A 56343-nucleotide genomic window follows, 5' to 3' on the forward strand; every position below is an offset into this window, starting at 1 on the left:
TGACGCTGAGATAGCGAGCCCGGCGCTGTCCACGCGCGCGGGCGGGGTGCCCGCGCGCGGCTGCGCGCTCAGCGACTCGGCTGGGCACGTGCCGGTGCTCAGCGAATCAGGACCGGCGTGCCGATCGGCGTCCGTTCCCACAGCCGCGCCATGTCCGCGTTGCGGATGCGGACGCAGCCGTGGGACGGACGGCCCGGGATCAGCCACGGCTCGTCGGTGCCGTGCAGGCCGACGACGCCGCCCGCCGGCCACTCCGTCAGTGTCGGCGCGTACGCCGAGGTGCCGAGCGCGCGCGTGCCGTAGACCGGCTGCTGGTCGAAGCGCAGCTTCTCGCGCACCCAGAAGTGCCCGACGGGGGTCGGCGTCGCCGCGGCGCCGACGCCGACCGGCACGCGCAGCAGCGTGCGACCTCTGTCGCGCAGCGTCGCGGTCAGCGTCTTGCGGTCCACGACGATCTGCGTCGTGACGTGGCGCAGCGGGCCGAGCGCGTCGCGCGGGACCCAGCCGACGCGCCCGTTCGGACGGCCGGGGACGCGGATCTTCAGCCAGCGCCCGCCGTCGCCGGGCACCTGCGCCTCGGCGAGCACGAGGTAGACGTTCGGCTGGCCTATCTCCGTCACGATCTGCGTCTGCGCGACCGATCTGGCGTGGACCGACGGCGCGGCGCGGATCGTCGCGACGCGTGCGGGATACGCCCAGAACGACGACGTGCGCTCGTTCGACAGCTGTCTCTCGACCGTCGGGGCGAGGGAGGTCGCCTGCGCGCCCGCGGCGGTGGCGAGGACGAGGAGAACGACCGTCAGCGCTGAGAGAAGCTTCGTGGTTCGGTGGCTCACGAATCGCAAGATACGCGACGCGTGCTGCACGCCGATTGCACAGCTCCCGCAGAGCGCAATGTCCATGCAATGGCACTGCAATCGCGCTCCCTGATCCTGTTGCTCACCACGAACCCGGACTCGTCGCACCGGCGTCGTCCCGTCGAACGGAGTATCAGCGCATGGAAGCCACGCCCACCCCATCAGCTCGTCCAGGTCGCGCCCGTGGGCGCGTCGGTCGCAGAGCCGCCGCGGCGGTCTCGATCCTCGCGCTCGGCGGCCTGCTCGCCGCGACCGGCGAGGCGAACGCGAACGTGACGGCGCTGAGACCGCTCGATCCGCTGCAGGGCTTCACCGTCTTCGCCGAGCACGGCGCGACGGTCAAGGGCAACGAGATAGAGGGCTCGCTCGCCGCCGGCGGCGACCTCACGATCGCGCCCGGCGCGACCTACGGCGTCGGCCTCAACAACGCCGCGCGCTGGACCGCGACCGGCGACACGCGGCCGACCGCGCTCTACGTCGGCGGCAAGGTCGACTGGCAGGGCGGCTGGGTGCACGTCCTCAACAACAACTTCGCGCACATCGTCGACGGCAGCGGCTCCGCGGCCGTCCCCAACGGCGGCGTCACCTACATCAGACCGACCGCCGGCTCCGGGCAGATCGATGTCAACACCTCGCAGCCGACCGGCGCGATCTTCGGCGCCCCCGCGAACGCGATCGACTTCGGCGCGGCGTTCACGACGCTGCGCGCGAGCTCGACCGCGATCGGCGCCTGCGAGGCGAACGTCTCGACGACCAACGCCAACGGGGCGCCGACCGACTGGAGCGGCACGAACCTGAACGTGTACGTCAGAGTCGCCGCCGGCACGACCAACGTCTGGAACCTGACGAAGGACCAGCTGCAGCGGATCGAGACGATCACGTTCAGCAACGGCGTGCCGTCCGACGCCGCGCTGCTGATCAACGTGACCGACTGGACCAGCGGCGCGTGGACCGCGCCGAACTTCTCCGGCATCGGCCTCGACCAGGCGCGGCGGATCTTCATCAACTTCCCGGCCGCCACGTCGCTGGAGCTGGCGTCGGGCGCGCGCACGGTCGAGGGCACGATCTTCGCTCCGGGCGCGTCGGTGACGCTGAACACGAACAGCAACGTCGAGGGCGCGGTCGTCGGCAGCTCGCTGAGCCACACGGGCGGCGGCGAGATCCACGACGCGTACTTCACGCCGACGCTCTCGTGCGTGTCGCCGGAGACGAGAGAGCCCGAGACGAGAGAGCCGGAGACGAGAGAGCCCGAGCAGAGAGAGCCGGAGCAGAGAGAGCCCGAGACGAGACAGCCGGAGCAGAGAGAGCCGGAGACGAGAGAGCCCGAGACGAGACAGCCGGAGCAGAGAGAGCCGGAGCAGAGAGAGCCGGAGCAGAGAGAGCCGGAGACGAGACAGCCGGAGCAGAGAGAGCCGGAGACGAGACAGCCGGAGACGAGAGAGCCCGAGGAGAGAGAGCCCGAGACGAGACAGCCCGAGCAGAGAGAGCCCGAGACGCCGACCACGCCGGAGACGCCGACCACGCCGCAGACGCCCGCGACGCCCGAGGCGACGCCGGCCGCGACGACGCCGACGGCGACCCCCGTCGCCACGCCGACGCCGACGTCGAGAGGCGGGATCAGGGGCGTCGTCAGAAGCGGCGGCCCGGCCAGCCGCCCGAAGGCCTCCGCGCGGATGACCGGCTCGGTCGGCTGCGTCAAGACGACGGCGCACGCAAGCGTCGCCGGCAGACAGCTGCACACGGTCACGTTCCTGCTCAACGGCAAGGTGATGAAGAGAGTCACGCTGCGCGGCAAGAAGCTCGCCGCGATCAAGGTGCCGGCGGGCAACCTCAAGGCCGGCGTCAACACGCTCAGCGCCCGCGTCACGTTCACGCGCGCGAGCGGTGCGAAGGCGAAGACGCTCAGAGTGAGCTTCTCGCGCTGCGCCAAGATCGCCGTCCAGCCCTCCTACACGGGCTGATGCAAGCCTCGTGAGCGTTCGTCTCGCATGGCCGCTCGCGACCGGCCCGGCCCCCGCGTCGCCTTCTCTGCCCTGGCAGAGAAGGCGTGTGTCCGTCAGCATGGGGGACGTGCTGACGGAGGTCGCCCTGTGCGGTGAGGTGCGTGCGCGCGCGCTCGTCGCGCCGCTGCCGAACGGACTCGCGACGCAGCTGTTCGCGTATCTGGTGCTGCACCGGCGCCGCCCCGTGCAGCACTCCGCGCTGATCGACGCGCTGTGGTCGGTCGACCGCCCCCGCGACCCGCGGGCTGTGCTCAGCAGCCTGCTGTCGCGGCTGCGGCGGTCGCTCGGGGCAGAGGCGCTGCCGGTCGGCCAGCTCGTGCAGCTGCTGCTGGATCCGGACGCGCGCGTGGACGTCGAGGAGGCGTCGGGCGCGCTCGTCGCCGCCCGCGCGGCGCTCGACCGGCGCGAGCCCGGGTACGCCTGGGAGCAGGCCGAGCTGACGCGTGAGATCGCCGGGCGCGGCCTGCTGGTCGGCTTCGAAGCGCGCTGGATCGACCCGTGGCGGACCGACGTCGAGTCGACCCACCTCGACGCGCTCGAACTGCTCGCCCGCGCCGGCGCCGCACTCGGCGGCGAGCGTGCCCGCGCCGGCGAACGCGCCGCGCGCCAAGCGATCTCGCGCGCCCCGCTGCGTGAGTCCGCCCACGCCGCGCTGATGGAGGTGCTCGGCACGCTCGACGAGCCGGCCGCCGCCCTGCAGGTCTACGAGGAGCTGCGCCGCAGCCTCGACGCCGAGCTCGGCACCGTCCCCTCGCCGGCGGTGCGCGAGCTGCACCAGCGGTTGCTCGGGGCGTCGTCCGGGATCGAGACGGCGGCTGCTCGATCGAACGGAACCACAGCGTCAGTTGAGCACGCGCCATCGGATGACAGAGCCGAAGAAGCCGCTCCACCGCGCGCCCGTGCGTCGGAGATCGACGACATCCGCTCGACCGCTGCGCGGCTCGACGCGCTCGGCGACGAGCCCGCGCGCCTGGTCGAGCGGGTCGCGGCGCTGGGCGACGTCGCGGCGGTCGAACTGCTCGTGCGGCTGGCCGAGCGCGAGGAGGGGATGGAGCGCCGCGCCGTGCTGGAAGCGCTGCAGCACGCGTGCGACGCCGGCCTGCTGACGCCGACCGCGTCGTGGCTCGGACCGGCGGTCGCCTTCCCGCACCCGCCCGACGCCGCCGCCGTGATCGCCGGCATGCCGCTGACGCGGCCCGGCCAGATCGCCGCCGACGCGCTCGCGCTGCTCGATGCCGACGACGGCGATCGCGTCGCGATCGCACGCCTGGCGCTGCGCGCCGTTCCCGCGCTCGCGCGCGACGAAGCCGTCACGCGCGCCCGCACGGGCGTCGAGCTGCTGCTGCGCGGCCGCGCCTTCGACCAGGCCGCGACGCTCGCCGAGCAGGCGCTCGCCGTCGGGCCGGGCCGCCGCGACCGCGTCGGCCTGCTGCTCGACCTCGGTCGCGCGCTGCGCCGCGACGACCCCGACCGCGCCTGGCGTGCCGCCGTCTCCGCCTACGAGGCCGCCCGCGACCTCGACGACCCGCACCTGCTCGCCCGCGCTGCCCTCGCCGCGGGTGCCTCCGGCCCCGGCGCCGACGTCGCCCACGCCGACCCGGGCCTGGCCCGCCGCCTGCGCGAGGCGCTGGAGCGGGTGGGGGAGGGCAACGGCTCCCGCGCCGCCGATCCTGCTCGCGCCGCCGCTCCCGCCGCTCCCGCTCCCGCCGCCGCTCGCTCGCCCGAGCGCGACCGCTTCCTGCGCGCCCAACTCCTTGCCCGCCTCGCGCTCGACCGCTCCTGGAGCGACCCCGACGAGGCCGAGCTGCTCGCCGCCGAGGCCGGCAGCCTCGCGGGCGACACCGCGAAGCTGCCGTTGCGTGTCGCCGCGCGCGTGACGCTCGCGCGTGCGGGCGCGCGACGCGATCCCTCGGCCACGACGCCGCGGCTCGGCCTCGCGGACCTCGTCGCCGCGCGCGCCCGCGCGGAGGGCGACCGCGCCGTCGAGGTCGCCGCGCTGTTGCAGCGGCTGCCGCTCCTCGGGGAACTGGGCCGCGCCGGCGCGCTCGAGGACGACCTCGACCGGCTCCACGAGCTGGGTCGCGCGCTGGGCGACGCGCGCACGCTGCGCGTCGTCGCGGACGTCCGCACGGTGCAGGAGCTGCTCGCGGGCCGGCCGCTGCCGCCCGGTCCCAGACGGCCGGGCTGGTGCGACGTGCGCGTCGCGATCGCCAACGGCCGCGCCGCCGCGGTGCTCGGCGAGGTCGACGACCTCGTGCGGCTGCAGCCCGCGCTCGACGGCCCGCGCGCGCTCGCCGCGCTCGTGCGTCTGCTGGCGGGCGACCGCGAGGCGGCGCAGAGACGGCTGCGGCGCTGGAACGTCGGTGCGTTCGACCAGGTCGCGCGCAGCGAGGGCACGCAGCTGCACGCCTGGACGGCGCTCGGCTTCGTCGCCGCGCGCCTCGGCGACCGCGAGCGCGCGGCGGAGCTGCACGCGCTGCTGGAGCCGTTCGCCGCGCGTCACGCGGTCGCCCCGGGCACGGTCTACCTCGCGCCGGTCGCGCGCGCGCTCGGCGAGCTGGACGCGGCGCTCGGCCGCCCGGACGCCGCGCGCGCACAGCTCGCGGCCGCCCGCGACGCCGCCGACGAGATCGGTGCGACGGTCGTCGCGGACGCGCTCGCAGCCGAGCTGGATGCGTTCGCGGCTTCGTCCGCCGTCGCTGCAGATGGCGCGAGCGACGTCGACGCGGACGCGAACACCTCGGCGCACGATCCGCTCGCCGCCTCCGCTCCGGCGCCGGCCGCCCCCGGGCGCCGCGCGCTCGACCGTCTCTGAGCGACACTCCATGCAGGCCCTTCCCGGGCGCATGCGCGTTCGGGTGCCACGTGGGTGGACGGCGACGCGAGATGATCTTTTGCCATGCGGCCAAAGACGCTTGACCGGCCGTGGGAGAATCTTGGTACAGCCAACTGATCGTAGTTCAGTCCACTGAACACGGAGACGCAATGAGACAGAAGAGGACGCTGGGACGGCTGCTCGCCCTCGTGATCGCGCTGACGGCGCTGGTCGTGACGATCGGCGCGTGCGGCAGCAGCGACGACTCCAGTGGAACCGCCGACAACGTCAGAACGACTGACACTGGGCAGCTGGCTGAGATGACGAAGGCGACGCTCGTGCTCGACTTCGTCCCGAACGCCGTGCACGCGGGCATCTACCGCGCGATCGCAGCCGGCTACTACAGAGACCACAACATCGACCTGAAGGTCATCCAGCCGACCTCGACGGCGGACACGCTGCGGCTGATCAACGCCGACAAGGCCGACTTCGGCCTCGCCGACGGCCTCGACGTCGCCAACCAGATAGAGAGAGGCCTCGACATCGAGGCGTTCATGGCGATCGCGCAGCGCCCGCTCGGCGGCGTCATCACGCTCGCCGCCGACAGAATCGAGACGGGCAGAGACCTGGAGGGCAAGACCGTCGGGATCACCGGCGTCCCGTCCGACACCGCGATCCTCGACACGATCGTCGAGCACGGCGGCGGCGACCCCAGAAAGGTCAAGGTCGTGACGATCGGCTTCAACGGCGTGCAGAACCTCGAGAGCGGGAAGATCGCCGGCTTCACGGGCTTCTGGCCGGCCGACGGCGTCCAGGTCAACGTCGATGGCAAGCCGACGAAGGACTTCAAGCTCGACGAGAACGGCGGACCGGTCTACCCGGGCCTCGTCGCCTTCTCGACCAGAAAGCACATCGCCCAGGACCCCGCGCTGATAAGAGCGTTCGCGGCCGCGACGGTGCAGGGCTACGAGGACACGATCAGAGATCCGGCGCAATCGCTGAGAGATCTGCTGGCGCAGAACAAGTCGCTCAGAGAGGACATCACGAGCGCCCAGTTGGACGCGTACGAGCCGCTCTTCCAGGGCGACGCGACGAGCTTCGGCACGGTGAACCCCAGATCGATCGAGGACCTCTCGACATGGATGGTCGCGAACAGACTCGCGAGAGCGCCGTTCAGACCGGAGCAGTACGGCGGCAACACCTACCTGCCGGCGGGCGGCTCGTAGGAGCCTAGGATGGGCGCCGTGCCCGAGGCCGCCTCCGCCAAGCTCGTCGTCGAGGACGTCGGCAAGCGCTTCGCCGGCGACGCCGGCGGTGCGGTCGTGGCGCTGGCCGGCGCCGATCTGCACGTCGCGCCCGGCGAGTTCGTCTCGATCGTCGGGCCCAGCGGCTGCGGCAAGTCGACGCTGTTCAACATCGTCGCCGGCCTGACGCGCCCCACGCGGGGGCGCGTCCTGCTGGACGGCGAGCAGCTCGACTCGCTGCTGGGCCGCGTCGGCTACATGCCGCAGAAGGACCTGCTGATGCCGTGGCGCTCCGTGCTCGACAACGTCACGCTTGGGCTCGAGATGAGCGGCGTCGCGCGCAAGCAGGCGCGCGCGCAGGCGCAGGCGGAGCTGGGTCGCTTCGGCCTGAAGGGATTCGAGCAGCGCTGGCCGAGCAACCTCTCCGGCGGCATGCGCCAGCGCGCCGCGCTGCTGCGCACGTTCCTCGCCGGCCGCGAGCTGATGCTGCTCGACGAGCCGTTCGGCGCGCTCGACGCGCTGACGCGCCAGACGATGCAGGAGTGGCTGCTCGACGTCTGGCAGGCCGACAGAAAGACGATCCTCTTCATCACGCACGACGTCGAGGAGGCGGTCTATCTGTCCGACCGCGTCTACGTGATGACGGGCCGCCCCGGCAGCGTGCAGATGTGCGTCGAGATCGACCTGCCGCGCCCGCGCCGCTTCGAGCTGCACGGCTCGCCCGCGTTCGTCGCGCTGAAGCAGAGACTGCTGACGCCGCTCCACGAGGCGTCGCGCAGCCAACTCGACGCGGTGGTCGGCTGATGTCGACGCTGCCCAGGCCGGCGGCGGCCGCCGCCACCGGCGCCGCAGCGGGCGGCACGGGGGCGGCGGGGCCCGCGGGATCCGCGCCGCCGCCCGACGACGAGCGGCCCGGCGGCAGCGGCGGTCGCCGCTCGCGCACGGTCGCGGCGCACGTGCTCCCGCCGCTGCTGTTCGCGATCGCGGTGCTGGTCGTCTGGCAGGTCGGCGTCAGAGTCACGGACACCGAGGAGTCGACGCTGCCGGCGCCGACGCAGGTCTTCAGCGCGATGTGGGACATACGCGACCTGCTGCTCGACAACGCGTGGGTGACGATCAAGGAGATCCTGATCGGCTACGCGATCGCGATCGTGCTCGGCGTCGGGCTCGCGGTGCTGCTGGCCAGCACGCTGCTGGCGGAGCGTGCGATCTACCCGTGGCTGGTCGTCTCGCAGATGGTCCCGATCCCGGCGATCGCGCCGATCCTCGTGATCTGGACCGGCTTCGACATGCGCCCGAAGGTGATCGTGATCGCGCTCGTCTCGTTCTTCCCGATCGCCGTCAACATGCTCGACGGCCTCAAGTCAACCGACCGCGAGCTGCTCAACCTGCTCAAGACGCTCGGCGCCGGGCGCTGGAAGCGCTTCCGCACCGCGCAGCTGCCGAGCTCGCTGCCGTTCCTCTTCTCCGGCCTCAAGATCGCCGCGGCGCTGGCCGTGATCGGCGCGGTCTTCGGCGAGTGGGTCGGCGCCGACGCCGGCCTCGGCTACCTGATCCTGACGTTGAACAACCAGGTCGCGACGGCCGAGATGTTCGCGACCGTCGCCGTGCTGGCGGCCATCGGCATCGCGCTGTTCGGGCTCGTGCGGCTGGCCGAGCGGCTCGTGATGCCCTGGTACCACGAAAGCCGCAAGGAGAGCCTTTGACTGGAGACGCGCCGGCCGCCGCCGGCTCCGGCAGGACCGTCGTGCGCGGCGCGTGGGTCCTCGCGATGGACCCCGCCTGCGAGCTGGTGCGCGACGGCGCGGTCGCGTTCGGCGAGGACGGCGCAATCGCCGCGGTCGGGCCGTGGGAGCGGCTGCGCGCGCAGTTCCCCGGCGCCGCGGTCGTCGGCGACGGCAACGGGATCGTGCTGCCGGGCTTCGTCAACGCGCACACGCACCTGACGGAGGGCCTGATCGCCGGCATGGGCGAGACGGCGTCGCTGTGGGAGTGGTTCGACCGCGTCGTCTCGCCGGCGGCGCGGGTCACGACGCGCGAGGACGTGCGCGTCGGCGCGCTGTTGAAGGGCGCCGAGATGCTGCTGTCGGGCATCACGACCGTCAACGACATGTCGTGCCACCGCAACCTCGGCTCGCTCGCGTCGCTCGGCGCCGTCGACGGCCTCGCCGCGATGGGGCTGCGCGGGATCGTCTCGTTCGGCGCGGAGAACCTCTACGACGGCGCGCCGTCCGAGGACGCCTTCATGGCCGAGCACGAGGCGCTCGCCGACCGCATCGACGGCGAGTCGCTGATCGGCTTCCGGCTCGGGATCGGCACGGTGCTGGGGATCAGCGACGAGCTGATGACGCGCTCGGTCGCGGCGTGCGCCGAGCACGGCTGGGCGGTCCACACGCACCTCGCCGAGGTGCGCGAGGAGCTGACGGAGTCGCGCGCCAGACACGGCGGGCGCACGACGATCGAGCACAGCGCCCACGTCGGCCTGCTCGACCACGAGCTGATCGCCGGCCACTGCATCTGGTGCGGCGAGCACGACATCTCGCTGCTGGCGGCGCGCGACGTCGCGGTCGCGCACAGTCCGGTCGCGAACATGATCCTCGCCTCCGGCGTCTGCCCGGTGCCGCGGCTGCGGCGCGAGGGCGTGCGCGTCGGGATCGGGACCGACGGCGCGGCCTCCAACGACGGCCAGGACATGTTCGGCGCGATCAAGACGGCGGCGCTGCTGCAGAAGGTCCACACGCTGCGCGCCGACGCGATCAGCGCGATCGACGTGCTGCGGATGGCGACGCTGGAGGGCGCCCGCGCGCTGGGGCTGGAGCGCTCGATCGGCTCGCTGGAGCCCGGCAAGCGCGCCGACGTCGTCCTGCTCGACGGCGACACGCCCGAACTGGCGGCGATTCATGACCCGTGGCAGCAGGTCGTCTACTGCGCGACCTCGCGCTGCGTCAGCCACGTGTGGGTCGACGGCGCGGCGCGCGTCGCCGGCGGACGGCTCGTCGCGCAGGACCTGCGCGCGATCGCCGGGGAGGCGCGTGCGCTGGCGCGCGACCTGGCGGTGCGCGCCGGCCTCGGCGGCGAATCGGTGCTGTTGGGGGGCGAAGCGAGAGCCTTCCCGCCCTCCGCGCGCGCGGGCGCACGTGTGGAGACCGTAAGGGCCTGACGCAAGCGCTTCAGGTTTTCGCCTGCCCGTCCGATACTCCAGTCCATGAGTGGATCAGGACGTTTCGGACGTGGTTGGCGGTTGGCGAAGGAAAGCTGGGCGGTGCTGCGCAACGACCGCTCGCTGACGCTCTTCCCGGTCGTTTCGGCCTTTGCGATGCTCGCGGCGGTGCTGCTGCTGGTCGGGCCCGGCGTTGTGGTGCTGGCGGTCGACGCCCCGGCGCCGGTCGCCTACGTGCTGTGGGCGATCGCGCTCTACATCCTCACGTTCATCGGGATCTACTGCAACGTCGCGCTCTCGGCCGCCGCGTCGCACTCGCTCGACGGCAACGACACCTCGCTGTCGGACGGCTTCTCGGTCGCGCGCCAGCGCACCGGCGTGATCGCGAAGTGGGCGGCGGTGTCGCTGGTCGTGGGCCTGCTGCTGAACGCGCTCGAGGCGGCGCTCGCGCAGTCCCCGATCGGTCGGATAGTCGCCGGGATCATCTCCGGCCTGCTCGGGGCCGCGTGGTCGATCGTGACCTTCTTCGTCGTGCCGTCGCTGGCGCTCGAGGGCCTCGCTCCGAAGGCGGCGCTGGAGCGCTCCGGCCGCCTGATCAAGGAGCGCTGGGGCGAGGGCCTGATCGGCTCCGGCTCGATCATGGGCATCGTCTTCCTGGCGCTGATCCTGCCGTCGGTCGCGATCGGCGCGCTGGGCGTCTACACGGTCGACTCCTCGGCGGCGCTCGGCGGCCTGCTGATCGCGGTCGGCGTCGTCGGCGTCATCGCCGCGCTGCTGATCGGCTCGACGCTCAACGCGATCTTCCGCGTCGCGCTGTTCCGCTACGCGACCGATGGCGCTGTCGCGCCTGGCTTCGACCGCGACAGCCTCGAGAACGCGTTCCGGCCCAAGCGCCGCGGCCGCATCTAACCGTTTCGCGGGCGTCCTGCGGCACCCGCACCACTAGTTCGTAGATCGTGCCGCGTTGGTACGGTCGCTGGCGAAACGAGGCTGGTTCGAGCCCTCGTCTCTCTGAGCTGTCTTACGTTCGTCGAAACCGTGGGAGTCGTTCGTGGAAGTCGAGAAGCAACGGTCTGGTGGCGCGCCGGGATCGCGCTCATCGCGCGGTGGCGGCAGCACCGTCGTGATCCTCGCAGTCGCCCTGCTGACGATCGTCGCAGCGCTCGGCATCGGCTTCGTGATAGCCGGCAATGCCGACGAGAACGACCAGACGGTCACCACCCCCGCCGGCACCAGCGTGACGCTGACGGCGGCGGAGGCGAAGGGCCGCGCCCAGTTCGGCGAGACCTGCGCGAACTGCCACACGCTCGCGGCGGCTGACGCCGTCGGCAAGGTCGGCCCCGACCTCGACATCGTCAGACCAGACAGAGCGCTCGTGCTGACGATGATCAGAGCCGGCAGCGGCCAGATGCCGCCCGGGCTGCTGTCCGGCACGCAGGCGCAGGATGTCGCGGCGTTCGTCGCCGCCGCGACCGGCGCGAAGTAGCTCCTTCTTCCGGGCGCGCCCGCGCGGCGCGACCGGCTTGCATCTCCCGACCATCGATGCGAACATGTGTTCGTGTCGATGGTCGTCTGCGTTCTGATCCCCCGTTTCCAGCTGACGGTCGCCGTGGGCGACCGCGAGGAGCTGCTCAGCGCCCCCGCCGCGCTCGCGCCCGAGCCCGGGCGGGAGGCGCGCATCGGCGAGGTCTCGCTGGCGGCTGAGGCGTTCGGCGTGCGCGCCGGGATGCCGCTGGGGGAGGCGCTCGCGCGCTGTCCGGGGCTGGCGCTCGTGCCGCCCGACCCGGCCGGCGTCGCCGACGCCTGGGAGCGGCTGATCGTGCGGCTGGAGTCGATCGGCGCGGCCGTCGAGCCGGAGCGCCCGGGGCTCGCCTGCTTCGAGGCGCAGGGCCTGGTGCGGTTGCACGGCGGCACGCTCGAGAAGGTGCTGGCGGCGGCGCGCGCCGCGCTGCGCCATCCGGCGCGGCTCGGCGCCGGCCCGTCGCGCTTCTGCGCGCTGGCGGCGGCGACGCGCGCGCGGCCGCGGCGGCCGCAGATCGTGCTCGGCGACGAGAGAACGGCGCGCGACTACCTCGCGACGCTGCCGGTCGCGCTGTTGCGCGGCCGCGACGAGACGGCCGCGCTGCCGGCGCCGCTGGCGCGGCTGGGGATCGAGACGCTCGGCGAGTTGGCGGCGCTGCCGCAGGCCGCGGTCGCGGACCGCTTCGGCGCGCCCGGCCTGCTCGCGTGGGCGCTGGCGCGGGGCCGCGACGGCGCGCTGCGCGCGCGTGAGGTGCCGGAGCGGGTGGAGGAGGAGCTGGAGCTGCCGGAGGCGATGTCGGGCGTGCAGTTGGAGCACGCGCTCGGCCTGCTCGTCGACCGGCTGCTGGCGCGGCGCGAGCGGCGCGGGCGGTCGCTGCGCGCGGTCGTGCTGGCGGCGGTGCTGGTGGAGGGCGGCACGTGGCGCGAGCAGGTGCCGTTCCGCGAGGCGCTCGCGAACCCGGCGCGGATGCGGCTGGCGCTGACGCCGCGGCTGGCGCTGCTGCCTGCGCCGGCGGAGCGGCTGCGGCTGGCAGCGGTCCGCTTCGGCCCGGTCTCGAGCGAGCAGCGCTCGCTGCTGGACGAGGCGGCGGCGCAGCGGCGCGGCCGGCTGCGCGAGGGCGTGCGTCAGGCACGCGCCGCGGCCGGCCCGGACGCCGCGCTGCGCGTGCTCGCGATCGATCCCGACTCGCGCGTGCCCGAGCGGCGCGCGGTGCTGACCCCGTTCGAATGAGCACCCGCCGCCCTCCTCTCCCGCCGTCGGCGGGCTCCCGCTGGGTCCCCGGCCCGGCCGCGGCGCCTCGCAGGGCCGCTGTTCCGGCTGCGCCCGCCGCGCGCAGGGGCCCGTCTGCGGCCCGCGTGGGCGCGGCCGCTCCGGCTCGCTCCGGAGCAGTCCCCCCGGCCGGCCGCCGCCACCGCCTCGCGACGCCGAGAAGCGCGCAGGTGGCCGCCGACGCGCATGACGGCCGTCCGTTCGCCGTCGACGGGCGCGAGGTCGACGCCGTGCGCGAGTCGTGGCTGGTCGAGGACCGCTGGTGGAGCGATGCGCCGCTGCGCCGTCGCTACTGGGAGGTCGTGACGACCTGCGGGCGCAACCTCGTCGTCTTCCACGACCTGCGCGAGGGCGGCTGGTTTCGCCAGCGGTAGCGATATGTCAACGATTGCGCGGTTCGACGACGCGTACGACCGAGCCGTCGGCGGCATGCCAGACCATTCTCGACGGGGACGCGTCCTCGGCCGGGCGCGCGACCTCGAACGAGACGACGTTGTCCTGCACCGGGACGGTCAGCTCGATCGCGGACGGATAGACCTCGGCCGGCCGGTGCCGCCCGCGACTCGCCCGCTGGGCGAACGTCATGTCGATCGACGCGACGCCGTCGGGCAGCAGCCCGCTGACGCTCGAACGGTCGTCGGACCCGCTGCCGGAGCTGCCGAACAGCCCGTATCTGCGGACGAACGCGAGGTCGACGCCGCCGCCTCCGCCGCCGATCGTGTTGCCGCGGCTGCGGTCGCGGTCGAACAGGAAGATCGCCTCGCGTCTGGGAAAGCCGCCGGCCGGCTGCTCCTCTCGGTTCAACCGCGCCTCCGTGCCGAGCGTCAGTCTGCGCAGCTGCGGCGAGGCGTGCTCGAGCGATCTCACCAGTGCGGCGTGTCTGACCCGCAGGCAGGCGCGCGAGAGCGGCTGCGGGAGTCCGCGGCTCTGCGCGAGCACGAGGTAGAACTCGTGCCCGTCGGCCGCGCGCGCCATCCGGATCCAGTCGATGTAGATGCCCTCGGCCGGCAGGATCCGCAGTCCGATGCTCGTCTCGTCGACGCGGTCCTGCGGGATCTGCGGCCGGCGCAGCAGCGAGAAGGCCGATCTCAACGCCTCGCTCGGCGCCGCGTGCGTGAGGCTGGCCGGGGGCCCCGCCATGTGCTGCACGCAGCTCTGATCGCTGCCGCGCATCTGTCTCGTCGCCGCGTTGATGAGCGCGATCGAGCGCGTCTCACGCCGCTGAGCGGCGGCGTCCTCGCGCGAGATCGCAAGGGCTGCGGGGCTGCCTGCCAGCGCGACGGCGGCAACCACCGAAGCGCTCAAGATCATTCGACGCATTCGCCGATCTTATGGCACACATCCGCTCCTTTGATCCGCAGAACACATTTCTCTGGTGTGGCGAACCTGTCCCATGGCGTCGGCGAAGTATGCGAACATACGTTCGTGTCCTACGTCGAGCTGCACGCCCACTCCGCCTTCTCCTTCCTCGACGGCGCGTCGCTGCCGGACGAGTTGGTGGCGGCTGCGCTGGAGCTGGGGCACGGGACGCTCGCGCTGACCGATCACGACAACGTCTGCGGCGCGATGGAGTTCGCGCGCTCGGCGCAGACGCTCGGGCTGCGGCCGATCCACGGCGCCGAGCTGACGCTCGACGACGGCCGTCACCTGACGCTGCTGGTCGAGGACGAGCGCGGTTGGCGCAGCCTCTGCCGCCTGATCACGCTCGCACACGTGCACACGCGCGGCGCCGCGCCGAGCGCGGACAGCGGCATCGACTTTGCGGTCGAAGAGCAGACCGCAGCAGAGCTCTCGCGTGCTGAGGGGAGCGCGAAGAGAGGGCGCGCATCGGGGGGACCCGGGGTGGGGACGCCCACCCCGGGTGCGCGTCCGCAGGACGATGCGCCCGCGCCCGGCGACACGCCCGCGGCCGGCGACACGCCCGCGGCCGGCGATGCGCCCGCGGCCGGCGATGCGCCCGCGGCCGGTGATGCGCCCGCGGCCGGTGATGCGCCCGCGCCCGGCGATGCGCCCGCGCCCGGCGATGCGCCGGTGCCGATAGCGCTCGTGACCGCGCCGCTCGCGCCGGAGCCGACCGCGGGATCGGCCGCGGCCGGCTTCTCGCGCGGTGGGTCGCGGCCGGTCAGACGCGAGGATCCGCTCGTCGCCGCGGCGCTGCCCGGCGCCCGCGTGGGGACGCGTGCGCTGCGCGGGCGCATCCGGCAGGCGACCGACCCGTTCGTCACGCTCGCGCAGGTCGCCGCGCACGCGGAGGGGCTCGTCTGTCTCAGCGGCTGCGCGTCGCACGGCGTCCACGACCTCGACTCGCTGCGCCGGCTGCGCGCCGCCTTCGGTCGCGACAATCTCTACGTCGAGCTGCAGCGGCCGTATCTGCGCGACGACCGCGCGCGCAACCGCCGGCTCGTCCAGCTTGCGCGCGAGCTGGAGCTGCGCTGCGTCGCGACCGGCAACGTGCACGCCCACGCGCGTGCGCGCGGCCCGCTGCAGGACGCGCTCGTCGCGGTCAGGCTGCACACGACGCTCGACGCCTCCGAGCCCGGCCGGCGCGGCAACTTCAGCCATGTGCTCACGAGCCCGCAGGCGATGGCGGCGCGCTTCGCCGCCGACCATCCGGACGCGGTCGCGGAGACGGTGCGGCTGGCCGACCGGCTGCGCTTCGACCTCACCCAGGGGCTCGGCTACCGCTATCCCGGCGCCGAGGACGAGACCGCCAACCGCAGACTCGCCGAGATCTGCCGCGACCGCCTCGCCGACCGCTACGCCGACGCGAGCGGGGCGCACCGCGCCGAGGCGCACAGCCGGCTCGAGCGGGAGCTGCGGATCATCGACAAGCTCGGCCTCGCCGGCTTCTTCCTCCTGCACCGCGACATGCTGGAGCTGGCACGCGGGGTCGCGGTCGAGGTGCGCGGCCCGGACAGCGCCCGCGCGCTGCTGCCGCCCGGCCGCGGGCGCGGCTCGTCCGTCTCCTCGATCGTCTGCTACCTGACCGGCCTCTCGCATGTCGACCCGGTCGCCAACGACCTCTTCATCGGCCGCTTCCTGAACGAGGACCTGTCGGCGCTGCCGGACATCGACCTCGACTTCCCGCGCGACATCCGCGCGGCGCTGATCCCGCGCATCCACAAGGTCTTCGGACAGAAGAGCTCGGCGCTCGTCGCCGCCTTCCCGACCTACCGCGCGCGCGGCGCGATCCGCGAGCTGGGCAAGGCGCTGGGGCTGCCGCCGGGGGAGATCGAGCGCGTCGCGCGCGGTTCGGAGGGCTGGTCGGCGCACGACGTCTCCAGAGACGTCGCGAGCGCGCTGGGGGAGCGGCGGATCGCCAGCGGCGGTCGCTGGGCGTGGCTGGCGCGCCTGGCCGAGCAGGCGCACGGCCTGCCGCGCCACCTCTCCCAGCACTCCGGCGGGATGGTCGTCGCGACGCGCCCGCTGAGCGACTGCTGCCCGATCGTCCCGGCCGCGATGGAGGGTCGTCAGATGGTGCAGTGGGACAAGGACTCCTGCGCCGACGCCGGCTTCCTCAAGATCGACCTGCTCGGGCTCGGGATGCTGTCGGCCGTCGAGCGCGCGGTCGAGTCGATCGCGGCCACGCGCGACGAGCGGATCGACCTGTCGCGGATCGACTACGACGACAGACCGACCTACGAGGCGATCCAGAACGCGGAGACGACGGGCGTCTTCCAGATCGAGAGTCGCGCGCAGATGGCGTCGCTGCGGCGCACGCGGCCCGCGAACCTGAAGGAGCTGACGATCCAGGTCGCGATCGTGCGGCCCGGGCCGATCCAGGGCGGGGCGGTCAACCCCTACATCGAGCGGCGCCAGCGCCAGCGGATCGATCCGTCCTTCAGAATCCCGTACGACCATCCTTCGCTCGTCGGGCCGTTGGAGGAGACGCTCGGCACGATCATCTTCCAGGACCAGGTGATCGAGGTCTCGATGGCGTTCGCCGGCTTCAAGCCGGGAGAGGCGGAGGGGCTGCGGCGGGCGATGAGCCGCAAGCGCTCGGAGGCCGCGATCGAGGCCCACCACCGCAGATTCGTCGCGGGCGCGATCGCGACGCACGACGACGTGACGCCGGAGCTGGCCGAGCGCGTCTTCCAGATGGTGCGCGGCTTCTCCGGCTTCGGCTTCCCGAAGGCGCACGGCGCCGCCTTCGGCCTGCTCGCCTACCAGTCGACGTGGCTGCGCGTGCACTACCCGGCTGAGTTCCTCTGCGCGCTGCTGAACGAGCAGCCGATGGGCTTCTACCCACCCGACGCGCTCGTGCACGAGGCCCAGCGCCGCGGAATCGAGGTGCTCCCGCCGGAGATCAACGCCAGCGGGGTGGAGTGCGCCGTCGAGGTCGCGCCGGACGAGCCGCGCGCGCCAGACGAGCCGCGCGCGCCGGGGGAGCGGGGCGCGCCGGGCGGGCCGCACGGGCACGGGGCGCCTGTGCGCGTGCGGATCGGGCTCGGCTACGTGCGCGGGGTGCAGCCGCACGACGCCGAGGCGCTCGTGTACGCGCGTGACGCGGACGGTCCGTTCAGGGATGTCGCCGACCTCGCAGCGCGTGCCGGCGCCGGCCGCCCGGCGCTGGAGGCGCTCGCCTGGTCGGGCGCCGTCGACGAGCTCGTCGGCGGCGACCGCCGTGTCGCGCTGTGGCGGCTCGGCGTCGCGGTGCCGGGGCAGCGCGTGCCGGGCGGCACGCAGCTCGCGCTGCCGCTCGAGCTGCCCGGCGCGCCGGAGCTGCGGCAGCTGGGCGCGTGGGACGGGATGCTGGCCGACTACGACACGACCGGCCTGACCGCGAGCACCCATCCGATGAGACTGCTGCGCCCGCGGCTGCCGCGCGACGCCGTCGCCAGCAGCGAGCTGGCGCGGCTGCCGCACGGGGCGCAGGTGAAGCTCGGCGGGATGGTCGTCGCGCGCCAGCGGCCCGGCACCGCGCGCGGGATCGTCTTCCTGCTGATCGAGGACGAGCACGGCACGGTCAACCTCGTCGTGCGGCCGGAGCTGTACGAGACCAGACGGCTGACGGTCCGCACCGAGCCGCTCGTGATCGTCGAGGGCACGCTCGAGCGGCTGGCGGCGGCCGGCGGCGGGATCAGTGTGCTGCTGCACCGGATCGCGCCGCTCGACGTCGGCGACAGCAAGATGGGCAAGGTGATCGCGAAGGACTTCTCGCCGCTGGACGACGCCGAGCGCCACGCGATCGAGCAGCAGCAGGCGGCCGCGGCCGGCGGCAGCCGCGGCGGCCCGGGCGACTTCCGCGCCGTCGCGCCGGCCGTCATGAACTTCGGCCGCGGCCGCTCGCGATGACCGGCCATGCCGCTCGTCTCACGGCCTTCGCCCCGGCGATCGCGAACAGGGCAGGTCCGCTGGTCTCACAGACCGGCAAACCTGCCTCATCTGATCGTCGGGTGCTGGCGCGGACACGTTTTCGCGGTTCTCCCTTCCATTCCGTCGGCAATTCCGGGTAGGGTCGCTCCCGTGCTTGCTACGGTCGCGTTTCTCGCGTTCTGGGTCGTCGTCGGACTCGTCCTCTTCTTCCTCGCCGTGCGCGGGGGCCCGCGCGGGGCTCGCGCGACGCTCCAGTCGCAGAGACGCGGCGCGCGCAAATTCGCCGCGATCGCTTTCACCGTCTTCTACGTCGGCGTCGGGATCGCGGTTCCGGTCGCGCTCGGCGCGGGCAACAAGGACAGCAGCGTCGCCCGCGTCGACGGCACCGAGATCAACCTGACCAGACAGCAGGAAGAGGGCCGCGCGCTGTTCGGCGAGAGCTGCGCCAACTGCCACACGCTCGCGGCCGCCGACGCCGTCGGCAAGGTCGGCCCGAACCTCGACATGCTCAGACCGCCGGCCGAGCTCGTCTACGACGCGATCATCAGAGGCCGCCAGCGCGGTGGCGGCACGATGCCCGCCGGCCTGCTCGCAGGCGAGCAGGCCGAAGCCGTCGCGGCCTTTGTGGCAGCGACCGCCGGCCGCTAGCCGATCGGCACGTGGCCGAACCTTCTCAGTCGGGTAGATTCGCGCCCATGGACACCGCGCATGCACGCGAGCTGCTCGCCCGCGAACGCGCTCGCGTCGAGCGCGAGCTGGCCGACCTGAGAACGTCCGACAACGCCGACGAGGAGCTGTCGCACGTCGACCAGCATCCGGGCGACGAGGGGACGGAGCTGTTCGAGCGCGAGCGCGACGCCGGCTTCACCGACCAGCTGCATGACGAGCTGGCCGCGATCGAGCGCGCGGAGCAGCGCCTCGCCGACGGCAGCTACGGCAGATCGGTCGAGAGCGGCGCGCCGATTCCGGACGCGCGCCTGGAAGCCGTCCCGTGGGCGGAGCGCACCGTCGAGGAGCAGGCCGCGTACGAGCGTCGCTGATCGGAAACACCCCGCTCTTTCCGACCGACGCTTTCCATAAGATCGGCTCGATGCGGGCAGAAACCTGCAAGCCGTTGGTAGGATCGCCTTGTCATACCGCTGAATTCCCGGCTGCCGCACGGGAAGCGGGGGACCCACGACAACGGGGCGAATCGCGCATCCGCGCGTAGTGCCGCTCTTTCGGCACGAGCCCGTCAGCTAACCCCGCAAGCTCGAGAAAGAGGACCGAACCGACATGCCAACCGCAGAGGCGCGATCGCGCGCCCGTCGTGACGCGAACCAGCAGGGTGAGCGCCGTACGATCGTCATCAGGGGCCAGGTCGCCCCGCCGCCGACGCGTCGTCACGACTACGAGTACGAGACGACCGCGCGTCGCCATCGTCCCCGCAGCACGGGCGAGCGAATCGCCGGATCGCGGCCCGACCGCGCCGCGATGTACGCGGTCCTGCTCGGCATCTTCCTGATCCTCGTCGCGATCCTCACCGCCTCCGGCGCCTGACAGCGGCGCGTCGCGACCACCGCCGCGCGCAGCGATCCCGGCGTCGCCAAGCCACGCGACGCCGGCCGTGACGCACGGCCCGGCCGCGCGTGCATCCGCGCGGCGACGGCGCAGGACCGTCTCATCGCGCGCGCCCGCTGTTTGCCTGCATACATCACGCAAAAGCAACCGTGAGCCAGGGTTTAGGTCGCGCTCGTATAAGGGATGCCGAACCTCTACCACCCCGGGTGCGCGCATGAAGACTCCCATGAGCCGGTTCCAGATCCACGACGACCTCACGGCTCCAGAAGGATCCGTGCCCGTCCTGCGCGGAGCCCTCTCCACCGGCGGCCAGCTGCCCAACTTCGTCGGTGCGCTGGCCGGCTCGCCAGCCGCCCTGCGCGGCTACGCGCGCTTCCGCAGCGAGCTGCGCCACGGCCATCTGTCACCCGCCACGCTCGAGCGGATCGCGCTCGCCGTCGCGGAGGAGCGCGGCTCGGCGCCCGGCATCGCGATGCACTCGCGCGCCGCCAGAGCGGCCGGGCTCGGGCTCGACGAGGTCGCGCTCGCGCGCGAGTTCGATTCCAACGACCCCAGAGAGGCCGCGCTGCTGCGCTACCTGCGCGCGCTCGTCGTCGACGGCAGACCGCCGATGCACCTGCACGAGGAGGCGCGCGAGCTGGACTGGAACGACGAGGAGATCCTCGAGGCGATCGCGACCGTCGCGCTCGAGTCGCTCGCCGCGATGGTCAACGTCGCCGGCGAGGTGCCGGTCGACGGCTCGATCGAGCAGTCGCGCACGCTGCGGGCCGCCTGAGCGGGCGCGGGTCGTGCGTCGCGCCGGTCGCACGCGGCGCCTCGTGTGGCGCGCGGCTCGTCAGCGCGCAGCGCAAAGTGCGCGGGCGCACCCACGCGCGGCGAGATCGGTCGTAAGCTTGGTCGCATGGCGGTCGATCATGCGCACGCAGCAGCAGCCGCGAACCGCGACGACGCCTGCTGCCCGCACTACCACGAGGCGATCGAGTTCCTCGGCAAGCGCTGGACCGGCGCGATCGTGCGCGTGCTGATGAACCGCTCGCCGCAGCGCTTCACCGAACTCGCCAACGCCGTCCCGGAGCTGTCGGACCGGCTGCTGTCGGAGCGGATGAAGGAGCTGGAGGCGCGCGGCGTCGTCGTGCGCGCCGTCTCGCCGCCGCCGCCGGCGCCCCCGACGCGCGTCGAGTACTCGCTGACGCCGATGGGGCGCGAGCTGGAGCCGGCGCTCGCGGCGCTCGAGTCGTGGGCGCAGCGCTGGCTGCCCGACTGCGCCGACGGCCCGTCGCGGTAGGCTCCAGGGCCCCGTCGCAACGCCGAACGCATCAGGAGCCCTCCAACATGACCGACGCCGCGCCGCCGCTTACCTCCGACGACGTGCTGCGTCTGGTGAAGGAGCGCGACATCCGCTTCATCCGCCTCTGGTTCACCGACATCCTCGGTCAGCTGAAGGCGTTCTCGATCGGCTCCAGCGAGCTGGAGGACGCGTTCGAGGGCGGGATGGGCTTCGACGGCTCCTCGATCACCGGCTTCAACGCCGTCGAGGAGTCGGACATGATCGCGATGCCCGACCCGTCGACCTTCGCCGCGCTGCCGTGGCGCCCGGAGGAGCAGGGCGTCGCACGCATGTTCTGCGACGTGCAGACGCCCGAGCAGACCCCGTACGAGGGCGACCCGCGCCACGTCCTGCGCCGCGCGCTGGACCGTGCGAAGGCGCTCGGCTTCGACGACTTCATGGTCGGCCCGGAGCTGGAGTACTTCTACTTCAGAGACACGAACGACCCGACGCCGCTGGATCGCGGCGGCTACTTCGACCTGACGACGCTGGACGCGGGCTCGGACTTGCGCCGCGAGACCGTGCTGGCGCTGGAGCAGCTCGGAATCCACGTCGAGTACACGCACCACGAGGTCGGTCCCTCGCAGCACGAGATCGACATGCGCTACGCGTCGGCGCTGAAGATGGCCGACGACTGCATGACGTACCGCATCACGGTGAAGGAGTACGCGCGCAAGTACGGCCTGCATGCGACGTTCATGCCGAAGCCGCTGTTCGGCGAGAACGGCTCGGGCATGCACACGCACCTGTCGCTCTTCAGAGACGGCAGAAACGCCTTCTACGACCCCGACGACCAGTACTTCCTGTCGGACATAGGCAAGGCGTTCATCGCGGGCCAGCTGCGCCACGCGCGCGAGATGAGCGCGATCTTCGCCCAGTGGGTCAACTCCTACAAGCGGCTGGTGCCCGGCTACGAGGCCCCGGTCTACGTCGCCTGGTCGCGCCGCAACCGCTCCGCGCTGGTGCGCGTGCCGATGTACCACCCCGGCAAGGAGCAGACGACGCGGATGGAGCTGCGCTGCCCGGATCCCGCGTGCAACCCGTACCTGACGTTCGCGGTGCTGCTGCAGGCGGGCCTGGAGGGGATCGAGCACGGCTACGAGCTGCCCGAGCCGATGGAGAAGAACCTCTACCACCTCGCGCCCGACGAGCGCCGCCGGCTCGGGATCGAGCAGCTGCCCTCGACGCTCGGCGAGGCGGTCGAGCTGACGGCCGATTCCGAGCTGGTGCTGCGCACGCTCGGCGAGCACATGTTCAACCGCTTCATCGAGATCAAGCGGCAGGAGTGGGACGACTACCGCGTGCAGGTCACGCAGTGGGAGCTGGACCGGTACCTGCCGGTGCTCTGAGTCGCGGGACGGGCCCCCGCGGCGAGTTGTCTAACCCTCGAGTAGAGGGTTAGACCACTCGGGTCAGGCCGGTCTCAGTGACCCGTGGGACCGCCGAAGCTGACGAGCGTGCTGCCGCCCGTGCAGTTGATGTTCGACGGGAACGGGACGACTCTGCACTTGTACGCGACGCCTCTGTAGCTGAACTTCTCCGGGTCCTGGTAGGCGTTGAAGCGCTTCAGCCACGTCTTGGCGACGCCGGCCGCCTGCGGGCAGCTGAACGCTCTCGTCGCACCGTTGCCGGTCGTCTCGACGATCAAGGAGCTGACGCCGGTGCGGATCCCACCGCAGTTGAGCATTCTCTCGGGCGTGCCGAACTTGAGGATCAGCTTGGCGCCCTTCGGAATCGACTTGACCGCGTCGAGGGTCGAGGTGAAGAGCGAGCCGCCGAGCGAGTAGTTCGGGTTGTACAGGTTGTACGCGCCGTCGACGTAGGACGGCGTGACGTTGACGCTGATCAGTCTCAGCTCGGACGTGCCGGGGAGCTCGACGCTCAGCTTCTTTCTGCTGGCGCCGCCGGCGAGGCTGAACGTCGCGGTGCAGGAGTGCTCGCTGCCCTTGCAGACGGCAGTCGCAGAACCAGCCGCCTGAGCCGCGGTGGGGACCGCAAGCGCGCCAGCCGCGAGGACTGCGAGGGGCGCAAAGCGGGCGAACTTCGTAAGACGCATGTGTTTCCTTCTGATCGAGGACAACACCTCATCGGCCGCAGCGGCCGAAGGGTTTAGCCCCGGTCAGCGAGCTGCGGTGACGTGGCGGCGTCGCGCTCGTCGTGCTCGTCCTGCTCGGGCACCGTGTGGCGCGCCAGCGACGACGGCCACCAGATCCGGCCGCCGACGTCGAGCACGAGCGCCGGCACCAGCACGGACCGCACGACGAACGTGTCGAGCAGCACGCCGACGGCGATCGTGAAGCCGATCTCTGTCAGCACCACCAGCGGCAGCACCGCGAGCGTCGAGAAGGTGCCCGCGAGCACGATCCCGGCCGAGGTGATCACCGCGCCGGTCACCGCCAGCCCGCGCACCATCCCCGTCCGCGTGCCGTGCTCGTGCGTCTCCTCGCGCACGCGCACCATCAGGAAGATGTTGTAGTCGACGCCGAGCGCGACGAGGAAGATGAACGCGAACAGCGGCAGCCCGGGATCGACGCCGGCGAAGCCGAACACCTGCATGAAGAAGAACGCGCCGATCCCGAGCGCTGCCGCGTAGGAGAGGATCACCGTTCCCATCAGCAGCAGCGGCAGCAGCACGGCGCGCAGCACCAGCACGAGGATCAGGAAGACGACGACGAGCACGAGCGGCACGATCACGCGGTTGTCGCGCGCGGTCGAGACGCGCAGGTCGCGCTCCTCCGCGGTCGGGCCGCCGATCAGCACGTCCGGCCCTCCGGCCGTCTTCGCCGCGGCGCGCAGCGGCGGGATCGCGTCGAACGCCGTCTCGCTGTAGGGGTCGGCGGCGAGCGTCACGGCCAGTCGGACGCCGATGCGCGAGTCGCGCTCGACCGGCGCGACCGAGGCGACGCCCGGGACGGCTCTCAGCGCGCTCATGACCGCGTTCACACGGGCCGGATCGGTGCCGTTCGCCTGCCCGCCGGTGCCGACGATCACGACCGTCGGCGCGTTCGCGCCGGCCGGGAACGACTGCGCGATCAGCTCCTGCCCCTCGACCGACTCGACCTTGTCGCGGAAGGCGTTGCCGCTCGTCAGGTCGGAGTTCATCTGCGTCAGGCCGAGGCAGAAGACGAGCAGCAGCACGCTCGTGGCGACCCACACGCGGCGCGGACGCACGCGTATCCGCTCGCCCAGCCGCCGCCACCAGCCGTGCGTCTCGTCGGTGCCGCTGCCGCCGAACTGCGGCACGAACGGCCAGAACGCGCGCCGGCCCGTGATCGCCAGCAGCGCCGGCAGCAGCGTCAGCATCGCGATCATCGCCAGCGCGACACCGATCGCGGCGACCGGGCCGAGGCCGGCGGTGCCGTTGACCTCTGCCAGCGACAGGCACAGCAGCGCGGCGATCACCGTCAGGCCGGAGGCGAGCACGGCCGGGCCGGCGCGCCGCAGCGCGATCGCGACCGCCTCGTGCTTGTCCTCGTGGCGGCGCAGTTCCTCGCGGTAGCGCGCGACCAGCAGCAGCGCGTAGTCGGTCCCGACGCCGAACACGAGCACGGACAGGATCCCCGACGTCTGCCCGTTGATCGTCACGCCGGCCTTCGCCAGCCAATAGCCGATCCCGCGCGCGATCACCTCCGCGAAGACGACCGTGAAGAGGGGGATCGCCCAGAAGATCGGGCTGCGGTAGATCAGGATCAGCAGCAGGAAGACGAGCGTCGCGGTCGCCAGCAGCAGCGTCCCGTTGATCTGCTCGAAGACGCTGACGGCGTCGGTCGAGAAGCCGGCGGGACCGCTCACCTTCACCTGCAGGCCCGCCGGGACGCCGTCGTGGACGCGGTCGCGCAGCGCGTCGGTCGCGTCGGTCAGCGTGTTGTCGGAGGTCGGTCCGCTGGTGTCGATCTCGGCGATCAGCAGCGCGGCTCTGCCGTCTCTGGAGAGGATCGGCGGTGGCACTCTCGACGTCCCGCGCGGCGGGTCTGTGTTGATCGCGAGCCGGTCTCTGGCGATCACCGCGCGATCCTGCGGCGTGAGGCCGCCGTCGCGGCTGTAGACGATCACCGCGTCGGTCTGCTCGCCGGACGGGAACCGTCTGACCGCGTTCAGCGCCTTGACCGACTCCGCTTTGCCGGGCAGGAACGAGACCGGGTCGTTCTCCTCGACGTCGCCGAGCTTGCCCGCGAAGGAGCCGAAGGCGACGACGAGCACGAGCCAGATCGCGAGCACCACGAACTTCGCGCGGTGTCCGGCGGCGACCGTCAGGAGCTTGCGGGCGGATGCGATGCGGGCAGACTAACCGCGCGTCGCGGTGCCGTGCGCAATTTCCAGCATTTCGGGCACACGGACCAGCTTCACGCGCGGGCGGCTGTGCGGCTCGCCGAGCGCCTGCTCGTGCGCGTCGATCGTGCTCCAGCCGTCCCAGCCGACGAGATGGGGGACGCGCTGGGCCAGCCACCCGGCGACGGCGTCGGCGTCGCTCGCCTCCGGCGCGGGCGTGCCGAGGCGGCCGGCGTCGCGGTCGGCGAGGAGCAGTTCGACCGTCTCGTGCGCGTCCTTCTTGTTCGTGCCGATCACGCCGCTGGGGCCGCGCTTGATCCAGCCGACGGCGTACTCGCCGCGCGCCGGTGCGCCGTCGTCCTCGGTCACGCGCCCGCCGACGTTGCGGATCAGCCCGCGCCGCTCGTCGAACGGCACGCCCGGCAGCGGGACGCCGCGGTAGCCGATGCTGCGCAGCACCAGCCCGCACTCGATCGTCTCCTCGACGCCGGTCGGCACGGCGCGCAGGCCGCCGCGCCCGTCCGGCTCCAGCCGGTTGACGCCGATCCGCAGGCCGGCGACAGCGTCGTGCTCGTCGCCGAGGATCTCCAGCGGCGAGCGCAGGAACCTGAGGCTGACGCGGTGGCTCTTGCCGGTCGGTCTGCGGCCCGCGTACTCCCACAGGATCTCGACGTTTCTGCGGTGCGTCTGGTCGGCTCCGCCGGAGGCGATCCAGGCGGCGCTGAACGGATCCAGCTCGACCTCGGCCGGGTCGACGATCACGTCGGCGCGCTTCAGCTCGCCCAGCTCCAGCAGCTCCGGGTTCGTGAACGCGGCCTGGGCGGGGCCGCGGCGGCCGAGCACGACGACCTCCTGCACCTGCGCCCGCGCGAGCGACTCGATCGCGTGGTCGGCGGTGTCGGTCGGCGCGACCTCGTCGGGATCGAGCACGAGCATCCGCGCGACGTCGATCGCGACGTTGCCGTTGCCGATCACGACCGCGCGCCGCGCGCTGAGGTCGAACTCGCGGTCGGCATGCTCTGGATGGCCGTTGTACCAGGCGACGAAGTCGGTCGCCGGGTGCGATCCGCGCCGGTCCTCGCCGGGGATCCCGAGCCGGTTGTCGGTCGAGGTCCCGATCGCGTAGACGACCGCGTGATAGCGCTCCAGCAGCTCGTCGCGCTGGACGTCGGTGCCGAGCTGCACGCCGCCGAAGAAGCGGAAGCCCGGATGTCTGGCCGTGCGCTCGTAGGCGCGCGTGACTCTCTTGATCTTCGGATGGTCCGGCGCGACGCCGGCGCGCACGAGCCCGAACGGCGTCGGCAGCGCGTCGAAGACGTCGACCTCGAAGCCCTCTCTCAGCAGGAAGTCGCTCGTGTAGAAGCCGGCTGGACCGGCGCCGACGACTGCGACCCGCTGCGGTGATGGCATGCATCGAGCGTAGCCGAAGCGGCGCCGCGCGCGGGACGATCTCAGCGGCGGCCGGTCAGCGGCTCGGCGATGAAGCCGTCGACGTCGGCGAAGGCCGCGGCGCGCGGGGGCTTGCCGGGGTGGCAGACGGCGATCCGCAGCGCGATCCGCAGGCGCGGCGGCAGCGGGCGGCGCGGTGCTGTCAGGGTCGCGCGGCGGGGGCGTGCACCGGCCAGCCGGACGAACCCGCGCGCGAGCACGCGATCGCCCGTGACCGCGCGCAGCGCCACCATCGCGCCGCACTCGCGATCCTGCAGGCCGAGCACGTCCCGGACGGTCAGCCGCAGCCGGCGGCCGTCGCGGCGCAGGTCCCTGACGGCGAAGTTGCCGGCCTCGACGGCCTCGCAGTCGGCGCCGACGGTCGCGCGCCGCTGCGGCGTCTCGACGACGTCACGGCCGTCGCCGCACTGCACGCGCCCGGTCGCGTCCGCGATGCGGTCGTCGCCCCTGCCCGCGTCGACCTCGCCCGCGTCGCCGTAGATCTGGTCGTCGCCGTCCCCGCCGACCACGCGTGCGCTGGGCCCGCTGCCGGACAGCGTGTCGTCGCCGCCTCGGCCGTCGATCACGTCGTCGCCGCCGCTGCCGCCACTCAGCCCGTTGGGACCGTCGTCGCCGATCAGCACGTCGCTGCCGCCGCCGCCGCTGGCGCTCTCGATCCCGCTCAGCACGTCGCCCTCGCCCGGCGCCCCGCCGCTGCCGGCGCGGAGGTCGACGGTGACACCGGCGCTGCGGTCGTACTCGACGGTGTCTCTGCCCGGCCCGCCCTCGATTCGATCGGACGAGAGGGGAGCGGCCGGGGCGCTCCCGCTTGCGCTCGTCATCGCGGGCGCGGCGGGCGGCGCGGTCGGGACGGAGACGCCGCTGACGCCGTCGCCGCTGAGCTGGTCGTCGCCCGCACCGCCGTCGATGCGATCCGCGCCGGGGCCGCCGTCGACGATGTCGAAACCGGCGCTGCCCAGCAGGGTGTCGTCACCGGACCCGCCATCGAGCTGGCTGCCGTCGCCGATCGCGGCGAGCGTGTCGGCGCCGTCCCCGCCGAACAGGACGGGGCGGCGGAAGCCGATCGCGCGCACCTCGTCGTCGCCGTCGGCCGCGCTCAGCGTGAGCGCGAGATCGAGACCGGCTGTGCTGCAGGTGACCGTGCCGTCGGGGCTCGTGCCGCAGCCGGCGAGCAAGCGCGACGAGCAGGGACGGCATCAGCAGGCGCATGCAGGAGAGACGATACCGACGCACCGGAGTTGCGCCGATCAAAGATCGGCTCAGTCCAGCAGCGCGGCCAGCTCGTCCGGCGTGGTCACCGGCGCACGGCAGGCGAAGCGCTCGCAGACGTAGGCGGCGGCGCTGCCGTCGATCGCGTGGCGGCCTTCGAGCAGCTCGATCGTGACGCCGGCCGGCTCGGCCGTGCCGCTCGCGTCGCGAGCGGCGCTGTCGCCGATCGCTCCCGCCACCACCACGTGCGGGCGGAACGCCTCTCGCACGACCTTCAGCAGCGGCGCCGCGGTGTCAGCCGGCCCGACGATCGCGACCTCGTGGACCTCGGCCCGCTGGAACGCGATCGCGCGCAGCAGGTGGGTGAAGGCCTGCGGGTGGGTCGCGGCGAGCTGCTGCAGCAGCGCGATCACGCCGTCGGCGTGGCGCTCGTACTCGGCCTCGCCGGTCAGCCGCGCGAGCTTCAGCAGACCGTGCGCGGCGGCCGAGTTGCCGGAGGGGATCGGCGTGTCCTCGAGGTCCTTGCGGCGCGTGACGAGGCGCTCGTGGTCGTCGGCGGTCGTGAAGAAGCCGCCGTTCTCGTCGTCGCCGAAGTGCGCGATCGTCGTGTCGGCGAGCCTGCGCGCGGCGGCGAACCAGCGCGGCTCCAGCGTCGCCTGGTAGAGCACGAGCAGCGCGTCGAGCAGGTAGGCGTGGTCCTCCAGATAGCCCGCCAGCGTCGCGCGGCCGTCCTTCCACGAGCGCCGCAGGCGGCCGTCGTCGTCCTGCACGGAAGTCAGCAGGAAGTCGGCCGCCGTGCGCGCGGCGTCGAGGTAGTCGTCGCGCTGCAGGACCGCGCCGGCCTCGGCCAGCGCGGCGATCATCAGCGCGTTCCAGGAGGTCAGCCGCTTGTCGTCGAGGCCGGGGCGCACGCGGCCGGCGCGGACCGCCAGCAGACGGCGCTTGATCTCCGGCAGCTCGGGCGGATCGGCGACCGGGCCCTCGGCGCGCACGAGGATGTTGACGCCCTCGAAGTTGCCGCGCTCGCTCGCGCCGAACCAGCGCACCGCTGTCTCGTAGAGCGCCTCGTCGTTCAGCGCCGCGCGCAGCTCGCCGAGCGACCAGACGTAGAACTTGCCCTCCTCGCCCTCGGAGTCGGCGTCGAGGGCGGCGTAGAAGCCGCCCTCCGGCCCGCGCATCTCGCGCAGCGCCCAGTCGAGCGTCTCCTCGACGACCTGGCGCAGCAGCGGCTCGCCGCTGACCTGCCAGCCGTGCAGGTAGGCGCGCGCCAGCAGGCCGTTGTCGTAGAGCATCTTCTCGAAGTGGGGGACGACCCAGGCGGCGTCGACGCTGTAGCGCGAGAAGCCGCCGCCGAGCTGGTCGTAGATCCCGCCGACCGCCATCGCGCGCAGCGCGTCGAGCGCCACCGTCGTCTCGCCCTCCGCCAGCAGCAGCTCGATCGCCGACGCCTGCGGGAACTTCGGCGCGCGTCCGAAGCCGCCGTTGACGGGGTCCGCCGCTTGGCGCAGCGCGTCGACCGCGTCGTCGACCATGCCGGGGTCGATCATCGTGCCGGCCGGCGTCAGCCGCGCGCCGCCCTCCAGCCGCTCGACGATCTGCTCGCTCTGCTGCAGGATCTCCGCGCGTCTGTCGCGCCACGCGTCGGAGATCGCCTCCAGCACCTGGCGCCAGCTCGGCATCCCCTGACGCGCCTCCGGCGGGAAGTACGTGCCGGCGTAGAACGGGACCTGGTCGGGCGTCGCGAACGCGTTCAGCGGCCAGCCGCCGTGGCCGGTCATCGCCTGCACCGCGTCCATGTAGATCGCGTCGACGTCGGGCCGCTCCTCGCGGTCGACCTTCACGCAGACGAACAGCTCGTTCATCAGCTCCGCGATCTCCGGGTCCTCGAACGACTCGCGCTCCATCACGTGGCACCAGTGGCAGGCGGAGTAGCCGATCGAGATCAGCACCGGCACGTCGCGCTCGCGCGCGGCCGCGAGCGCGTCCGGGCCCCATGGGCGCCAGTCGACCGGGTTGTCCTTGTGCTGCAGCAGATACGGGGAGGTCTCGTTCGCGAGCGCGTTGGCCATGGGATCGAGGCTACCCGCGCGAGCGCGTGCGCGGCGGTAGCGTCCAGGGAACACCGACCACAGGAGCCTGCTCAGCCGTGTCCAGCAACCGAGAGTCCGTCACCGCGATCGGCGCACCCGCTGCCGTCGGCCCCTACGTCCACGCCGTCCGCGCCGGCGGGATGCTCTACTGCTCCGGCCAGATCCCGCTGCACCCGGAGACCGGCGAACTGGTCGGCGAGACGACCGCGGAGCAGGCCGGGCGCTGCCTGGAGAACCTGCAGGCCGTCTGCGCCGCGGCGGGCGCGACGCTCGCCGACGCGGTCAAGATCACCGTGTACCTGGTCGACATGGCCGACTTCACCGCCGTCAACGAGGTCTACGGCTCGTTCTTCGAGCAGGACCCGCCGGCCCGCGTCGCGATCGCCGTCTCGGCGCTGCCGCGCGGCGCGCGCGTCGAACTGGACGCGATCGTCGCGCTGCCGGGCTGACGGCGGTGGGCCGGCGCGGATGAATGGGGACGACGACAGGACGGGCGCGGGCGACGCGGAGGCCTCGGGCGCGGGCGCACATGCCCCCATCGACCTCCAGCGGATCCAACGCGCGGCCGCGGGCTACGCGGCGATCGTGCGCGAGACGCCGGTGCTCAGCTCGCGCACGCTGAGCGACCGCGTCGGCGGCGCGACGATCGCGCTGAAGGCGGAGAACCTGCAGCGGACCGGCTCGTTCAAGCTGCGCGGCGCGCTCGCGAAGATCGCCGCGCTGTCGCCCGAGGCGGCGGCGGCCGGCGTCGTCGCGGGCAGCGCCGGCAACCACGGCCAGGCCGTCGCCTACGCGGCGCGCGTGCGCGGGATCCCGTGCGAGGTCTTCATGCCGTTCAGCGCGCCGAACCAGAAGGTCGACGCGTGCGCCGAGTTCGGTGCGCGCGTGCGGCTGGTCGGCGCATCGGTCGACGAGTCGCTGATCGCCGCGCGCGAGCGGGCCGAGGCGACCGGGATGACGTTCGTGCACCCGTTCGACGACCCCGACGTGATCGCGGGTCAGGGCGGCGTCGGGCTGGAGCTGGCGGCGCAGGTCGACGACCTCGCGCTCGCGATCGTGCCGGTCGGCGGCGGCGGGCTCGTCAGCGGCGTCGCGATCGCGCTGAAGTCGCTGCGGCCGGGCGTGCGCGTCGTCGGCGTGCAGGTCGATCGCTGCGCGGCGATGCCGGCGTCTCTGGCCGGCGGTCGGCCGGTCGCGGTCGAGCGCGCCGCGCCGACGATCGCGGACGGGATCGCGGTGAAGCGGCCGGGCGAGCTGACCGTCGCGCTGATGCGCGAGTGGGTCGACGAGGTCGTCGTCGTGCCGGAGGACGCGGTCGCGGAGGCGATGGTGCTGCTGCTGGAGCGGGCGAAGCTGGTCGTGGAGGGCGCGGGCGCGGTCGGCGTCGCGGCGCTGCTGGGCGGCGCGGTGAGACCGGCTTCGCAGGGCACGACCGCGGTGATCCTCTCCGGCGGCAACGTCGACGCGGGTCTGCTGGCGTCGGTCGCGCGCCGGCACGAGTCGCAGTCGGGCCGTCGACTGGTGCTGCTGACGCGCGTCCCGGACCGCCCCGGCGCGCTCGCGACGCTGCTCGGCGTCGTCGCCAAGCAGAACGCGAACCTGGTCGAGCTGACGCACGTGCGCGAGGGCCTCGACCTGCACGTGCGCGAGACGGCGGTCCAGCTGGTGCTGGAGACGCGCGGCAGCACGCACGCCGACGACGTCCTGCGCGCCATCGCCGCGGCCGGGTATGTCACGAGCACCCTGGCGTAGCCCGCCCGCCCACCGCGCGAGGGAGGACCGGAGGATCGCTACCGCTCAGCGGTAGCGATCCTTCGATCGTGCGCCTGCGCCTGCGCCGGCGCGAGTGCGGGCGCGCCAGCCTTGACGGGCGAGGATTAGGATCCGGATAGCGGTTGTATAACAATCTTCAACGTACTGTTGAAGGAGTAGCCTCATGTGGGATCCACGCGAGTTCTCGGAGACCTATCGCCGCCTTGCCCCGATCGCCGTCCGTTCCGCGGAGCGCGTGCTGCACGATCGCGCCGCGGCGGAGGACGTCGCGCAGGACGTCTTCGTGCGGCTGTGGGAACGGCCGTCCGCATTCGACCCGGCGCGCGGGTCGCTCGCCAGCTACGTCTCGATGGTCGCCCGCAGCCGCGCGCTGGACCGCTGGCGCTCGCGCCAGGCGGCCGACGCGGCGACGGAGCGGATGAGTCACGACGTCGATCTGCACACCGACGGCAACGCCGCCGACCTGGCCGACCATCGGTCGCGCGTGCGCGCCTCGATCGCGGCGCTGCGCGAGGCGCCCCACGAGCAGCGCCAGGCGGTCCTGCTGGCCTATGGCGCCGGCCTCAGCGCCCGCGAGATCGCCGTCGCGACAAAGGTCCCGGTCGGCACCGCCAAGAGCCGCATCCGGCTCGGGCTGATCCGCACGCGCGAGGCGCTCGGGGTCGTCGCGCTCGGCGACGGGTCGCTCGGCGGCGCGGCCTAGGGCCGCCGCCGTGTCGCCCTCGCGCGGTAGCGTCCCCCGATGATGGCCAGACTCTCGATCGGTGAGGTGAGCGCGCGCACCGGCGTGGGGGAGGGGACGCTGCGGATGTGGGAGCAGCGTTACGGCTTCCCGACGCCCGAGCGCACGCAAGCGGGCGCGCGCCGCTACAGCGACCGCGACGTCGAGCTGATCCGCCGGATCGCGCAGGACCGCGACCGCGGCCTCGCGATGCGCGCCGCGATCGCCCGCGCGCGGCAGCCGTCGGGCGGCGACGTGTCGGTCTTCGCGTCGATGCGCAGGGCGATCCCGGGGCTCGTCCCGCAGCGGATGGAGAAGTGGGCGATGACGGCGATCAGTCGCGCGATCGAGGACGAGTCGCTCGCCTCCGCCGAGCGGCCGGTCGTGCTCGCGGCGTTCCAGCGCGAGCGCTTCTATCGCCAGGTGCAGCGGCGCTGGGACGAGCTTGCGCGGACGGCGCGGCTCGCCGTCGTGCTGGCTGACTTCGACGCGCCCGACATGCCGCTGCTGCAGCCGATCGAGGTCCCGCTCCGGCCCGACACGCCGCTGATGCGCGAGTGGGCGCTGGTCGTCGACGCGCCCGGCTACGCGGTCTGTCTGGCGGCATGGGAGGTGCCCGACCAGACCGCCGGCGCGCCGGACCACGAGCGCGTCTTCGAGCTGATCTGGACGGTCGAGCCCGATCCCGTGCGCGAGGCCGCGCGCGTGCTGCTGCGGACGGCGGTCGCGAACGGCCCCGAGTTGCTGGGCAACGCCGAGCGGCTGCTCGACGACATCCCGCCGGCGCACAGCGAGGCGCTGCGCCAGCTCAACGCGCTGACGAACCGGATCGTCGGCTACCTGGCGCGCGCGGGCGTCGCGGCACCGTCCGCGCCGTCGCGCTGAGCGGCGCCGGTCGTCGCGGCACCCGCCACGCGCGGGTCGCGGTGCGTGCGCGCCTGCTCCACCAGCGCGCCGATCAGCCGGCTGCGCTCGTCGGCCTCGGGGTGCCACTGGACGCCGAGCACGAAGTCGCGGTCGGGCAGCTCGATCGCCTCCGGCAGCTCGTCGTTCAGCGCCCAGCCGCTGACGACGAGACCGTCGCCGACGCGTCCGACGCCCTGGTGGTGGTGCGACTTGGTGCCGTGCAGCTCCTCGCCGGCGGCGCGTGCGGCAAGCGAGCCGGGGACGAGCTTGACGTCGTGGTCGGCGCCGTCGAAGGTGCCGATCGCCTTGCGGTGCTCGTGGTGGCCGAACTCCTCCGGCAGGTGCTGGCGCAGCGATCCGCCGTGCGCGACGTTGAGCAGCTGCATCCCGCGGCAGATGCCGAGGAACGGGATGTCGCGCTCGATCGCGCGGCGCGTCATCGCCAGCTCGAAGGCGTCGCGCTCGGGGACGGTCTCCTGCGTCTCCACGTGGCGCTCGGCGCCGTAGATCGCGGGGTCGATGTCGGCGCCGCCGGCCAGCATCAGCCCGTCGACCAGGTCGAGCGCCTCGTCGGGATCGGCTGTCAGCGCGGGGTCGGGCGCCAGCATCAGCGCCATCCCGCCGGCGGCGCGGATCGCATCGAGGTAGTTGGTCGGCAGCAGTGCCGCCTGCTGGTCCCAGACGCTCCAGCGGGCACGTTCGAGGGCGGTCAGGACGCCGATCACGGGACGGGACATGAGATCGAGCCTAGCCACGGTTCAAACGTGACGCAGGCGTCACCTTCGTGTACCGTCTTCTGCATGGAGGAGAACGCAGGGCGCTTCGACTTCGACTGGCTCGTCGTCGGATCGGGCTTCGGCGGCAGCGTGTCGGCGCTGCGACTGACGGAGAAGGGCTATCGCGTCGGCGTGCTGGAGAGCGGCCGCCGCTTCCGCGATCGCGACTTCCCGAGATCGAACTGGAACCTGCGGCGCTACTTCTGGGCGCCGCGCGTGGGCCTGAAGGGCTTCTTCCGCATCTCCACGTTCAAGGACGTGACGGTCGTCAGCGGCAGCGGCGTCGGGGGCGGCTCGCTCGGCTACGCGAACACGCTCTACGTGCCGCCGAGACCGTTCTTCGAGGACCCGCAGTGGAGCGCGCTGAACGACTGGGAGACGGCGCTGGCGCCGCACTACCGCGAGGCGCAGCGGATGCTCGGCGTCGTCGTGCACGACAACGACGACCCGGCCGACGAGCTGCTGCAGGAGTTCGGCGCGCACCTCGGCGTCAGCGACACCTACCGCAAGACGCCGATCGGGGTCTTCCTCGGCAAACCCGGCGTGACCGTGCCGGACCCGTACTTCGGCGGCGAGGGACCGGCGCGGACCGGCTGCACCCAGTGCGGGCGCTGCATGGTCGGCTGCCCCGTCGGGGCGAAGAACACGCTCGTGAAGAACTACCTCTGGTTCGCCGAGCGACGCGGCGCGCAGGTGATCCCCGACCGCACCGTGACCGACGTGCGCCCGCTCGGCGCCGCCGACGGCAGCGACGGCTACGCGATCACGCACGTGCCGTCGGGCGCCTGGCGCGAGACCGACAAGGTGACGGTGACCGCGCGCGGCGTGATCGTCGCGGCCGGTGCGCTGGGCACCAACAGACTGCTGCAGCGCTGCCGCCTCGGCGGCTCGCTGCCGCGGATCTCGCGGCGGCTCGGCGAGCTGGTGCGGACCAACAGCGAGGCGATCCTCGCCGTCACGGTGCCGAAGGACTACGCCGACGACCTCACCAGACGCGTCGCGATCACCGGCTCGATCTACCCGGATCCGAACACGCACATCGAGACGGTCACCTACGGCAAGGCCGGCGACGCGATGTCGTTCACGTACACGCTGCTGGTCGGCGACGGCACGCGCGTGACGCGGCCGCTGAAGCTGATCGGCGCGGCGCTGCGCTCGCCGGGGAAGTTCGTCAAGCTGCTGTGGCCCGGCGGCTGGTCGCGCCGCACGATCATCGTGCTGGTGATGCAGACGCTCGACAACGCGATCGCGCTGCGGGCGAAGCGGACGCTGTTCGGCGGGATCCGCCTGCAGACCGAGCAGGACCCCGAGAGACCGAACCCGACCTTCATCCCGGTCGCCAACGAGGCCGCGGAGTGGCTGGCGCAGCGGACCGGCGGCGTCGCGCAGTCGTCGCTGATGGAGGCGGTCAACATCCCCTCGACCGCCCACATCCTCGGCGGCGCGGCGATCGCGGCCGATCCCGAGCACGGCGTCGTCGACGCCCGTCAGCGCGTCTTCGGCTACGAGAACCTGCTCGTCTGCGACGGCGCCGCGGTGCCGGCGAACGTCGGCGTCAACCCCAGCCTCACGATCACCGCGCTCGCCGAGCACGCGATGAGCCACATCCCGCCGGCGCAGAGCACGGCGCGAGCCGTCGCCGAGCCGGTCGCGGCCGCCTGAGCGAGGAGGACGGCACGGGCGCCGCGACCGTGGCTTGCCGCGGGGCCGGCGTCAGCGCTGCTTCGCTCGTGCGCTCGCGCTCGGCTTGCGGCCGATCGCATGCGCCTTCGCCGCGCACTGCTGCTTCTTGACGCGCTGTCCGCGCGTCTTCGCGGGCAGCGCGCGGCAGTGCGCGAGCGCGCGGACCTTCTTCGCGCACGTGCGGTAGCCGGCGCCCTTCAGCATCGCGCACTTCGTTCTCACCGACTGGTCGAGCTTGCAGCGCGTCAGCGCCGCGCCGTGCTTGCCATGACAGGCGCTCCTGGCGGGCGGCTCCATCTGCTGGACGGTCGGGCCGAGCGGTGCCGGCGGCACGACGATCGGCTGCACGGGAGCGGGCGGCGGGTCCGGCTGCGGATCCGGTCCGGGCGGCGGCTCCTCCAGCGGCGGCCCGGCGACGAGCGCGCGGATCGCCCCGAGCGCGTCGACGCGGCCGCCCGTCACGGTCCTGCCGGCGAGCGTCGCGACCGGCACGCTGCCGGCCTTGATCGCCGCGACGACCAACGCGGGCGAGGCCGACGGCGCGGCCGCCCTCACGAGCGCCGCGACGCCCGCGACGTGCGGCGCAGCCATCGAGGTGCCGCTCAGGAGGCCGTAGTCGGTCGTGCTGTCGGCGGCGTGGACGGTCGTGCGGCAGCGGACGGCGACGTCGTCGATGCGGATCCCGTCGGCGGTGCCAGAGGCATTGGAGACGAGCTTCGCGTAGACGCGCGCCGACGTGCCGCCCGCCGCCTCGATCGAGTCGTCGTAGAAGCGCAGCGCGGTTGAGTTCGTGCTGCTCGTGAAGCTCTGCGCGACGGTCGGCGTGCTGCTGCCGTCGGGGAGGACGCCGACCAGCGCGGTGTCGCCAGACGCCAGCACGCTGGCCGCCGCGAACGACAGCCGGCAGCCGAGGTCGGTTCTCGTCGTCACGGTGCTGGTCGTGCGCGCGTCGGTGACCGTGTTGTCGGCGTAGTTGCCGCTCGGGCTGTCGGCCAGGCTCGGGTTGCCGCTGCCGGTGAACAGACCCCAGGTCCCGCTGAGGCTCCAGTTCGCCGTGCTGTCGAAGCTGTCCGCGAAGATCGTTCTGTACGCCGGCACGCTGCTGAGCACGAGCGTGCCGGGCGCGCCGACGTCGACGCTCGCGGCCCCGTAGTTGGAGTAGCTCGTGTCGAATCTGCCCGCGGAGTTCAGCGCGGCGACGCAGATCAGGTTCGCGCCGGTCGCCGAGCAGGGGTAGTCCGGTATCGCGTCGTTGTCGGCTCTGTCGTTGCCGGCCGCGGCGACGACGACCGCGCCTCTCGCGCCGGCCGCTGCAACCGCGTCGCTCCACAGTCTCGCGACCGCGGCCTCTCTGCCGGCCGGGGCGCGGCCGCCGAGGCTGAGGTTGATGACCGTCGCGCCCTCCTGGGCGGCGTAGACCATGCCGGCGACGATCCTGTCGAGCGTGCCGTCGCCGTCGCCGTCGAGCACTCGCACCGACATCAGCTTCGCCGCCGGCGCGACGCCCGCGCCGCCGAGCGCGTTGCCGGCGGCGGCCGCGACGATGCCGGCGACGTGCGTGCCGTGCTGGGCGTAGTCGTCGGGGACGCCGTCGTTGGCGACGAAGTCCCAGCCGTGCACGTCGTCGACCTTTCCGTTGCCGTCGTCGTCGACTCTGTTGCCGGGGATCTCGCCGGGGTTGGTCCACAGGCTCGGCAGCAGGTCCGGGTGCGTCAGGTCGATGCCGGTGTCGAGCACCGCGACCGTCTGGCCGGCGCCGCGCGTGACGTCCCAGGCGGCGAGCACGCCGACGCCGCCGGCGCTCGCGCCGCCGGGCTGCAGGCCCCACTGGCTCGCGAAGCGGGGGTCGTTCGGCGCCGCGGCGGTCGCGTGCAGGACGTAGTTGGGGACGGCGAAGCGCACGTCGGGCTGCCGCTCCAGTCGCGTCGCCGCGGCGGCGAGCGAGCCGTCGACGGAGACGACCTCGGTGTCGGCCAGTCGCGTGCCGCGCGCGAAGTCGGCGCCGGCGTCGCTGCGCGCGTCGGCGCGCTCGGGCGCCGTCGTGCCGGAGGCGTAGCGGATGATCAGCTCGTTGGGGGCGGCGGCGGGCGTGACGCCCGGCTGCGGCGTCGCCTGCGCCTGCGCGAGCGCCGGTGCGCCCAGCAGGGCGATCGCCGTCAGACCGGCAGCTGCGAGATTCCAGACCTGCCGCATCCCTGCTTCCCTGCGCCTTCCGTCGGCTCCGCGATCCTCTGGAGGGTACCGGCCGGGCTGGCCGTGTCCGGTCCGCTGCGCTCGCTCAGCCCTGCTCGCGCAGCAGCGCGCGGCGGATCTTGCCGCTCGCGGTCTTCGGCAGCTCGCTCGCGAAGTCGACGCGGCGCGGGTACTTGTACGGCGCCGTCTGCTGCTTGACATGGTCCTGCAGCTCTCTCGCGAGCGCGTCCGACGGGGTCGCGCCGTCGCGCAGGACGACGATCGCGCGCACGATCGCGCCGCGCTCCTCGTCCGGCGCCGAGACGACCGCGGCCTCCGCGACCAGCGGATGCGCGACGAGCGCGGACTCGACCTCGAACGGCCCGATCCGGTATCCGGCGGAGATGATCACGTCGTCGGTGCGGCCCTCGAAGAAGAGGAAGCCGTCGTCGTCGATCCGCACGCGGTCGCCCGTGCGCCAGGGCTCGCTCCGGTCGCCGCCGCGGACCGCAGGGCCCGTCGCGTCCGCGCCGGCCGCGCCCGCCGCGCCGCCGCCCGCGCCCGTCTGCGCGTCCGCGCCGTCGTTCAGGTACCCGAGGAAGAACGTCGGCACCGTCGCCGCGTCCGCGACCAGCTCGCCGTCGTCGATCCGCAGGTCGACGCCGGGCAGCGGCTTGCCCATCGAGCCCGGCCGGATCGACTCGCCCAGCGGCGTTCCGGTCAGCTGGCCGGTCTCCGTCTGGCCGTAGCCGTCGCGGATCAGCAGGCCCGTCTGCTGCTCCCACACGCGCAGCACCTCGGGGTTCAGCGCCTCGCCGGCCGCGACCAGGCCGCGCAGCGTCGCCAGCCGTCGCGGCGTCGCGCGTTTGGCGATCACGCGGTACTCGGTCGGCGCCATGCAGAGCACGTTGACGCGCTCGCGCTCCAGCAGTTCGATCCGCTCCTGCGGATCGAAGCGGGCGTCGTGCAGCAGCGCCGCCGCGCCGCGCAGCCACGGCGCGATGAAGACGTTGCGGGCCGACTTCGACCAGCCCGCGCCCGCCGTGCACCAGACGATCTCGCCCGCCCGCGCGTCGAGCCAGTGGGTCGCCTGCAATTCCTGCCCGGTCAGGTAGCGCTGCGCGTGCAGGACGCCCTTCGGCTCGCCGGCGGTGCCGGACGTGAACGTGATCAGGCAGGGATCGCTCGGTGCCAGCTCGACCGCGTCGGCCGGCGCGCCGCCCAGCAGCGCCGCGTCCGGCGTCAGCAGCACGCGGCAGCTTGGCTGCGCAGCGGTCAGCTCGCCTGCGTTGCGCTCGTCGCACAGCACCAGCTTCGGCCGCGCCGCGTCGAGCCGCAGGCGCAGGTCCTTCGCGCGCAGCTGCTCGGTGCACGGCAGCACGACGGCGCCGATGCGGAAGCAGGCGACCATCGTCAGGACCCAGTCGGGGCGGTTGCCGATCACGGTCATCACGACGTCGCCGCGCCCGACGCCGAGGCGCGTGAAGGTGCCGGCCAGGCGCGCGGCCGCGTCGGCGACCTCGCCGAAGGACCACTCGCGACGACTGCCGTCACGGGCCAGTTCGATCAGGGCCAGCTGTGCGGGATCGGCCGCGTCCACCACGTCGCGCGCGAAGTTCATGGCGCGGCAGTCTTGCAGCGGTGCGGACCGGGGTGCTTTGCGGAGGGGCGGGGTTATCCTCGCCAAGGAGATTTCCCAAGACCCCGGAGCGCTGACACCGATGGCCGTAGCGATCGACAAGACCGACGAGCAGAAGGCGATCTGCGAGATGGTTCGGCAGTTCGCCGACGAGCAGATCCTTCCCAACGCCGAGCACTACGACCACGAGGACGCGTTCCCGGAGCCGATCGTCGAGCAGATGAAGGAGCTCGGCCTGTTCGGCGTCACGATCCCCGAGGAGTACGGCGGGATGGGGCTCGACCTGACGACGTACGCGATGATCGTCGAGGAGCTCTCGCGCGGCTGGATCTCGATCTCGGGCGTGATCAACACGCACTTCATCGGCTCCTACCTGCTGATCAAGTTCGGCAACGAGGAGCAGAAGCAGAAGTACCTGCCGCGGATGGCGACCGGCGAGATCCGCGCGGCCTTCTCGCTGTCGGAGCCGGAGCTGGGCTCCGACGTGGCGGCGATCAAGTCGGCCGCGAAGAAGCTCGACGACGGTGCCTACGAGATCAACGGCCAGAAGATGTGGGTCACCAACGGCCTGCGCTCCGACCTCGTCTTCGTGCTCGTCAAGACCGACCCGAACGCCGAGAAGGCGCACCGCGGGATGACCTGCTTCATCGCTGAGAAGGAGGCCGGCGCGAGCGAGAACACGGGCGCGTACAGAGGCCTGATCGTCCCGCCGCAGCTGCGCAAGATGGGCTACAAGGGCGTCGAGTCGACCGAGCTGGTGTTCGACGGCTACCGCTGCCCCGCCGAGAACGTCCTCGGCGGCGAGGAGGCCGGGCTCAACAAGGGCTTCCCGCAGATGATGGACGCGCTCGAGGTCGGCCGCGTCAACGTCGCCGCGCGCGGCGTCGGGATCGCCCAGCGCGCGCTGGAGCTGGCGCTGCGTTACTCGCAGGAGCGCAAGACGTTCGGCAAGCCGATCGCCCAGCATCAGGCGATCCAGTTCAAGCTCGCCGACATGGCGACGCAGGTCGACGCGGCGCGCCTGATGACGATCCGCGCCGCCCGCATGAAGGACGCCGGCGAGCGCTCCGACCTCGAGGCCGGGATGGCGAAGCTGTTCGCGTCCGAGGCCGGCCGCTTCTGCGTCGAGGAGTCGTTCCGCATCCACGGCGGCTACGGCTACTCGAAGGAGTACGAGATCGAGCGGCTCTACCGCGACGCCCCGCTGCTGCTGATCGGCGAGGGCACGTCGGAGATCCAGCGCATGGTGATCGGCAAGAAGCTGCTGGAGCGCCACAAGATCTGATGCTCGGCTGAGCGGCAGGCGAGCACGCGCATGGCGTGCTCGCCGCATTCGACTCGCGCCGGTGGCGCGCGGGCAATAGACTGCGCGGCCTGAGCTCAGCGACGGACACCAAGGCGCTCATCGAGCAGGCGGTCAGAAACTTCCTCGCGGACGTTCCGTCGCTGCAGCCCCTGAGACTCGTCGTCGGGCTCGAGCTGCGTGGACGCGGCGACATCCAGATGTACCGCGTCGAGCTGCCGGGCCCGGTGATCGTCAAGGACATCGCCAGCGACGCCAGAATCCGCCTCGAAGTCCCGCGCGCGGCGTTCAACCAGCTCGCCACCGAGGGCAGAGTCAGACAGTGGCGGCAGGCGTTCGAGCACGGCGACGCGAAGGTCACCGGCGTCGATCAGATCATCAGACTGATCCGCAACGTCGTGGAGAAGCAAGAGGAACGCAGCCGCACGCGGCGCGCCAGACACTGAGCATTCGTCTCAGTCGGATTCGTCGTGTCTCACGCCACGAGCACGGGCGTCGAGGGTGCGCAGGGCGAGGGCGTAGAGGTGGGCGAGCGGAGCGGACAACGCGGTCGGCTCGACGGTACGGACCGAATCGCGCGGTGGGGACACGTGTTCGTGCCAATTGTGCGCAGCAGTGGCGCAATCGTCGCCTTGCTGCGCGCGTCGCGTGCCAGACCCGAGTGGCTCGGTGCGCGATAGACGCCGAACCAGCCGGCGGCGACCGTAAGGTGGTCCGCTGGCACGAAACGAAGCAGAGGGGTTGTCATTCAGATGTGGAGCCGGGAGAAGCTGCTGCACCCAGCCACCGCGATCGCGCTGGTGGCGCTGTTCGTCTCGCTCGGCGGCGTCACGTACGCTGCCGCGACGATCGGCACCAAACAGCTCAAGAACGGCGCTGTCACGAACGCGAAGCTGGGCAACAACTCCGTCGGCGGCTCGAAGCTGCGACGCGGTGCGGTGACCGTCACGAAGATCGGCCGCGGCGCCGTCCGCGGCGACAAGATCGCAAGAGAGGGCGTCACCGCGCGCGAGCTGCAGAGAGGCTCCGTCGCCGGTGCGATCCTCGCCGACAACGCGGTCACCAACGCGAAGATCGGCCTCAGCGCCGTCACCGGCACGAAGCTGGCCGACGGCGCCGTCGGCGGCGCGAAGCTCGCCGACAGAGGGATCGCGGGCGCGAAGCTCGCCGACGGCGCGGTGACCGCCGACAAGCTCGCCGCCGGCGCTGTCACGGCCGACAAGCTCGCGCCCGGCGCGGCGGTCGGCGGCAGCGGGCAGTTGCTGAGCGCGCGCGTCGAGCTGAGCGACGGCGCAGCCGCTCAGCCGCTGCTGACGCTGCCCGCGGTCGGGACGATCGTCGCGAGCTGCACGAGAGGCGACACGACGATCGCGTTCACGAGCGCCGCCGGCACGGTCAGAGAGGTGCAGTTCGCGGCCCAGGAGGACAGAGCGCTTGCGAGCGTCAGCCGCACGGACACGGGCAGCCTCACGCTCGGGCCGCTCGGCGCCGCCTCGGCGACCTGGCAGGCCACGACCGACACCCACGTCGCGACCGTCTGGACGACCTCCGCAGCGGCCGCTGCCGACGGTTGCGTCGTGACCGCGCAGGCGCTCGCGGGCTGAGCTGGACGCGCGCCCGCCCAAACGGGGCCGGCGCGCGATTCGCTCTGGCAGGATGGCCCGCATGAACCGATCGCGACGCAGCTGCCATGCCGTTCCTGGCTCCAACGAGCGCTTCCTCGAGAAGGCGACAGGTCTCGACGCCGACGAGGTCTTCCTCGACCTCGAGGACGCGGTCGCCCAGGGCGAGAAGGCGAGAGCGCGCGGTCAGGTGATCGCCGCCCTGCAGACGCTCGACTTCGGCGACAAGACGGTCGCCGTGCGCGTCAACGGGACCGACACGCCGCACTACTACCGCGACCTGATCGACGTCGTCGAGCAGGCCGGCGACAAGCTCGACGCGATCATGCTGCCGAAGGTCCAGACGCCCGGCGACGTCGAGATGACCGACAAGCTGATCACGCAGATCGAGCTGGCGAGGGGCTTCGAGGTCGGGCGGATCGGGATCGAGGCGCAGATCGAGGACGCGAAGGGCCTGATCGCCTGCGAGCAGATCGCGGCCGCCTCGCCGCGCATGGAGACGCTGATCTTCGGCCCCGGCGACTACTCGGCCGCGGTCGGGATCCCGATCACGACGATCGGCGGCGCTCCCGAGGGCTACCCCGGCGATCACCTCAACTACCTCTACACGCGCCTCGTGATCGCCGCTCGCGCGGCCGGCATCCAGGCGATCGACGGGCCGTACGGCGCGTTCAAGGACGAGGACGGCCTGCGCGCTCGCGCCCGCCTCGCCCGCGCCCTCGGGCTCGACGGCAAGTGGACGATCCACCCGGCGCAGATCGCGATCGTCAACGAGGTGTTCAGCCCGTCGCGCGAGGACTACGACCGCGCCGCCGCGATGCTCGCGGCCTATCGCGAGGCCGCCGACGAGGGCGGCCGCGGCGCGGCTATGTTCGACGGCGAGATGATCGACGAGGCGAATCGCAAGATGGCAGAGCGCGTGGTCGAGGCCGGGCACGCCGCAGGCTACGCCGCGTGAGCGCCGCCGCCGACGCGTAGGGCGAGGACGACACGGGCGGCCGCTGCGCCGCCCGTCCGCGACCCTGCGCCGCGCAGTCGCGGCGCCCCTCCGACGGGACGCCGCCGTCGCCCGGCCGCTGCGGGCTACAACCCATACGCCTCGGCCAGCTCCGGGTCGCGCTCGGCCAGCGAGCGGGCGAGCGTGACCATCACCTGCGCCTGCTTCCACGTCGCGTCGTCCTGCATCTTGCCGTCGATCATATGCACGCCGCGGCCGTCGGGGATCGCGTCGATCACCTTCTTGGCGAACGCGACCTCGTCGGGATCGGGGCTGAAGACCTTCTTCGCGATCCCGATCTGGACCGGGTGCAGCGACCACGTGCCGACGCAGCCGAGCAGGAACGCGGAGCGGAACTGCGCCTCGCAGCCGGCGACGTCCTTGATGTCGCCGTACGGACCGTAGTAGGGGAGGATCCCGGTCGCGGCGCAGGCGTCGACCATGCGCGCGAGCGTGTAGTGCCACGGATCCTGCTGCGCGGTCGCGCGCGGCGCCTCGGGGTCGGCGGGGTCCGGGTCGTCGATCACGCGGTAGCCCGGGTGGCCGCCGCCGACGCGCGTCGTCTTCATCCGCCGCGAGGCGGCGAGGTCGGCCGGGCCGAGGCTGATCCCCTGCATGCGCGGCGAGGCGGACGCGATCTCCTCCACGTTCGCCATCCCGAGCGCGGTCTCGAGGATCGCGTGGATCAGGATCGGCCGCTGCAGGCCGGCCTTCGCCTCCAGCTGCGCGATCAGGCGGTCGGCGTAGTGGATGTCCCATGGCCCCTCGACCTTCGGCAGCATGATCACGTCGATCTTGTCGCCGGCCTCGAGCACCGCGGCGGTGATGTCGTCGAGCACCCACGGGCTCTCGAGCGAGTTGACGCGCGTCCACAGCGTCGCGGAGGGGTCCAGCTCGTTCGCGATTCTGATCAGCCCCGCGCGCGCCGCCTCCTTGCGGTCGGCCGGGACGCCGTCCTCGAGATTGCCGAGCACGACGTCGGACTGCTGGGCGATGTCGGGCACCTTCGCCGCCATCTTCTCGTTGCTGGGATCGAAGAAGTGGATCATCCGCGACGGGGTCGCGGGGACGTCCAGCAGCGGGGTCGGGGCGCCGTTGGCGAGCGGCTTGGCGAAGTCACGGGGATTGCGCACGGGGAGGTCTCTCCTGGTCAGAAGGGCCAGCGGATCGTAGGCATCCGGCGTTCATCCCGACCCCGATACGGCATCCTTCGCCGCCTTCGCCTCAGCAACAGGAACCCAGAACCGCACACGAGGAGCACAGATGTCCGAGACCACGAAGGCCGTCGACACCGACCAGGCCACGCGCGAAGCGTCGGGGGCGCACAGCTACGGCCGCTACCTGGAGGAGTTCGAGGAGGGCGCGGTCTACAAGCACTGGCCCGCGAAGACCGTCACCGAGGGTGACGACCACCTCTTCTGCCTCCTGACGATGAACCATCACCCGCTGCACATCAACGACGTCTACGCGGGTCAGTCGCAGCAGGGCAGAAATGTCGTCGTCGGTCCCTACGTCTACTCGTTGGCGCTCGGCATGTCCGTCTCGGACATCTCCGGCAAGGCGATCGCGAACCTCGCGACGGAGGGTCTCAGCCACCCCAACCCGGTCTTCCACGGCGACACGCTGTTCGCCGAGACCGAGGTGCTGGAAGTCAGACCGTCCCGTTCCAAGCCCGATCGCGGCCTCGTGAAGGTCCACACGCGCGTGCTGAACCAGGACGGCGTGCTGGTCGCCGAGTTCAGACGGCTGGTGCTGGTGCCGAAGCGCAATCCGGGGACCTGAGCGCCCGCACGGGCGTCAGAACGCTCACGTTTGCTCGTGGTGCGGAAGCGAGGTTCCAAATCCGATGGAATACTCCGTCACCTCACGCGACCAACCTAGGGAGTGCACGTGAGCATCACTGAGACCGACGCACCGCCGACCCGCCACGAGAAACTCCTGGCATGGGTCGACGAGATCGCAGAATTGACCGAGCCGGATCGCATCCACTGGTGCGACGGCTCGGCGGAGGAATACGAGCGGCTCTGTCAGGAGCTGGTCGATGCAGGAACGTTCGAGAAGCTGTCGGACGCGAAGCGCCCGAACTCGTACCTGTCCTTGTCTGACCCGGGCGACGTCGCCCGCGTCGAGGACCGTACGTTCATCTGCTCGGCGACCGAAGAGGAAGCCGGCCCGACGAACAACTGGCGTGATCCCGCCGAGATGCGCGAAACGATTGGCGCTCTCATGAAGGGATCGATGCGCGGTCGCACGATGTACGTCGTGCCGTTCTCGATGGGCCCGCTTGGCTCCGACATCGCCCACATCGGCGTGCAGCTGACCGACTCAGCGTACGTCGCCGTGTCGATGCGGATCATGACCCGCATGGGTGCCGGCGCGTTGGAGGTGCTCGGCGACGACGGCCGCTTCGTGCCGTGCGTCCACTCCGTCGGCGCGCCGCTGGAGGCCGGGGCGAAGGACGTCCCGTGGCCGGCGAACCCCGACAACAAGTACATCGTCCACTACCCCGAGACGCGCGAGATCTGGTCGTACGGCTCCGGCTACGGTGGCAACGCCCTGCTCGGCAAGAAGTGCTTCGCGCTGCGGATCGCGTCGGTGATGGCGCGTGACGAGGGCTGGATGGCCGAGCACATGCTGATCCTCAAGCTGACCTCGCCGGAGGGCGAGGTGAAGTTCGTCACGGGCGCGTTCCCGTCGGCGTGCGGCAAGACGAACCTCGCGATGGTGATCCCGACGATCGACGGCTGGACCGTCGAGACGATCGGCGACGACATCGCGTGGATGAAGTGGGGCGAGGACGGCCGCCTGTACGCGGTCAACCCCGAAGCCGGCTTCTTCGGCGTCGCGCCCGGCACCGGCGAGAAGACGAACCCGAACGCGATCGCGATGGTCGGCTCCAACACGGTCTTCACGAACGTCGCGAAGACCGACGACGGCGACGTCTGGTGGGAGGGGCTGACCGACGAGGTTCCCGAGCACCTGATCGACTGGCGCGGCGACGACTGGACGCCCGCGTCGGGCAGACCGGCCGCGCACCCGAACTCGCGCTTCACGGTCGCGGCCGGCCAGGACCCGGCGATCGCGCCGGAGTGGGAGGACCCGGCCGGCGTGCCGATCGACGCGTTCCTGTTCGGCGGTCGCCGCTCCAGCGTCGTGCCGCTCGTGCACGAGGCGTACGACTGGGAGCACGGCGTCTTCCTCGGCGCCACGATGGCGTCGGAGACGACCGCCGCGGCGACCGGCGCCGTCGGCAAGCTGCGCCGCGACCCGATGGCGATGCTGCCGTTCGCCGGCTACCACATGGGCGACTACTTCGCCCACTGGCTCGCGCAGGGGGAGATCGAAGGCGCTCAGCTGCCGAAGATCTTCTACGTCAACTGGTTCCGCAAGAGCGAGGACGGCCACTGGCTGTGGCCCGGCTTCGGCGAGAACAGCCGCGTGCTGAAGTGGGTCTTCGAGCGCACCGCCGGCACCGCCGACGGCGTCGAGACCCCGATCGGCATCCTGCCGACGCCGGAGTCGCTCGACACCGACGGCCTCGACGTCAGCGACGCGGACCTCGCGGAGCTGCTGAAGGTCGACGCGGCCGAGTGGAAGGCGGAGCTGCCGTCGATCCGCGAGCACCTCGACACGTTCGGCGACCACCTGCCCGCCGCCCTGCGCGCGCAGGTCGACGCGCTGCAAGCGCGCCTGGAGGCCGCCTGAGACGCGCCCGCCCCGGCACTGTGCCGGGGCGGGCTTCTCTCACGCCAGCAGCTCGTCCGCCACCGGCGGCAGCGAGCAGGCGGCGCGCAGCTCGCCGAGGTCGATCTCGGTCGCGGCCCAGAAGTCCCACTCCGCCGCGACGATGTCGGTCGTCATCGCCGCGCCGCGGTCCCAGGCGGTCCAGAACCTGCGCGGCTCGAACGCGCCGGTCGAGGCGCCGGCGATGTCGTTGAGGTGGATCCCCAGGTGCCAGCTGAACAGCACCGGCAGGACCTCCGCCGCCATCGGGTGGTCGGGATGCATCGCGCCGATGAAGGTCGAGACGCACAGCTCGCCCTGCTGCGAGGTCGAGTAGCCGCTCAGCACGTGCGAGGAGTCGTGCGGGGTCGTGAAGCCCTCGGCGAGGCCGCCGGGGTTGCCGGGGAAGGCGAAGCCGTTGCGCGCGAAGTGGTCGTGGAACGCCCAGCCGAAGGTGGTGGGCGGCAGCTCGCCGAGCGCGCGGTAGCGCGCTTCCAGCTCAGGGTCGGCGGCGTCGCGGTAGGGCAGGAAGGGGGCGATCGCGTCCTCGTCGATCCCTCTCGACTCGAGGTGCGGGAAGCTCGCCGCGTTCTTGCGCACGATGCACGCCGCGGCGGCGGCGATCTCGCCGCGGGCCGCCGCGGCGAGGATCTTCAGGTACTGCTCGTCGCTGCCGAGCACGTCGGCGAACTCCTGCACGAGCGTCGTCTTCTCCGCGTCGACGCGGCCGTCGACGAGCGACATCACGGCCAGCAGCCGCACCGCCTGCTGCGCGTCGTCGAGGTTCAGCATCGTGGCGGCGAGCTGCTGCGGCGTGCGGGGCGCGGCGCTGTCGCCGTCGCCCGGGTCGCGCCCGAAGACGATCTGCGCGGCGGCGGCGATCGTCTGGCGGTCCGCCTCGCTGACGCCCTCGTCGCCGTGCGCGAGCGCGATCGCGCGCATCGCGCCGAGGATCGCGTCGGACTGCGGCCGATCGACGCGCAGGATCATCGGATCGCCTCGGGGCGGTGGGCGTGGTCGTCGTGCGCGAGGTCGGACATCGGCGCAGCTTGACAGCCGCCGCGTCCGGCGAGCGCGGGTTGTCCGCCACATTGCGCGCGCGAGCTTCTAGGATCGGACCGATGTTCGACCACGTGACGCTGCGGGTCAGCGATCGGGACGCGGCAGAGCGCTTCTACAGCACGGTGCTGGCCGAGCTCGGGATCGGGCCGCCCGAGCGCAACGAGGACTTCGTCGAGTGGGGCGACTTCCTGATCGCGCAGGCGCACGACGCCAAGCCGCTCACGCAGGGTCTGCACGTCGGCTTCGTCGCGCCCTCGCGCGAGCACGTCGACGCGTTCCACCGCGCCGGCGTCGCGGCCGGCGCGCGCGACGACGGCGCGCCCGGCCCGCGGCCGCAGTACAGCGACGACTACTACGGCGGCTTCCTGCTCGATCTCGACGGCAACAGCGCCGAGGCGGTCACGCACGGCTTCCTGCGCAGCGACGGCGTCGTCGACCACCTCTGGGTCCGCGTCGCCGACCTGGCCGCCTCACGGCGCTTCTACGACGCGATCACGCCGTTCGCGCGGCTGCAGCGGGTCGCGGACGAGCCGACGCTGGTGCGCTACCGCCGCACCGGCACGGGCGGCGGCTCGCTCACGCTGGTGCAAGGGGAGCAGCCGACCGTCGACGTCCACATCGCCTTCAGCGCCGACGACGACGCGACCGTGCAGGCGTTCCACGAAGCGATCGTCGCCGCCGGCTACCGCGACGACGGCGCACCGGGTCTGCGCGACCACTACTCGCCGGGGTACTACGGCGCGTTCGTGTTGGATCCGGACGGGAACAGCGTCGAGCTGGTGCACCACCACTACGCGCGCGGGGCGGGCCGGTAGGCGGCGAGCGCAGCCGGGCGAGCGGCGTGCACGGCGCCCCGCCCCGTTCAGAACAGCGTCGGCGTCCCGTTGCCGTGGACGCGCTCGATCTCCAGCAGGCGCAGCTTCGTGTCGACGCCGCCGGGGGCGGAGAAGCCGCCGGTGCCGCCGCTGGCCGCGACGATCCGGTGGCAGGGGACGACGATCGGCCACGGGTTGCGGCCGAGCGCCTGGCCGATCGCGCGCGCCGCGCCCGGACCGGCGCCCAGGCGCGCCGCCAGCTCGCCGTACGTCGTCGTGCGACCGGGGCGGATCTCGCGCGCCAGCGCGTAGACGGCGCGGTGGAACTCCGGCACCGTCTCCAGCTCGAGCGGCACGTCGGCGAGGTCGTCGTCGGCGCCGTCGAGCAGCGCGACGATCCCGTCGCGGGCGCGCTCGGCGGCCGGCGTGAGCGGCAACGGCCGCGCGCGCGGCACCGACCGCACGAGCCGCGCCCGCGTCGCGTCGGCGCTGCGCTCGGGCAGTTGGACCGCGAGCAGCCCGTGCGCGCCCCAGGCGATCCCGCACGGTCCCAGCGCCGTCTCGAAGAGCGTGAAGCCGCAGTCCTCCATGCCGTTCGACGCTAGCAGCGCCACCGGCCGCTCAGCTCAGCGCAGCCCGATCAGGTCGACGACGAAGACGAGCGTCTCGTCCGGGCCGATCACGCCACCGGCGCCGCGCTTGCCGTAGCCGAGCATCGGCGGGATCGTGATCTTGCGGCGGCCGCCGACTCTCATGCCCGCGACGCCCTGGTCCCAGCCGGCGATGACCTGGCCCTTGCCGAGGCCGAACTTGAACGTGTCGCCGCGGTCCCAGGAAGCGTCGAACTGCTTGCCGTTGGACCACGAATGACCGACGTAGTGGACCTCGACGATGTGACCGGAGGCGGCCTCGTCGCCGTCGCCGACGACGATGTCGTCGATCTCCAGCTCGTACGACGGCGGCGTGTCGGCCGGAATCTCGACCGTGGGCTTCTCGTTCGTGCTCATGCCGGCCACGATAGCCATCCGCCGCGACTCGGCGCAGCGGCGCCCGCGGGCAGGCGCAGGGCGCGGACCGGCCCGCTCAGTGCGGGTCGTCGCTGCTGGACGCGGGCGGGCGCGACTCCTCCGCCAGCGAGGTGATCGCCAGCGCGCCGCGCGCGGCGGTCTCGAGCACCTCCGTCGCCTCCTCGCTCGAGCGGGCGTACAGCTCGACGAGCAGGTGCACGACGATCTGGTCGTCGTCGTGCTTGTGGAAGCGCACGTGGGTGAAGAACTCGCGCGTGCCGTGGTCGCCGAAGGCGGCGTAGGAGAGCGCGTCGCCGGCCTCTGGGCCGGAGCAGGTCTCGACGTCGTCGGCGTCGACCGTGACGGTGCACGAGGCGACCCACGGCGTGCCGGCGACCATCCGCTCCCAGCGGTCCTCGATCGGCTCCACGCGTCCGTTGTGGAAGCCGAGGTGCGGCTGGTCGTGCATGCAGTCGAGGCACTGCACGACGGCCTCCTGCATCTCGTCGACGACTTCCGCCCGCTCGCCCGTGCCGGGATCGATGCGGTGGATGCCCTCGTAGTGGACCTGGACCTCCAGGTTCTGCGACCAGCAGCGGTAGCAGCGGAGCCAGCTCCGGACAGTCTCCTGATCGGTGGAACCTTCCATCCCACTGATTCTATGCTGCCGGGTGCGGCGGGAGCACCCGCCCTGGACCAGGAGCACCGCAGTGGGTCATCAGAACGCACCGATCGGCGCCGTCCTCGCGGGCGGTCTGGGGCGCCGCCTCGGCGGTGGAAAGGCCGTCGTGGAGCTGCACGGACGCCCGCTCCTGAGCTATCCGGTCGGGGTGCTGCAGGCGACGCTCGGCGAGGTCGCTGTCGTCGCGAAGGAGGGGACGGAGCTGCCCGAGCTGCCCGGCGTCGAGGTCTGGACCGAGCCGCAGGAGCCGCAGCATCCGCTGACGGGGATCGTCCACGCGCTCGACAGCGCGGGCGACCGCGCCGTGCTGGTCGCGGCCGGCGACCTGCCGTTCCTGACGCAGGCGCTCGTCAGGTGCGTCGCGACGGCCGACGCGCACGGCCGCCCCGCGGTCGTCCCGCGCGCCGGTGGACAGCTGCAGCCGCTGCTGGCGCGCTACGAGCCGGCGGCGCGGGCGCCGCTGGCCCACCAGCTGGACGGCGTCTCGCGACCGTTGACGGAGCTGGTCGCGGCGCTGGAGCCGCACGTGCTGGAGCTCGACGACGAGGAGGCGTTCTTCAACGTCAACCTGCCGGAGGACCTGCTGACGGCGACGGCGATGATGGATCGGACCGATCCATCCGCGCGATGACGCGGCGGTGGCCGACGACGCCGACGAGCCCCAGCGGCAGCGGCAGCCAGTAGGAGAAGAGGCGGTAGGCGAACGTCGCCAGCACGGCGTTGCCGGCTGAGACGCCCGCGAGCGTCAGCATGCCCGTCAGGCCCGCCTCGACGAAGCCGAGCCCGCCCGGCGTCAGCGGGATCTGCGCGAGCACCTGCGCCGCGCAGAAGGCGAGCAGCACGAGCCCGGGACTGGGGGAGGCGTTGACGGCGGCGAGCGCCGCCAGCAGCGTCGCGAAGTCGAACGCCCAGCGGCCGATCGTCGCCGCCAGCGCGCGCTTCCAGCGCGGCCCGAACGTCGTGAGGATCCGGTCGCGCTCGCGCAGCAGTCGTCTCGGCAGCGTCGTCATCGGCGGCGCGTCGCGCCGCAGGCGGTTGCCGATCCGCTGCAGCGTGCGGCCGACCCACAGCAGCAGCCTGTCGCCCGCGAGCATCACGCTGCCGATCGCGGCCAGCACGGCGAAGACCGCGATCCCGATCGCCGCGACCTCGACGAGGTTCTCGTCGACCCCGCCGCGCAGCAGCGTCGGGATCGCCAGCACCGGCAGCGCCAGCACCATCGCGAACGTGAAGAGGTTGACGACGGCGATCCCGCCGACGGCCTTCTCTCTGCCGACGCCGGCCTGCACGAGCATTCTGTACTGCAGCGCCGCGCCGAGCGCCCCGCCGCCGGGCGCGATCTTCGCGAGCGCGTTGCCGGCCAGTTGCGAGGTCACGACCGGCGCCAGCGCGACCGGTCGCAGCGCCAGCTTCTGCAGGAACCAGAGGCAGACGTAGGAGGCGCCCTGCAGCACGAACATCACGAGCAGCCAGACCGGCTGGAAGCGGCGCACGTCTCTCCACGAGCCGAGCGTGTCGAGCAGGCTCGGCGCGACGAGGTAGAGCGAGATCCCGGTGACCGCCAGCCAGGCGCCGGTCTGCATCAGTCTGCGCCGGCGCGACGCCTCCTCTTCCGGCGTCGGCTCCGGCGCCGCTTCCAGCGGCGGCTCGACGTGGTCCTCGATCGCACGCTCGAGGCGCTCGCCGATGTGCGGATGGGGGCGCGGGGCGGGATTCACGTGCGCACAAGCATCACAGGCGCGACGGTCGTGCGGCGACCGCCGAGCCCGGCGCGCCCGTCGGCTAGCCTGCTTGGATGCGCGTCTCTCACTCGTCGTCGCTGGCGCTGCTGTGCGCCGGCGCGCTGCTTCTCGCCGGCTGCGGATCCAGTGACAAGGGCGGCGGGGGCGCGACCTCGCCGAACGCGACCGCGGCGCCGGCCTCCTCGCCGCAGTTGGAGACGGCGCGACATCCGGACGCGGCCGAGTTCCCGCAGGCGGACGGGAGAACGCTGACGCAACTCGCCGACACGCTCAGCCCGGGCCCGCAGCTCGGCCTCGCGACGTCGGTCTACGCGCCCGGCAGAAACCGGCTCGCGTTCGGGATGATCGACGGCGACAACAGATTCATCTACGGCAGAACGGCGCTCTACGTCGCGCGCAGACCGATGGGCAGAGCGAGCGGGCCGTTCCTCGCGCCGGCTGACTCGCTGGAGGTCCGCACCGCGTTCCGCAGCCAGACGAGCAACTCGACGCCCGGCGAGCTGAAGGCGATCTACCACGCTGACGTCGACCTGCCGAGAAGAGGCCAGTACTTCGTGCTCGCGGTCACGAGAGTCGGCGGCAGACTGTACGGCGGGACCGAGACCGTGAGAGTCGGCGAGCATCCGAGAATCCCGGCGGTCGGCGATCCGGCGCCGAGCGTCTCGACGCCGACGCTCGCGTCGGTCGGCAACGACGTCAGAAAGATCGACACGCGCACGCCGCCGAGCGACATGCACGACGTCGACCTGAAGGACGCGCTGGGCAGAAAGCCCGTCGCGCTGCTGTTCGCGACGCCCGCGCTGTGCCAGTCGCGCGTCTGCGGGCCGGTCGCGGACATCGGCGCGCAGCTGCAGGCCGCCTACGGCGACAAGGTCGACTTCATCCACAACGAGGTCTACGTCGACAACGACGTCAGCAAGGGCCTGCGCCCGCAGCTGACGGCGTTCGGCCTGACGACCGAGCCGTGGCTGTTCGCGATCGACAGAGACGGCAAGGTCGCGGCGCGCCTGGAGGGCGCGTTCGGGGTCGACGAGTACCGCGCGGCGGTCGAGGCGGCGCTGAGAGGCGCGCCGGCCGGCAGCGGCAGCTGAACCCGGCGCAGCGACGCGGTCGCGGCGCCCCGCCGGGGCGTCGCTCAGCCGCCGATCGCGGACATCGTCCGCGCCGGCTGCACGAAGCCGGGGTCGTTGACGCGGTGCTTGAGCTCCTTGCGCCAGACCGCGTCACGTATGACCTGCACCAGCTCGTCGTCGGTCGCGCCCGCACGGATCGGATCGCGCAGGCTCGTCTCGTTGTGCGAGAAGAGGCAGGTGCGGAGGTTGCCGTCGGCGGTCACGCGGATGCGGTTGCAGTCGCCGCAGAAGGGCTCGGAGACGGGGTTGATGAAGCCGATCCGGCCCTGGCCGTCGGCGAAGCGGTAGACGCGCGCGGTCGCCGACGGCTCGCGCGGCAGCGGCTCCAACGGGTGGACGGCGTGGATCGCGGCGCGGATCTCGTCACCGCTGAGGACCTGGTCGCGCGACCAGTTGTGATCGGCGTCGAGCGGCATGAACTCGATGAAGCGGATCTCGTACGGGTGCTGGCGCGCGAACTCGGCGAACGGGATCGCCTCCTGCTCGGTGAAGCCGCGCAGCGCGACCGCGTTGACCTTGATCGGGTGCGCCTCCGGGTGCTGCGCGAGCGCCTCCAGGCCGGCCAGCACCTGCGGCAGCGCGTCGCGTCGCGTCATCTCGAAGAAGCGGTCGCGCTGCAGCGAGTCGATCGAGACGTTGAAGCGGTTGACGCCCGCGGCGACCAGGGCGGCGGCGTCGCGCTCCAGCAGGTAGCCGTTCGTCGTCACCGACAGGTCCCGCACGCCGTCGATCCGCGCGAGCAGCTCGACGAGCTTCGGGAACTCGCGCCGCACGAGCGGCTCGCCGCCGGTCAGCCGCACGTCGTGGACGCCCAGCTCGGCCAGCACCCGCACGATCCGCGCGATCTCCTCGAAGCGCAGCACGTCCGCTCGTTCCAGCCACGGCAGCCCGTCGGCGGGCATGCAGTACTGGCAGCGGAAGTTGCAGCGATCGGTCACCGAGATGCGGACATCGCCGATCAGCCGGCCGTGTCCGTCGCTCAGGGGAGGGCACGTCATCCCCTGAGCGTATCCGGCCCGCTCAACTGGAGAACAGCTCGCGCGCCCGCTGGACGACCAACGCGGGCCGCTCCTCGGGCAGGAAGTGCCCGGTGTCGGGCACCCACTCGATCTCCATCTGCGGCGCGAAGGCGCGGTGCTCGTCGTCGCGCGCGCCCTGCAGGATCGGGTCGCGTCTGCCCCACAGCAGGCGCGTCGGCGTCTGCAGCGGGCGGCTGTGGAAGGCGCCGGCGACGAGCGGCTTCAGCTCGTGCAGCAGAAACGAGCGGTAGAACTGCGCGGTCGCCAGCGCGCGCTCCGGCTGCTTCAGCACGTCGGCGTACTGGGCCAGCTCGTAGTCGGTGAAGCGGCCGTTGACGCGGGCGCTCTGCAGCACCTTCTTCGTGAAGTCGCCCTGGCGCATCAGGCCCTGGCCGAGGCCGGGCGCGGCAAGCGCCGCCTGGTACCAGAGCGCCAGCAGCCGTCTGACGCTGGGACGCTCGCTCGGCGGCCACAGGTGGGGAACGGAGGCACCGAGGAAGTGGCCGATCCGCTCGGGCGCGGTCAGGCAGACGAGGAAGCCGACGATCGTGCCCCAGTCGTGCCCGATCAGGTCGACTCTGTCGAGTCCGAGCGCGTCGAGCAGCGCGATGTTGTCATCCGCCATCTCCTGCTTGACGTAGCCGCGCTTGGGCGCCTCGCTCCAGCCGAGCCCGCGCAGGTCGGGGGCGATCACGCGGTGGTCTCTGGCCAGCTCGACGAGTATCTCGCGCCACATCCACCAGTGCTGCGGCCAGCCGTGCAGCAACAGGATCGGCGGCGCGTCCTGCGGACCGCCCTCGGCGACGTGGAGGCGGATCCCGCGCACGGTGACGTCGCGGTGCTCGATCCCTTCGACCTGCGGCAGCGGGAGGGTCATGTGCGGCAGCCTAACTGGCTGCCTGGCCAGGATGCGCCGGATGGGTGGTCGCCGCCGCGACCGAAGGGGCGCGGAGCGATGCGCTCCGCCCCGCGAAGCGCGTCAGGCGTTGCGGTCTCTGTACAGCATGATCGCGACGAGCACGGCCGCGAACGCGAGCGTGCCGAACGTGAGCGCGGTGCCGAGGTTCGCGGCGCCGGCCAGTCCCGCGATCACGCTGGCGATCACGAACGCGGCGACGAGGACGGCGAGGTCGCGGAGCATCGTTGAAGTTTGACGATCGCCGCGGCGGGGTGCGCAGCGGCTGCGACGCGATGCGTTTCGGCGGTCGTGAGCAACTCCGACGCGCCCACTACGTTGGAGGTGTCGATCGTGTTCCGCGTCTCGCCGCAATCGCCCGACCAGGAGGGTTGGACAGTCATGCATCTCGTCAAGATCGCGCGCATCGTCACCGCAGCGCTGCTCGGCGCGGCTCTGCTCGGTGCGGCCGCGCTGCCCGCCGCGGCCGGCGCGGCGTCAGGCGGAAGACCGGCGCGCGCCAAGGGGCCCGGTGTCAGGTTGACGTGGCCGCTGAGAGGCTCGCGCGTGACGGTCCTCCCGG

Annotated in this window: 52 protein-coding genes and 1 riboswitch (2 of these 53 only partly in view); of the genes, 33 read left to right on the forward strand and 19 right to left on the reverse strand. The window is 72.5% G+C overall.

The features are described 5' to 3' along the window. Positions 1 to 14 carry the end of a hypothetical protein gene (locus Q7L65_RS22425; protein WP_304724697.1) on the forward strand. The gene continues 1192 nt to the left of window position 1, outside the view, so the window shows 14 of its 1206 coding nt (coding positions 1193-1206); its start codon lies beyond the left edge, outside the window; its stop codon occupies positions 12 to 14. Between the two features lie 84 nt (positions 15 to 98). On the opposite strand, the gene Q7L65_RS22430 is transcribed toward Q7L65_RS22425, so the two are convergent. Further along, the gene (locus tag Q7L65_RS22430) at positions 99 to 836 is read right to left on the reverse strand and encodes a L,D-transpeptidase (protein ID WP_304724699.1); all 738 of its coding nucleotides are present in this window, start codon (positions 834 to 836) and stop codon (positions 99 to 101) included. A 161-nt stretch (positions 837 to 997) separates the two neighbouring features. On the opposite strand from Q7L65_RS22430, the gene Q7L65_RS22435 reads away from it, so the two are divergent. From Q7L65_RS22435 to Q7L65_RS22480, 10 genes are all read left to right on the forward strand, one after another. Next, complete coding sequence (locus Q7L65_RS22435; protein ID WP_304724701.1) at positions 998 to 2818, forward strand: choice-of-anchor A family protein; 1821 nt, start codon at positions 998 to 1000, stop codon at positions 2816 to 2818. 88 nt (positions 2819 to 2906) lie between these two features. Then, on the forward strand, positions 2907 to 5675 hold the full coding sequence (locus Q7L65_RS22440) for a BTAD domain-containing putative transcriptional regulator (RefSeq protein WP_304724702.1): 2769 nt from the start codon (positions 2907 to 2909) through the stop codon (positions 5673 to 5675). Positions 5676 to 5845: 170 nt separating this feature from the next. Beyond that, a complete protein-coding gene (locus Q7L65_RS22445) occupies positions 5846 to 6901 on the forward strand; it encodes an ABC transporter substrate-binding protein (protein ID WP_304724705.1) in 1056 nt (351 codons plus the stop codon). A gap of 9 nt (positions 6902 to 6910) precedes the next feature. After that, on the forward strand, positions 6911 to 7723 hold the full coding sequence (locus Q7L65_RS22450; RefSeq protein ID WP_304724708.1) for an ABC transporter ATP-binding protein: 813 nt from the start codon (positions 6911 to 6913) through the stop codon (positions 7721 to 7723). Further along, positions 7723 to 8625: an ABC transporter permease gene (locus tag Q7L65_RS22455; protein WP_304724710.1), complete on the forward strand. Its 903-nt coding sequence runs from the start codon at positions 7723 to 7725 to the stop codon at positions 8623 to 8625. Before Q7L65_RS22450 ends, Q7L65_RS22455 begins: the two co-directional genes overlap by 1 nt. After that, positions 8622 to 10079 carry an amidohydrolase gene (locus Q7L65_RS22460; RefSeq protein WP_304724712.1) on the forward strand — a complete coding sequence of 486 codons (1458 nt, stop codon included), beginning with the start codon at positions 8622 to 8624 and terminating at the stop codon, positions 10077 to 10079. Before Q7L65_RS22455 ends, Q7L65_RS22460 begins: the two co-directional genes overlap by 4 nt. Before the next feature lie 81 nt (positions 10080 to 10160). Next, positions 10161 to 10988, forward strand: coding sequence for a DUF6159 family protein (locus Q7L65_RS22465; RefSeq protein ID WP_304724714.1), 828 nt, complete (start codon positions 10161 to 10163; stop codon positions 10986 to 10988). 142 nt (positions 10989 to 11130) lie between these two features. Then, positions 11131 to 11565, forward strand: a complete 435-nt coding sequence (locus tag Q7L65_RS22470) for a c-type cytochrome (protein ID WP_304724716.1) — start codon at positions 11131 to 11133, stop codon at positions 11563 to 11565. Between the two features lie 78 nt (positions 11566 to 11643). Continuing rightward, entirely contained in the window at positions 11644 to 12831 is a 1188-nt protein-coding gene (locus tag Q7L65_RS22475; RefSeq protein WP_304724719.1) for a hypothetical protein, read from the forward strand. Positions 12832 to 13040: 209 nt separating this feature from the next. After that, positions 13041 to 13244 (forward strand): hypothetical protein, encoded by a 204-nt coding sequence (locus tag Q7L65_RS22480; protein WP_304724722.1) that lies wholly within the window; start codon positions 13041 to 13043, stop codon positions 13242 to 13244. 7 nt (positions 13245 to 13251) lie between these two features. Here Q7L65_RS22480 and Q7L65_RS22485 read toward each other — a convergent pair whose 3' ends face one another. After that, entirely contained in the window at positions 13252 to 14163 is a 912-nt protein-coding gene (locus Q7L65_RS22485; RefSeq protein WP_304724724.1) for a hypothetical protein, read from the reverse strand. A gap of 132 nt (positions 14164 to 14295) precedes the next feature. Between Q7L65_RS22485 and Q7L65_RS22490 the strand changes: the two genes are divergently transcribed. The 7 genes from Q7L65_RS22490 (at position 14296) to Q7L65_RS22520 (ending at position 22422) form a co-directional block, all read left to right on the forward strand. Next, on the forward strand, positions 14296 to 18165 hold the full coding sequence (locus tag Q7L65_RS22490) for a DNA polymerase III subunit alpha (RefSeq protein ID WP_304724726.1): 3870 nt from the start codon (positions 14296 to 14298) through the stop codon (positions 18163 to 18165). Between the two features lie 171 nt (positions 18166 to 18336). Further along, complete coding sequence (locus Q7L65_RS22495; RefSeq protein ID WP_304724728.1) at positions 18337 to 18834, forward strand: cytochrome c; 498 nt, start codon at positions 18337 to 18339, stop codon at positions 18832 to 18834. A 47-nt stretch (positions 18835 to 18881) separates the two neighbouring features. Further along, complete coding sequence (locus Q7L65_RS22500; protein WP_304724729.1) at positions 18882 to 19226, forward strand: TraR/DksA C4-type zinc finger protein; 345 nt, start codon at positions 18882 to 18884, stop codon at positions 19224 to 19226. Positions 19227 to 19313: 87 nt separating this feature from the next. After that, a riboswitch (cyclic di-AMP (ydaO/yuaA leader) is annotated at positions 19314 to 19454 on the forward strand. A 7-nt stretch (positions 19455 to 19461) separates the two neighbouring features. Next, positions 19462 to 19725: a hypothetical protein gene (locus tag Q7L65_RS22505; RefSeq protein WP_304724731.1), complete on the forward strand. Its 264-nt coding sequence runs from the start codon at positions 19462 to 19464 to the stop codon at positions 19723 to 19725. Positions 19726 to 19972: 247 nt separating this feature from the next. Continuing rightward, positions 19973 to 20521 (forward strand): carboxymuconolactone decarboxylase family protein, encoded by a 549-nt coding sequence (locus Q7L65_RS22510; RefSeq protein ID WP_304724734.1) that lies wholly within the window; start codon positions 19973 to 19975, stop codon positions 20519 to 20521. 126 nt (positions 20522 to 20647) lie between these two features. Then, complete coding sequence (locus tag Q7L65_RS22515) at positions 20648 to 21031, forward strand: helix-turn-helix domain-containing protein (protein WP_304724736.1); 384 nt, start codon at positions 20648 to 20650, stop codon at positions 21029 to 21031. 47 nt (positions 21032 to 21078) lie between these two features. Beyond that, positions 21079 to 22422, forward strand: a complete 1344-nt coding sequence (locus Q7L65_RS22520) for a glutamine synthetase family protein (protein WP_304724738.1) — start codon at positions 21079 to 21081, stop codon at positions 22420 to 22422. Positions 22423 to 22496: 74 nt separating this feature from the next. On the opposite strand, the gene Q7L65_RS22525 is transcribed toward Q7L65_RS22520, so the two are convergent. From Q7L65_RS22525 to Q7L65_RS22545, 5 genes are all read right to left on the reverse strand, one after another. Next, positions 22497 to 23129, reverse strand: a complete 633-nt coding sequence (locus tag Q7L65_RS22525; protein ID WP_304724739.1) for a hypothetical protein — start codon at positions 23127 to 23129, stop codon at positions 22497 to 22499. A 53-nt stretch (positions 23130 to 23182) separates the two neighbouring features. Continuing rightward, the gene (locus tag Q7L65_RS22530; RefSeq protein WP_304724741.1) at positions 23183 to 25291 is read right to left on the reverse strand and encodes an MMPL family transporter; all 2109 of its coding nucleotides are present in this window, start codon (positions 25289 to 25291) and stop codon (positions 23183 to 23185) included. A gap of 66 nt (positions 25292 to 25357) precedes the next feature. Next, positions 25358 to 26752: an FAD-dependent oxidoreductase gene (locus Q7L65_RS22535; RefSeq protein ID WP_304724743.1), complete on the reverse strand. Its 1395-nt coding sequence runs from the start codon at positions 26750 to 26752 to the stop codon at positions 25358 to 25360. Positions 26753 to 26793: 41 nt separating this feature from the next. Beyond that, positions 26794 to 27966 carry a hypothetical protein gene (locus tag Q7L65_RS22540; protein ID WP_304724745.1) on the reverse strand — a complete coding sequence of 391 codons (1173 nt, stop codon included), beginning with the start codon at positions 27964 to 27966 and terminating at the stop codon, positions 26794 to 26796. An 84-nt stretch (positions 27967 to 28050) separates the two neighbouring features. After that, positions 28051 to 30069 (reverse strand): thioredoxin domain-containing protein, encoded by a 2019-nt coding sequence (locus Q7L65_RS22545; protein ID WP_304724748.1) that lies wholly within the window; start codon positions 30067 to 30069, stop codon positions 28051 to 28053. Between the two features lie 77 nt (positions 30070 to 30146). Here Q7L65_RS22545 and Q7L65_RS22550 point away from each other — a divergent pair, with 77 nt between their 5' ends. The 4 genes from Q7L65_RS22550 to Q7L65_RS22565 all read left to right on the forward strand — a co-directional run bounded on the left by Q7L65_RS22550 (position 30147) and on the right by Q7L65_RS22565 (position 33469). Next, complete coding sequence (locus tag Q7L65_RS22550; RefSeq protein WP_304724750.1) at positions 30147 to 30539, forward strand: Rid family detoxifying hydrolase; 393 nt, start codon at positions 30147 to 30149, stop codon at positions 30537 to 30539. Positions 30540 to 30558: 19 nt separating this feature from the next. Continuing rightward, positions 30559 to 31842 carry a threonine ammonia-lyase gene (gene ilvA / locus Q7L65_RS22555; protein ID WP_304724752.1) on the forward strand — a complete coding sequence of 428 codons (1284 nt, stop codon included), beginning with the start codon at positions 30559 to 30561 and terminating at the stop codon, positions 31840 to 31842. A 184-nt stretch (positions 31843 to 32026) separates the two neighbouring features. After that, a complete protein-coding gene (locus Q7L65_RS22560) occupies positions 32027 to 32566 on the forward strand; it encodes a sigma-70 family RNA polymerase sigma factor (protein WP_304724754.1) in 540 nt (179 codons plus the stop codon). Between the two features lie 39 nt (positions 32567 to 32605). Next, entirely contained in the window at positions 32606 to 33469 is an 864-nt protein-coding gene (locus Q7L65_RS22565) for a DICT sensory domain-containing protein (protein ID WP_304724756.1), read from the forward strand. Here the strand turns inward: Q7L65_RS22565 and Q7L65_RS22570 are convergent. Beyond that, positions 33421 to 34227, reverse strand: a complete 807-nt coding sequence (locus Q7L65_RS22570; protein WP_304724758.1) for a gamma-glutamyl-gamma-aminobutyrate hydrolase family protein — start codon at positions 34225 to 34227, stop codon at positions 33421 to 33423. The two genes, Q7L65_RS22565 and Q7L65_RS22570, sit on opposite strands and share 49 nt — an antisense overlap. 63 nt (positions 34228 to 34290) lie before the next feature. Between Q7L65_RS22570 and Q7L65_RS22575 the strand changes: the two genes are divergently transcribed. Further along, the gene (locus tag Q7L65_RS22575) at positions 34291 to 35928 is read left to right on the forward strand and encodes a GMC family oxidoreductase (protein WP_304724760.1); all 1638 of its coding nucleotides are present in this window, start codon (positions 34291 to 34293) and stop codon (positions 35926 to 35928) included. 51 nt (positions 35929 to 35979) lie between these two features. On the opposite strand, the gene Q7L65_RS22580 is transcribed toward Q7L65_RS22575, so the two are convergent. After that, complete coding sequence (locus tag Q7L65_RS22580) at positions 35980 to 38142, reverse strand: S8 family serine peptidase (protein WP_304724762.1); 2163 nt, start codon at positions 38140 to 38142, stop codon at positions 35980 to 35982. An 85-nt stretch (positions 38143 to 38227) separates the two neighbouring features. After that, positions 38228 to 39742, reverse strand: coding sequence for an acyl-CoA synthetase (locus Q7L65_RS22585; RefSeq protein ID WP_304724764.1), 1515 nt, complete (start codon positions 39740 to 39742; stop codon positions 38228 to 38230). Between the two features lie 91 nt (positions 39743 to 39833). On the opposite strand from Q7L65_RS22585, the gene Q7L65_RS22590 reads away from it, so the two are divergent. The 4 genes from Q7L65_RS22590 to Q7L65_RS22605 all read left to right on the forward strand — a co-directional run bounded on the left by Q7L65_RS22590 (position 39834) and on the right by Q7L65_RS22605 (position 43643). After that, positions 39834 to 41045, forward strand: coding sequence for an acyl-CoA dehydrogenase family protein (locus Q7L65_RS22590; protein WP_370552621.1), 1212 nt, complete (start codon positions 39834 to 39836; stop codon positions 41043 to 41045). Positions 41046 to 41080: 35 nt separating this feature from the next. After that, positions 41081 to 41509 (forward strand): hypothetical protein, encoded by a 429-nt coding sequence (locus tag Q7L65_RS22595; RefSeq protein ID WP_304724768.1) that lies wholly within the window; start codon positions 41081 to 41083, stop codon positions 41507 to 41509. 306 nt (positions 41510 to 41815) lie between these two features. Next, complete coding sequence (locus tag Q7L65_RS22600) at positions 41816 to 42667, forward strand: hypothetical protein (RefSeq protein ID WP_304724770.1); 852 nt, start codon at positions 41816 to 41818, stop codon at positions 42665 to 42667. A gap of 61 nt (positions 42668 to 42728) precedes the next feature. Continuing rightward, positions 42729 to 43643 (forward strand): CoA ester lyase, encoded by a 915-nt coding sequence (locus tag Q7L65_RS22605; protein ID WP_304724772.1) that lies wholly within the window; start codon positions 42729 to 42731, stop codon positions 43641 to 43643. A 125-nt stretch (positions 43644 to 43768) separates the two neighbouring features. Here the strand turns inward: Q7L65_RS22605 and Q7L65_RS22610 are convergent, their stop codons facing one another. Beyond that, positions 43769 to 44815: a CoA ester lyase gene (locus Q7L65_RS22610; RefSeq protein ID WP_304724773.1), complete on the reverse strand. Its 1047-nt coding sequence runs from the start codon at positions 44813 to 44815 to the stop codon at positions 43769 to 43771. A gap of 130 nt (positions 44816 to 44945) precedes the next feature. On the opposite strand from Q7L65_RS22610, the gene Q7L65_RS22615 reads away from it, so the two are divergent. Both Q7L65_RS22615 and Q7L65_RS22620 read left to right on the forward strand, forming a co-directional pair. Continuing rightward, positions 44946 to 45464 (forward strand): MaoC family dehydratase, encoded by a 519-nt coding sequence (locus Q7L65_RS22615; RefSeq protein WP_304724775.1) that lies wholly within the window; start codon positions 44946 to 44948, stop codon positions 45462 to 45464. A 114-nt stretch (positions 45465 to 45578) separates the two neighbouring features. Continuing rightward, complete coding sequence (locus tag Q7L65_RS22620) at positions 45579 to 47387, forward strand: phosphoenolpyruvate carboxykinase (GTP) (RefSeq protein ID WP_370552623.1); 1809 nt, start codon at positions 45579 to 45581, stop codon at positions 47385 to 47387. A gap of 39 nt (positions 47388 to 47426) precedes the next feature. Here Q7L65_RS22620 and Q7L65_RS22625 read toward each other — a convergent pair whose 3' ends face one another. Further along, positions 47427 to 48395 carry a hypothetical protein gene (locus Q7L65_RS22625; RefSeq protein ID WP_304724779.1) on the reverse strand — a complete coding sequence of 323 codons (969 nt, stop codon included), beginning with the start codon at positions 48393 to 48395 and terminating at the stop codon, positions 47427 to 47429. Between the two features lie 131 nt (positions 48396 to 48526). On the opposite strand from Q7L65_RS22625, the gene Q7L65_RS22630 reads away from it, so the two are divergent. Then, positions 48527 to 49282 (forward strand): VOC family protein, encoded by a 756-nt coding sequence (locus Q7L65_RS22630; protein WP_304724780.1) that lies wholly within the window; start codon positions 48527 to 48529, stop codon positions 49280 to 49282. Positions 49283 to 49329: 47 nt separating this feature from the next. On the opposite strand, the gene Q7L65_RS22635 is transcribed toward Q7L65_RS22630, so the two are convergent. The 3 genes from Q7L65_RS22635 to Q7L65_RS22645 form a co-directional block, all read right to left on the reverse strand. Next, positions 49330 to 49872, reverse strand: a complete 543-nt coding sequence (locus Q7L65_RS22635; RefSeq protein WP_304724781.1) for a methylated-DNA--[protein]-cysteine S-methyltransferase — start codon at positions 49870 to 49872, stop codon at positions 49330 to 49332. Positions 49873 to 49908: 36 nt separating this feature from the next. Then, positions 49909 to 50289, reverse strand: a complete 381-nt coding sequence (locus Q7L65_RS22640) for an FKBP-type peptidyl-prolyl cis-trans isomerase (RefSeq protein WP_304724782.1) — start codon at positions 50287 to 50289, stop codon at positions 49909 to 49911. A 76-nt stretch (positions 50290 to 50365) separates the two neighbouring features. After that, on the reverse strand, positions 50366 to 50938 hold the full coding sequence (locus Q7L65_RS22645; protein ID WP_304724783.1) for a hypothetical protein: 573 nt from the start codon (positions 50936 to 50938) through the stop codon (positions 50366 to 50368). 61 nt (positions 50939 to 50999) lie between these two features. Between Q7L65_RS22645 and Q7L65_RS22650 the strand changes: the two genes are divergently transcribed. Then, the gene (locus Q7L65_RS22650) at positions 51000 to 51602 is read left to right on the forward strand and encodes a molybdenum cofactor guanylyltransferase (protein ID WP_304724785.1); all 603 of its coding nucleotides are present in this window, start codon (positions 51000 to 51002) and stop codon (positions 51600 to 51602) included. Here Q7L65_RS22650 and Q7L65_RS22655 read toward each other — a convergent pair. Further along, the gene (locus tag Q7L65_RS22655) at positions 51535 to 52689 is read right to left on the reverse strand and encodes a lysylphosphatidylglycerol synthase transmembrane domain-containing protein (RefSeq protein ID WP_304724786.1); all 1155 of its coding nucleotides are present in this window, start codon (positions 52687 to 52689) and stop codon (positions 51535 to 51537) included. The genes Q7L65_RS22650 and Q7L65_RS22655 overlap by 68 nt on opposite strands. Before the next feature lie 77 nt (positions 52690 to 52766). Between Q7L65_RS22655 and Q7L65_RS22660 the strand changes: the two genes are divergently transcribed. After that, the gene (locus Q7L65_RS22660; RefSeq protein ID WP_304724788.1) at positions 52767 to 53804 is read left to right on the forward strand and encodes a hypothetical protein; all 1038 of its coding nucleotides are present in this window, start codon (positions 52767 to 52769) and stop codon (positions 53802 to 53804) included. A 44-nt stretch (positions 53805 to 53848) separates the two neighbouring features. Here Q7L65_RS22660 and moaA read toward each other — a convergent pair whose 3' ends face one another. The 3 genes from moaA to Q7L65_RS22675 all read right to left on the reverse strand — a co-directional run bounded on the left by moaA (position 53849) and on the right by Q7L65_RS22675 (position 56006). After that, on the reverse strand, positions 53849 to 54844 hold the full coding sequence (gene moaA, locus Q7L65_RS22665) for a GTP 3',8-cyclase MoaA (protein ID WP_304724790.1): 996 nt from the start codon (positions 54842 to 54844) through the stop codon (positions 53849 to 53851). A 22-nt stretch (positions 54845 to 54866) separates the two neighbouring features. Continuing rightward, the gene (locus tag Q7L65_RS22670; protein ID WP_304724792.1) at positions 54867 to 55742 is read right to left on the reverse strand and encodes an alpha/beta fold hydrolase; all 876 of its coding nucleotides are present in this window, start codon (positions 55740 to 55742) and stop codon (positions 54867 to 54869) included. Between the two features lie 102 nt (positions 55743 to 55844). Then, positions 55845 to 56006 (reverse strand): hypothetical protein, encoded by a 162-nt coding sequence (locus Q7L65_RS22675; RefSeq protein ID WP_304724794.1) that lies wholly within the window; start codon positions 56004 to 56006, stop codon positions 55845 to 55847. A gap of 156 nt (positions 56007 to 56162) precedes the next feature. Between Q7L65_RS22675 and Q7L65_RS22680 the strand changes: the two genes are divergently transcribed. Beyond that, a protein-coding gene (locus Q7L65_RS22680) for an immunoglobulin-like domain-containing protein (RefSeq protein WP_304724795.1) crosses the window boundary here: on the forward strand, positions 56163 to 56343 show its beginning. It continues 1097 nt past the right edge of the window; 181 of the gene's 1278 nt are visible here — the first part of the coding sequence; its start codon is at positions 56163 to 56165; its stop codon lies beyond the right edge, outside the window.

Origin of the sequence: Conexibacter sp. CPCC 206217 (assembly GCF_030646165.1) — a bacterium.
Taxonomy (GTDB): domain Bacteria; phylum Actinomycetota; class Thermoleophilia; order Solirubrobacterales; family Solirubrobacteraceae; genus Conexibacter.

What these genes read in the sequence shown, in the direction of transcription:
- ilvA (WP_304724752.1), top strand. Translation starts at nt 30,559, where the DNA reads ATGAATGGGGACGACGACAGGACGGGCGCGGGCGACGCGGAGGCCTCG.
- Q7L65_RS22510 (WP_304724734.1), top strand. Translation starts at nt 19,973, where the DNA reads ATGAGCCGGTTCCAGATCCACGACGACCTCACGGCTCCAGAAGGATCC.
- Q7L65_RS22575 (WP_304724760.1), top strand. Translation starts at nt 34,291, where the DNA reads ATGGAGGAGAACGCAGGGCGCTTCGACTTCGACTGGCTCGTCGTCGGA.
- Q7L65_RS22535 (WP_304724743.1), bottom strand. Translation starts at nt 26,752, where the DNA reads ATGCCATCACCGCAGCGGGTCGCAGTCGTCGGCGCCGGTCCAGCCGGC.
- Q7L65_RS22545 (WP_304724748.1), bottom strand. Translation starts at nt 30,069, where the DNA reads ATGGCCAACGCGCTCGCGAACGAGACCTCCCCGTATCTGCTGCAGCAC.
- Q7L65_RS22605 (WP_304724772.1), top strand. Translation starts at nt 42,729, where the DNA reads ATGAACCGATCGCGACGCAGCTGCCATGCCGTTCCTGGCTCCAACGAG.
- Q7L65_RS22500 (WP_304724729.1), top strand. Translation starts at nt 18,882, where the DNA reads ATGGACACCGCGCATGCACGCGAGCTGCTCGCCCGCGAACGCGCTCGC.
- Q7L65_RS22560 (WP_304724754.1), top strand. Translation starts at nt 32,027, where the DNA reads ATGTGGGATCCACGCGAGTTCTCGGAGACCTATCGCCGCCTTGCCCCG.
- Q7L65_RS22660 (WP_304724788.1), top strand. Translation starts at nt 52,767, where the DNA reads ATGCGCGTCTCTCACTCGTCGTCGCTGGCGCTGCTGTGCGCCGGCGCG.
- Q7L65_RS22525 (WP_304724739.1), bottom strand. Translation starts at nt 23,129, where the DNA reads ATGCGTCTTACGAAGTTCGCCCGCTTTGCGCCCCTCGCAGTCCTCGCG.
- Q7L65_RS22505 (WP_304724731.1), top strand. Translation starts at nt 19,462, where the DNA reads ATGCCAACCGCAGAGGCGCGATCGCGCGCCCGTCGTGACGCGAACCAG.
- Q7L65_RS22645 (WP_304724783.1), bottom strand. Translation starts at nt 50,938, where the DNA reads ATGGAAGGTTCCACCGATCAGGAGACTGTCCGGAGCTGGCTCCGCTGC.
- Q7L65_RS22675 (WP_304724794.1), bottom strand. Translation starts at nt 56,006, where the DNA reads ATGCTCCGCGACCTCGCCGTCCTCGTCGCCGCGTTCGTGATCGCCAGC.
- Q7L65_RS22625 (WP_304724779.1), bottom strand. Translation starts at nt 48,395, where the DNA reads ATGATCCTGCGCGTCGATCGGCCGCAGTCCGACGCGATCCTCGGCGCG.
- Q7L65_RS22455 (WP_304724710.1), top strand. Translation starts at nt 7,723, where the DNA reads ATGTCGACGCTGCCCAGGCCGGCGGCGGCCGCCGCCACCGGCGCCGCA.
- moaA (WP_304724790.1), bottom strand. Translation starts at nt 54,844, where the DNA reads ATGACGTGCCCTCCCCTGAGCGACGGACACGGCCGGCTGATCGGCGAT.
- Q7L65_RS22670 (WP_304724792.1), bottom strand. Translation starts at nt 55,742, where the DNA reads ATGACCCTCCCGCTGCCGCAGGTCGAAGGGATCGAGCACCGCGACGTC.
- Q7L65_RS22585 (WP_304724764.1), bottom strand. Translation starts at nt 39,742, where the DNA reads ATGAACTTCGCGCGCGACGTGGTGGACGCGGCCGATCCCGCACAGCTG.
- Q7L65_RS22450 (WP_304724708.1), top strand. Translation starts at nt 6,911, where the DNA reads ATGGGCGCCGTGCCCGAGGCCGCCTCCGCCAAGCTCGTCGTCGAGGAC.
- Q7L65_RS22515 (WP_304724736.1), top strand. Translation starts at nt 20,648, where the DNA reads ATGGCGGTCGATCATGCGCACGCAGCAGCAGCCGCGAACCGCGACGAC.
- Q7L65_RS22570 (WP_304724758.1), bottom strand. Translation starts at nt 34,227, where the DNA reads ATGTCCCGTCCCGTGATCGGCGTCCTGACCGCCCTCGAACGTGCCCGC.
- Q7L65_RS22640 (WP_304724782.1), bottom strand. Translation starts at nt 50,289, where the DNA reads ATGAGCACGAACGAGAAGCCCACGGTCGAGATTCCGGCCGACACGCCG.
- Q7L65_RS22435 (WP_304724701.1), top strand. Translation starts at nt 998, where the DNA reads ATGGAAGCCACGCCCACCCCATCAGCTCGTCCAGGTCGCGCCCGTGGG.
- Q7L65_RS22635 (WP_304724781.1), bottom strand. Translation starts at nt 49,872, where the DNA reads ATGGAGGACTGCGGCTTCACGCTCTTCGAGACGGCGCTGGGACCGTGC.
- Q7L65_RS22580 (WP_304724762.1), bottom strand. Translation starts at nt 38,142, where the DNA reads ATGCGGCAGGTCTGGAATCTCGCAGCTGCCGGTCTGACGGCGATCGCC.
- Q7L65_RS22445 (WP_304724705.1), top strand. Translation starts at nt 5,846, where the DNA reads ATGAGACAGAAGAGGACGCTGGGACGGCTGCTCGCCCTCGTGATCGCG.
- Q7L65_RS22565 (WP_304724756.1), top strand. Translation starts at nt 32,606, where the DNA reads ATGATGGCCAGACTCTCGATCGGTGAGGTGAGCGCGCGCACCGGCGTG.
- Q7L65_RS22475 (WP_304724719.1), top strand. Translation starts at nt 11,644, where the DNA reads ATGGTCGTCTGCGTTCTGATCCCCCGTTTCCAGCTGACGGTCGCCGTG.
- Q7L65_RS22600 (WP_304724770.1), top strand. Translation starts at nt 41,816, where the DNA reads ATGTGGAGCCGGGAGAAGCTGCTGCACCCAGCCACCGCGATCGCGCTG.
- Q7L65_RS22520 (WP_304724738.1), top strand. Translation starts at nt 21,079, where the DNA reads ATGACCGACGCCGCGCCGCCGCTTACCTCCGACGACGTGCTGCGTCTG.
- Q7L65_RS22630 (WP_304724780.1), top strand. Translation starts at nt 48,527, where the DNA reads ATGTTCGACCACGTGACGCTGCGGGTCAGCGATCGGGACGCGGCAGAG.
- Q7L65_RS22615 (WP_304724775.1), top strand. Translation starts at nt 44,946, where the DNA reads ATGTCCGAGACCACGAAGGCCGTCGACACCGACCAGGCCACGCGCGAA.